Annotated in this window: 42 protein-coding genes and 3 pseudogenes (1 of these 45 cut by a window edge); 23 read left to right on the top strand and 22 right to left on the bottom strand. The window is 64.4% G+C overall.

What is annotated here, in order from left to right:
• Window positions 1-833: 833 nt before the first annotated feature.
• The 4 genes from AB4Y35_RS37390 to AB4Y35_RS37375 all read right to left on the bottom strand — a co-directional run bounded on the left by AB4Y35_RS37390 (window position 834) and on the right by AB4Y35_RS37375 (window position 2,447).
• The gene (locus AB4Y35_RS37390; RefSeq protein ID WP_368708383.1) at window positions 834-1,157 is read right to left on the bottom strand and encodes a CcdB family protein; all 324 of its coding nucleotides are present in this window, start codon (window positions 1,155-1,157) and stop codon (window positions 834-836) included.
• Window positions 1,157-1,447 carry a type II toxin-antitoxin system CcdA family antitoxin gene (locus AB4Y35_RS37385; protein WP_324140468.1) on the bottom strand — a complete coding sequence of 97 codons (291 nt, stop codon included), beginning with the start codon at window positions 1,445-1,447 and terminating at the stop codon, window positions 1,157-1,159. The genes AB4Y35_RS37390 and AB4Y35_RS37385 overlap by 1 nt, the downstream gene beginning before the upstream one ends.
• Before the next feature lie 377 nt (window positions 1,448-1,824).
• Entirely contained in the window at window positions 1,825-2,163 is a 339-nt protein-coding gene (locus AB4Y35_RS37380; protein ID WP_324140467.1) for a type II toxin-antitoxin system RelE/ParE family toxin, read from the bottom strand.
• The gene (locus AB4Y35_RS37375) at window positions 2,163-2,447 is read right to left on the bottom strand and encodes a type II toxin-antitoxin system Phd/YefM family antitoxin (RefSeq protein WP_368708382.1); all 285 of its coding nucleotides are present in this window, start codon (window positions 2,445-2,447) and stop codon (window positions 2,163-2,165) included. Before AB4Y35_RS37375 ends, AB4Y35_RS37380 begins: the two co-directional genes overlap by 1 nt.
• Before the next feature lie 75 nt (window positions 2,448-2,522).
• Here AB4Y35_RS37375 and AB4Y35_RS37370 point away from each other — a divergent pair.
• From AB4Y35_RS37370 to AB4Y35_RS37355, 4 genes and pseudogenes are all read left to right on the top strand, one after another.
• A pseudogene (locus AB4Y35_RS37370) lies at window positions 2,523-3,559 on the top strand (YhcG family protein).
• A 309-nt stretch (window positions 3,560-3,868) separates the two neighbouring features.
• Window positions 3,869-4,136 (top strand): annotated as a pseudogene (locus AB4Y35_RS37365) (type II toxin-antitoxin system ParD family antitoxin).
• A 114-nt stretch (window positions 4,137-4,250) separates the two neighbouring features.
• The gene (locus tag AB4Y35_RS37360) at window positions 4,251-4,451 is read left to right on the top strand and encodes a type II toxin-antitoxin system RelE/ParE family toxin (RefSeq protein ID WP_368708381.1); all 201 of its coding nucleotides are present in this window, start codon (window positions 4,251-4,253) and stop codon (window positions 4,449-4,451) included.
• 73 nt (window positions 4,452-4,524) lie between these two features.
• A complete protein-coding gene (locus tag AB4Y35_RS37355; RefSeq protein WP_368708380.1) occupies window positions 4,525-6,963 on the top strand; it encodes a DEAD/DEAH box helicase family protein in 2,439 nt (812 codons plus the stop codon).
• 202 nt (window positions 6,964-7,165) lie between these two features.
• Here the strand turns inward: AB4Y35_RS37355 and AB4Y35_RS37350 are convergent, their stop codons facing one another.
• Window positions 7,166-7,336 carry a hypothetical protein gene (locus tag AB4Y35_RS37350; protein ID WP_368708379.1) on the bottom strand — a complete coding sequence of 57 codons (171 nt, stop codon included), beginning with the start codon at window positions 7,334-7,336 and terminating at the stop codon, window positions 7,166-7,168.
• Between the two features lie 163 nt (window positions 7,337-7,499).
• The gene (locus tag AB4Y35_RS37345; RefSeq protein ID WP_368708378.1) at window positions 7,500-7,667 is read right to left on the bottom strand and encodes a hypothetical protein; all 168 of its coding nucleotides are present in this window, start codon (window positions 7,665-7,667) and stop codon (window positions 7,500-7,502) included.
• A gap of 328 nt (window positions 7,668-7,995) precedes the next feature.
• Between AB4Y35_RS37345 and AB4Y35_RS37340 the strand changes: the two are divergent.
• The 3 genes and pseudogenes from AB4Y35_RS37340 to AB4Y35_RS37330 all read left to right on the top strand — a co-directional run bounded on the left by AB4Y35_RS37340 (window position 7,996) and on the right by AB4Y35_RS37330 (window position 9,727).
• Window positions 7,996-8,446: pseudogene (locus AB4Y35_RS37340) on the top strand (cupin).
• A gap of 57 nt (window positions 8,447-8,503) precedes the next feature.
• Window positions 8,504-8,881, top strand: coding sequence for a DUF3564 family protein (locus AB4Y35_RS37335; protein ID WP_368708377.1), 378 nt, complete (start codon window positions 8,504-8,506; stop codon window positions 8,879-8,881).
• A 483-nt stretch (window positions 8,882-9,364) separates the two neighbouring features.
• The gene (locus AB4Y35_RS37330) at window positions 9,365-9,727 is read left to right on the top strand and encodes a hypothetical protein (protein ID WP_368708376.1); all 363 of its coding nucleotides are present in this window, start codon (window positions 9,365-9,367) and stop codon (window positions 9,725-9,727) included.
• A gap of 14 nt (window positions 9,728-9,741) precedes the next feature.
• Here AB4Y35_RS37330 and AB4Y35_RS37325 read toward each other — a convergent pair whose 3' ends face one another.
• From AB4Y35_RS37325 to AB4Y35_RS37305, 5 genes are all read right to left on the bottom strand, one after another.
• Window positions 9,742-10,689 carry a TauD/TfdA dioxygenase family protein gene (locus AB4Y35_RS37325; protein ID WP_368708375.1) on the bottom strand — a complete coding sequence of 316 codons (948 nt, stop codon included), beginning with the start codon at window positions 10,687-10,689 and terminating at the stop codon, window positions 9,742-9,744.
• A gap of 88 nt (window positions 10,690-10,777) precedes the next feature.
• Complete coding sequence (locus AB4Y35_RS37320) at window positions 10,778-11,836, bottom strand: substrate-binding domain-containing protein (RefSeq protein ID WP_368708374.1); 1,059 nt, start codon at window positions 11,834-11,836, stop codon at window positions 10,778-10,780.
• 24 nt (window positions 11,837-11,860) lie between these two features.
• A complete protein-coding gene (locus tag AB4Y35_RS37315) occupies window positions 11,861-13,099 on the bottom strand; it encodes an SfnB family sulfur acquisition oxidoreductase (protein WP_368708373.1) in 1,239 nt (412 codons plus the stop codon).
• 66 nt (window positions 13,100-13,165) lie between these two features.
• The gene (locus tag AB4Y35_RS37310; RefSeq protein WP_368708372.1) at window positions 13,166-14,224 is read right to left on the bottom strand and encodes an ABC transporter permease; all 1,059 of its coding nucleotides are present in this window, start codon (window positions 14,222-14,224) and stop codon (window positions 13,166-13,168) included.
• Entirely contained in the window at window positions 14,221-15,708 is a 1,488-nt protein-coding gene (locus AB4Y35_RS37305) for a sugar ABC transporter ATP-binding protein (RefSeq protein ID WP_368708371.1), read from the bottom strand. The genes AB4Y35_RS37310 and AB4Y35_RS37305 overlap by 4 nt, the downstream gene beginning before the upstream one ends.
• A 322-nt stretch (window positions 15,709-16,030) precedes the next feature.
• Between AB4Y35_RS37305 and AB4Y35_RS37300 the strand changes: the two genes are divergently transcribed.
• The 6 genes from AB4Y35_RS37300 (at window position 16,031) to AB4Y35_RS37275 (ending at window position 21,853) form a co-directional block, all read left to right on the top strand.
• A complete protein-coding gene (locus AB4Y35_RS37300; RefSeq protein WP_368708370.1) occupies window positions 16,031-17,275 on the top strand; it encodes an acyl-CoA dehydrogenase family protein in 1,245 nt (414 codons plus the stop codon).
• Between the two features lie 5 nt (window positions 17,276-17,280).
• The gene (locus AB4Y35_RS37295; protein WP_368689045.1) at window positions 17,281-18,699 is read left to right on the top strand and encodes an LLM class flavin-dependent oxidoreductase; all 1,419 of its coding nucleotides are present in this window, start codon (window positions 17,281-17,283) and stop codon (window positions 18,697-18,699) included.
• A 126-nt stretch (window positions 18,700-18,825) separates the two neighbouring features.
• On the top strand, window positions 18,826-19,428 hold the full coding sequence (locus AB4Y35_RS37290; protein WP_368708369.1) for a nitroreductase family protein: 603 nt from the start codon (window positions 18,826-18,828) through the stop codon (window positions 19,426-19,428).
• Between the two features lie 196 nt (window positions 19,429-19,624).
• On the top strand, window positions 19,625-20,404 hold the full coding sequence (locus AB4Y35_RS37285) for an amino acid ABC transporter substrate-binding protein (RefSeq protein WP_368708368.1): 780 nt from the start codon (window positions 19,625-19,627) through the stop codon (window positions 20,402-20,404).
• 13 nt (window positions 20,405-20,417) lie between these two features.
• Window positions 20,418-21,095, top strand: coding sequence for an amino acid ABC transporter permease (locus AB4Y35_RS37280; protein WP_368708367.1), 678 nt, complete (start codon window positions 20,418-20,420; stop codon window positions 21,093-21,095).
• Window positions 21,095-21,853 (top strand): amino acid ABC transporter ATP-binding protein, encoded by a 759-nt coding sequence (locus tag AB4Y35_RS37275; RefSeq protein WP_368694436.1) that lies wholly within the window; start codon window positions 21,095-21,097, stop codon window positions 21,851-21,853. The genes AB4Y35_RS37280 and AB4Y35_RS37275 overlap by 1 nt, the downstream gene beginning before the upstream one ends.
• A gap of 44 nt (window positions 21,854-21,897) precedes the next feature.
• On the opposite strand, the gene AB4Y35_RS37270 is transcribed toward AB4Y35_RS37275, so the two are convergent.
• Entirely contained in the window at window positions 21,898-22,242 is a 345-nt protein-coding gene (locus AB4Y35_RS37270) for a DUF3088 domain-containing protein (RefSeq protein ID WP_368708366.1), read from the bottom strand.
• Window positions 22,243-22,346: 104 nt separating this feature from the next.
• On the bottom strand, window positions 22,347-23,690 hold the full coding sequence (locus AB4Y35_RS37265; protein ID WP_368708365.1) for an LLM class flavin-dependent oxidoreductase: 1,344 nt from the start codon (window positions 23,688-23,690) through the stop codon (window positions 22,347-22,349).
• A gap of 188 nt (window positions 23,691-23,878) precedes the next feature.
• Here AB4Y35_RS37265 and AB4Y35_RS37260 point away from each other — a divergent pair, with 188 nt between their 5' ends.
• Window positions 23,879-24,913: a sulfonate ABC transporter substrate-binding protein gene (locus tag AB4Y35_RS37260; protein WP_368708393.1), complete on the top strand. Its 1,035-nt coding sequence runs from the start codon at window positions 23,879-23,881 to the stop codon at window positions 24,911-24,913.
• 87 nt (window positions 24,914-25,000) lie between these two features.
• Here AB4Y35_RS37260 and groL read toward each other — a convergent pair whose 3' ends face one another.
• The 8 genes from groL to AB4Y35_RS37220 all read right to left on the bottom strand — a co-directional run bounded on the left by groL (window position 25,001) and on the right by AB4Y35_RS37220 (window position 32,335).
• Window positions 25,001-26,635, bottom strand: coding sequence for a chaperonin GroEL (gene groL / locus AB4Y35_RS37255; protein WP_342924051.1), 1,635 nt, complete (start codon window positions 26,633-26,635; stop codon window positions 25,001-25,003).
• Window positions 26,636-26,661: 26 nt separating this feature from the next.
• Window positions 26,662-26,952, bottom strand: a complete 291-nt coding sequence (groES, locus tag AB4Y35_RS37250) for a co-chaperone GroES (RefSeq protein WP_199124958.1) — start codon at window positions 26,950-26,952, stop codon at window positions 26,662-26,664.
• Between the two features lie 236 nt (window positions 26,953-27,188).
• Window positions 27,189-29,183 (bottom strand): family 2A encapsulin nanocompartment cargo protein cysteine desulfurase, encoded by a 1,995-nt coding sequence (locus tag AB4Y35_RS37245; RefSeq protein ID WP_368708364.1) that lies wholly within the window; start codon window positions 29,181-29,183, stop codon window positions 27,189-27,191.
• A complete protein-coding gene (locus AB4Y35_RS37240) occupies window positions 29,158-30,090 on the bottom strand; it encodes a family 2A encapsulin nanocompartment shell protein (protein ID WP_133188073.1) in 933 nt (310 codons plus the stop codon). The genes AB4Y35_RS37245 and AB4Y35_RS37240 overlap by 26 nt, the downstream gene beginning before the upstream one ends.
• A gap of 115 nt (window positions 30,091-30,205) precedes the next feature.
• Window positions 30,206-30,469 (bottom strand): helix-turn-helix transcriptional regulator, encoded by a 264-nt coding sequence (locus AB4Y35_RS37235; protein WP_342924055.1) that lies wholly within the window; start codon window positions 30,467-30,469, stop codon window positions 30,206-30,208.
• Complete coding sequence (epsC, locus tag AB4Y35_RS37230; RefSeq protein WP_368708363.1) at window positions 30,469-31,431, bottom strand: serine O-acetyltransferase EpsC; 963 nt, start codon at window positions 31,429-31,431, stop codon at window positions 30,469-30,471. The genes AB4Y35_RS37235 and epsC overlap by 1 nt, the downstream gene beginning before the upstream one ends.
• Window positions 31,432-31,475: 44 nt before the next feature.
• Window positions 31,476-31,943 carry a rhodanese-like domain-containing protein gene (locus AB4Y35_RS37225; protein ID WP_368708362.1) on the bottom strand — a complete coding sequence of 156 codons (468 nt, stop codon included), beginning with the start codon at window positions 31,941-31,943 and terminating at the stop codon, window positions 31,476-31,478.
• Between the two features lie 173 nt (window positions 31,944-32,116).
• Window positions 32,117-32,335, bottom strand: a complete 219-nt coding sequence (locus tag AB4Y35_RS37220) for a hypothetical protein (protein WP_368708361.1) — start codon at window positions 32,333-32,335, stop codon at window positions 32,117-32,119.
• 381 nt (window positions 32,336-32,716) lie between these two features.
• On the opposite strand from AB4Y35_RS37220, the gene AB4Y35_RS37215 reads away from it, so the two are divergent.
• From AB4Y35_RS37215 to AB4Y35_RS37190, 6 genes are all read left to right on the top strand, one after another.
• Window positions 32,717-33,754, top strand: coding sequence for an ABC transporter substrate-binding protein (locus AB4Y35_RS37215; protein WP_069266828.1), 1,038 nt, complete (start codon window positions 32,717-32,719; stop codon window positions 33,752-33,754).
• A 4-nt stretch (window positions 33,755-33,758) separates the two neighbouring features.
• Complete coding sequence (locus tag AB4Y35_RS37210; RefSeq protein WP_368708360.1) at window positions 33,759-34,859, top strand: ABC transporter permease; 1,101 nt, start codon at window positions 33,759-33,761, stop codon at window positions 34,857-34,859.
• Complete coding sequence (locus AB4Y35_RS37205) at window positions 34,853-35,665, top strand: ABC transporter ATP-binding protein (RefSeq protein ID WP_368708359.1); 813 nt, start codon at window positions 34,853-34,855, stop codon at window positions 35,663-35,665. Before AB4Y35_RS37210 ends, AB4Y35_RS37205 begins: the two co-directional genes overlap by 7 nt.
• A gap of 41 nt (window positions 35,666-35,706) precedes the next feature.
• Window positions 35,707-36,918 (top strand): cytochrome c, encoded by a 1,212-nt coding sequence (locus tag AB4Y35_RS37200; RefSeq protein WP_368708358.1) that lies wholly within the window; start codon window positions 35,707-35,709, stop codon window positions 36,916-36,918.
• A gap of 295 nt (window positions 36,919-37,213) precedes the next feature.
• A complete protein-coding gene (locus AB4Y35_RS37195) occupies window positions 37,214-38,425 on the top strand; it encodes an acyl-CoA dehydrogenase family protein (RefSeq protein ID WP_368708357.1) in 1,212 nt (403 codons plus the stop codon).
• Window positions 38,426-38,487: 62 nt separating this feature from the next.
• Complete coding sequence (locus AB4Y35_RS37190) at window positions 38,488-39,138, top strand: peroxidase-related enzyme (RefSeq protein WP_368708356.1); 651 nt, start codon at window positions 38,488-38,490, stop codon at window positions 39,136-39,138.
• A 60-nt stretch (window positions 39,139-39,198) separates the two neighbouring features.
• Here the strand turns inward: AB4Y35_RS37190 and AB4Y35_RS37185 are convergent, their stop codons facing one another.
• A complete protein-coding gene (locus tag AB4Y35_RS37185; RefSeq protein ID WP_368708355.1) occupies window positions 39,199-40,110 on the bottom strand; it encodes a LysR family transcriptional regulator in 912 nt (303 codons plus the stop codon).
• A 169-nt stretch (window positions 40,111-40,279) separates the two neighbouring features.
• Between AB4Y35_RS37185 and AB4Y35_RS37180 the strand changes: the two genes are divergently transcribed.
• The 3 genes in view from AB4Y35_RS37180 to AB4Y35_RS37170 are tightly spaced (at most 44 nt apart) and all read left to right on the top strand, a layout consistent with a single transcriptional unit that may run on beyond the window.
• Window positions 40,280-41,209, top strand: coding sequence for an ABC transporter substrate-binding protein (locus AB4Y35_RS37180; RefSeq protein ID WP_368708354.1), 930 nt, complete (start codon window positions 40,280-40,282; stop codon window positions 41,207-41,209).
• A gap of 44 nt (window positions 41,210-41,253) precedes the next feature.
• Window positions 41,254-42,093, top strand: a complete 840-nt coding sequence (locus tag AB4Y35_RS37175; protein WP_368708353.1) for an ABC transporter permease subunit — start codon at window positions 41,254-41,256, stop codon at window positions 42,091-42,093.
• Window positions 42,093-42,222, top strand: the start of a protein-coding gene (locus tag AB4Y35_RS37170) for an ABC transporter ATP-binding protein (protein ID WP_368708352.1). It continues 614 nt past the right edge of the window; the window shows 130 of its 744 coding nt (coding positions 1-130); it begins with the start codon at window positions 42,093-42,095; its stop codon lies off the right edge, out of view. Before AB4Y35_RS37175 ends, AB4Y35_RS37170 begins: the two co-directional genes overlap by 1 nt.

Genomic DNA, 42,222 nt, shown 5'->3' with positions numbered 1-42,222 from the left:
CCTCCGTGATGGATATCGCCGGGGTGTGGCCCTGTCCGCACCGTGCGGCTCTGGCAGACATGCTAACCCGCGTTTGAATCCGCGCGGCGGCCAGCCTCTACCTCGCGGAGTCATACTGTCTAGTCGCGTTAATTGCGAGGGTTAGAAAATTCGTGGCGACCAGCGGCCGTTTGACAGTCTGGCCAGGTAATGTTGAATATGGTCGACGGATTGACTGGCGCCGTATCATCATGGACTGCCAAATGCCTCGACGGCTGCAACCATGCCCTTTGGCGAGCGCTCCGGGACTCCATCACACGATTACGGAAAGGACGCTTTGCAGCGACCGCGTGTGCGTCGCTGTGTGACGGGCTCAAGCGCAAAGCAAGCCGCCGGAGCTTGCGCAACGCGCCTGTGACACGTCCGCGGCGCAGGCTTCTCTACGTCGAACGAATGCGACATAAATTAAATGATCATATTTTGATGATGATGATTTGTAGTCCTATGCTTATGGTTTGAAGCATTGATTTTGTCACAAAGCGATCTGACATCAAGGCCGATCACGCTCGTGAAAGTAGTGGTCGTGAGAAGCGAGGAAACTGCGGGTCGAGTCAGAAGATGAATGAGTGTTCGGTAAGAGCGTCACAGATTACGAACGCTGTTTGCGAATAAACGGCTGGATCATCTTTTTTAAGCAGTCATGTGTCAAAGCGACAGAATTGCTTGCCTTTGCTGGTATCACGCGTTCCGGGAGGCGGATTTCGGGGCCCAAAACGACAAGAATTGGTTGGAAAACCGCGACATGAATTGGTGAACTCCACAACTTCCTCGTTGCAGACGCTGTTTAAGCGGGATCAGTAAGCGCCGAATAGACGATCGAGCGCGGCACTGATCCGGTCCTGCTCACCCTTGAGCGTACCAATCGCTGCGCCGAGATCACTTGCCCTGACCGCGCCGAGCAAAGGCGTTTCCATGACGAACGGTTCTCCCTCGATCTCGATGATGGGTGAGAGATCCTGTGCAACCTTGCTCGCCGTGTAATTGCCGGCTACGCGCGTCAAGGGAATAACTACACGTGACAGGAGATTACCGAGATGATCGCTTTGCACGTCGAGCAGAAACGGTGACTTGATCCTCGACCGTGTCGAAGGATTGTTGTAAAGGTCAAACCGCGCCATCAAAACATCCGATACTCTTCCAGGGGCAAGCCGTCACGCTCGATACGTGCATTCATTTCCGCGACGAATTCTGCGTTTTTTTCCGCCCAGGCACGAGCCTCGGCCGCCTGAACCTCTTCGCGCAAGCCGCGTTCGCTTGCCCGCGAAACGTTGACGTCCAGTTCCCTGGCGCGCTCGAGCAGATCCGTCGGAAGCGAGACGTTGGTGGGTTTGCGCGTAACCTTTGATGGCACACGTGCCTTGGCGACCCGCGTGACGCCGTCAGGTTGCACTACAGGCGTATTAATCATGTGCATCTCCATTGCGCATGAACCATGCGCATAGTTTGCCATACTTCCCGACGCGGAAATAGCTTCCGACTGACATTCTGTCCCTGAAAATGGAGAACCAATCTGGGCCTGCGAACGGCACCTGGGGCGTCCCGGCGTAAGGCAGTCGAAGGCCATGATTCGACGAAAATTGGGGCCGCGTCACCTGCTTGCCCGAAGCGGAGTGAGGCGAAGGGTGCCGGAACATCCTTACGGGATCCCGAATGCTCTCCGCGGCGCGGAGAGAATCCTGTGTGCGCTGACCAAGGTGTTCCGCCCGAACTGCGTTTCCGGTACCGTGCCCGTTTGTGCGCGGCGAAGACGCGTGCCCCTCCGCGTCGCGACGAGCATCCTGACGCTCACATGAGTCGAAGGACGATCCGCTGGAGCAGGGCAGGCAGGTCGCGTCGCGTATCGACCACGAGGTGAATGAAAACGGTGTCGTCCCGCACCTGGTAGATGATCCGGTTCCTGCCGGACAGGGCCTGCCGGAAACGCTCGTCGACGAAGCCTTCGAGTTCGGCAGGCATATGGCCACTGTCGGGATACTGGCGAATCTGCGTGATGGTTTCCTGAATCTGCGCCGATGTCTGACGCCAGGTCTCCCATCCGAAGGTGCGGACAATGTAACTCCTCAGTTCGTCGATGCCGATCCGCGCGGTCGGCAGGACGCGGTACTTCAGCGGCGAGGCCGACATCAGCGAAGTTTTTCCTGGCGGTCGAGCTCGTTGAGCTCCGCGAAGAATTCGTCGCCGTCGACATGATCATCGCGCTCGATATGCTTCTGGCCGATGGCCAGGATCTTCAGCAGCGCGATGGTCTGCTGGGTCGCGTCGTAGGTTCGCACGTCCTGGACCACGAGTTTGGCTTCACCGTTCTGCGTAATGATGAGCGGCTCTCCCGAGTCGGTGAGGTCCTTGACGATCTGGGCGGCTTCGCTTTTGAGGTAGCTGATCGGCTTGACGTGATCGGCGAGGTGCATGGGCGCTCCATTGGGTCTAACAGGACTGAATATAGACCGTTATCGGTCATATCGCAACCGGTTACGAGGCTGGTTCTGGGCACGCCCGCGTGGGCTGAGGACTATCGCCACTGGTTCGCCGAGCTCAAGCAGCGCGTTGAGCGGGCACGGCAGCGCGCCGTGGCCAGTGCGAACCGGGAGCTGGTTACCCTCTACTGGCAGATCGGCCGCGACATTCTCGACAGGCAGCAGCAACAAGGCTGGGGTGCCGGCGTTGTCGAGCAGCTGGCGCGTGATCTCAAGGCGTCGTTTCCCGACATGCGCGGATTCTCGCCGCGCAACCTCAAGTACATGCGGGCGCTGGCGCAAGCCTTTCCGCAGCCGGAATTTGTGCAACAGCCCGTTGCACAATTACCGTGGTCGCACGTTGTGACACTGCTCGACAAGCTGGACGACGCCCCGCGGCGGCTCTGGTATGCGGAAAAATCGCTCGAACACGGCTGGTCGCGCAGCATGCTGACCATGCAGATCGAGACCGCGGCCCATGCACGAGCCGGCAACGCGGTCACAAATTTTGCCGACCGGCTGCCACCTGTTCAATCCGACCTCGCCCGCGACGCCCTCAAGGATCCGTACATCTTCGACTTCCTCGGTCTAACCGAGAGTGCCCAGGAGCGCGACATCGAGCGAGCGCTCACTCAGCACATCACGCGTTTCCTGCTCGAACTCGGCGCCGGGTTCGCGTTCGTTGGACGGCAATACCGGCTGGAGGTCGGCGGCGACGAGTTTTTTATGGATTGCTCTTCTACCACCTGAAGCTGCGCTGTTATGTCGTCGTCGAACTGAAAACGACCCCGTTCAAGCCCGAATACGCAGGCCAGTTGAACTTCTACCTGTCCGCGCTCGACACGCAGGTCAAGGCGCCGGAAGATCAGCCGACCATCGGTCTGCTGTTGTGCAAGGAGAAAAACCGGCTCGTGGCGGAATATGCGCGGCGCGGCGTCGCCAAACCGATGGGCGTGGCTGAGTACCAGCTCATGCGCGAGGTGCCGGAGTCGCTGGAGACCGGCCTGCCGAGCATCGACCAGATTGAGGCTGAACTGCGTCCCGACCTGCCAGAGGGTACCAAATAGATTTGATCGGCTCGCGTTCTCGGGTCTTTTGCCGAACTTGCGCTGCACCGGGCGCGAAGCCCTTCAGGCATCAAACGTCGGATCGACCAGCGCAATCCGGAACAGCCGCCTTGCGAGCACCATCAACAGCGCATCGAAGTCGGTCCAGCCAATCGGGGGCATCGCTACAAACAGACACACACATCACAAAAAATCAATTTATAGGGTACGCCCCTTTAAATTGGCGAGGCGCCCACGATGGCCGCTTCCAGCGTGACGCGGGCTCGAACAAGGTGCAGGATTAAAACATACTGAAACGCGAGTCCCAGCATGCGCACCACCCAGCAAATGAGCATCACGCTCCCGAATGAAATGGCTGAAGAGGTCCGCCGACGCGTCGCGAGCGGCGAATATGCGACCGAGTCAGAAGTCATTCGCGACGGCGCGCGCGCTCGCCGCGCGTGAGCGGGCTGTCGAAGCATGGCTGCGCGATGCCGTCGTTCCGGCTGCTGCCGCCCTCGAAAGCGAGCCGTCGCGTGCCCTGGACGCTGCCGATGTCCGCGCGACGCTGGCCCAACGCCGCACAGCGCGTCGTTGAACGCGGCATCCTGCCGCGTGGTCTTTGCGCCGGAGGCCCGCGACCAGTTGGCTGAACTGGAGGATTGCCGCCGCAGGCGCGCCACAGACTGCGGTCAAATACGTTGATGCGATCGTGACATTCTGCGAACAGCTCGAAAGCTTCCCGTTTCGCGGCGTGCCGCACGATGCCCTGCTGCCGGGGTTGCGCGTGACGCACTACCGCGGCCGGGCCGTGATCGCGTACCGCGTCACGGGCGAGACGGTCGCTGTGCTCGGCGTCTACCATGGTGGGCAGGACTACCCGGCCAGCATTCAGCCGGATCTCGATGAATAGACCGGGCTGCGCGGCGGCCCACCACCGGTAGCCATCCGCGCGCGTATCACGCCCCACTCGACCGGACCAGGCGATGAATGACGTCAAGTTGTCGCGCTCAGGCTGGGAGGATTGCAGACGCGAAGAACTGCTCGCAGAACTCACGCGCCTGCAGACCGAGAATGCCCGGCTCGCCACCTTGCTGCGAGAGGCCGTTCCGACGCACGGCAAGCGCGAGGCCGCCCCGCCGGGCGATCCATCGCTTGTAGTGCGAAGCGCAGGGACTTCCACGCTATCTCCCCAGCAGAAGGTACACCTCTTCCGGAGACTGTTCCGGGGCCGTACCGACGTTTATCCGCTTCGCTGGGAAAGCCGCAATTCCGGGAAATCGGGTTATGCGCCGGCGTGCGCGAACGAATGGCGCGCGGGCATCTGCGAAAAGCCCCGCATCCGCTGTGCGGACTGTGCGCATCGCGTGCTGCTGCCGCTGGACGATCAGGTCATCTATGCACATCTCGCCGGCGATCACACAGTAGGCCTGTATCCGCTGATGCCGGACGGCACCTGCTACCTGCTCGCGGTCGACTTCGATGACGAAAGCTGGCGGGACGATGCGATGGCCTTCCGGCAGTCATGCGACGAACTGGATGTTCCTGTGTCGCTGGAGATTTCACGTTCGGGTAATGGTGCGCACGCGTGGATCTTTTTCTCGTCGGCCGTCACCGCGCGCGACGCACGCCGGCTCGGTACGGCCGTCATCAGCCACACCTGCGCCCGCACCCGCCAGCTTGAGCTTTCGTCCTACGACCGGCTCTTTCCGAACCAGGATGTACTGCCCAAAGGCGGCTTCGGCAACCTGATCGCCCTGCCGCTGCAGAAGCAGCCTCGCGAGCACGGGTGCAGCGTGTTTGTCGATGAAACCCTCCAGCCTGTTGCCGATCAGTGGACTTTCCTGGCGTCGGTCAGGTCAATGGACGGGCGAGATATCGAAGGGGTAATTTTCCGCGCCACCGGCGGTGCCCACCCGCTCGACGTCGCCTTCATCGCTGAAGAGGATCAGGCCGAGCCGTGGAACCCGCCACCTGCGCTGCCGACGCGTCTGGCCGGAGCCATGCCGGCGTCGCTGACATTGACACTCGCAAACCAGCTCTATTTTGAAAAAGCCCAGCTGCCTCAATCCCTGCTCAATCGCCTGATCCGGATCGCGGCATTCCAGAATCCGGAGTTTTACCGTGCCCAGGCGCGCGGCTTCAGCGTATGGGACAAGCCGCGGATAATCGGCCGCGCCGAGAATTGCCCGCGACACGTCGCTTTACCGCGAGGTTGCCTCGACGAAGTCATGACGCTGCTGACCGACAACGGTATTGCCTGCGAGGTCCGCGACGAGCGTTGCGCGGGCAGCCCTCTTCCCGTTGCGTTTGCCGGCACACTGCGGGACGACCAGCAGGCGGCGGTTGATGACCTGCTGCGGTACGACACGGGGATCCTGCACGCGCCAACGGCGTTCGGCAAGACCGTGACAGCGGCCGCCATGATTGCCCGGCGCGGCGTGACAACGCTCGTGCTGGTGCATCGCAGGGAACTGCTGGATCAGTGGCGCGAGCGCTTGCGGTCATTTCTCGCGCTGGATCCACACGACATCGGAACAATCGGTGGCGGCAAGTCGAAATCGACGGGCCGGATTGACGTCGCCATGCTGCAGTCAGTGGCACCGGATGGCCCCCGCGGAGCGCTTTTGCGGAATTACGGCCACGTCATTGTCGACGAATGTCACCACGTCTCGGCGGATTCCTTCGAGGCAGTGCTCAAGGCAGTCAATGCGCGCTACGTGCTAGGACTGACTGCGACACCCGTGCGGCGCGACAGCCAGCAACCGGTGATGTTCATGCTGTGCGGGCCGGTACGGCACGCGGCGCGTCTGCCACCCAATGCGCCGCATTCGCTTGAGGTGTTCCCGCAAAGGCTCACCTCATCCGTGGACGTTGCAGTCGATGCGCCGATCCAGACAGTGTTCGCACGTCTTGCACAGGATCCATCGCGCACGGACATGATTGCTGCGGCGATACGCGAGCAGTTCGGGCAGGGACGCAAGGTGCTGGTTCTCACCGAACGGACGGATCATCTCGAAAGCCTTCAGAAGATGCTGGATGAAGCGGTCGAGCCGCTTTTCGTGCTGCACGGGCGTCTCGCAAAAAAGGCGCGTGCGGCACAGCTTGCCGCGCTTGACGCGCTGGCCGATGACGTACCTCGCGTCGTCCTGGCCACTGGCAGACTCGTCGGCGAGGGATTTGACCATCCGGCGCTCGATACGCTGGTGCTCGCCATGCCCGTTGCGTGGAAAGGCACGCTGCAGCAGTATGCTGGCCGGCTGCATCGCGAGCATTCGGGTAAAACTGGCCTACGGGTGATTGACTATGTCGACGGAGGGCACCCGGCACTAAACCGTATGTGGGAGAAACGTCAGCGGGGATACCGCGCGATGGGCTACCAGGTACGCGAGGCCGGAGACGGACAGCAACTGGAGCTTGCCTGAATCCAGCGAGCCAGGCTGCAATCCGAACCGCCTCCGGTTATGCGCCTTCCAGCGTTCGCGTCAGCATGCCTGCCCTTCCCCATGTCAATCGCCCATCGCGCACGGCATTCCGTGCACCGAACCCAGTGGACACAATATGGATACCAAAATAATCTCTCGCCCTGCCTATTCTGAATAACGAGCGCGTCAGTACCCAATGCGGTCAAACCTGCCCTTCGGAAGCGAACGTCGAGGCGCCGGCGGCGATCATCCAGGCGACGGGGACAATGTCGAACGCTACTTCGCGCTGACTGACAGCGACATCGCCGCGCTTAACGAGCGTTTCCGGCACGATCGGCGCGCTGGCGCTGCCATCCAGTTGGTGTTTCTGCACGCCATGGCTTTCATCTCTTCGAGCGTGCCTATGATCGTGCCACGTATGTCGACCTGCTCGACAAAGATGCACAGCAGATCGGTTTCCGCGGCATGGCCGGTCGTGACCCCGTTGATCACCACGACGCCGCCACGTTTGACCGCCCTCATGCTGTCCGCCCAGGTCACGGCCCCGATGTTGTCACGACTGCATCAGTGCGGCGCGGCAACTGATCGCCGTGGCGGAATATCCGGTTGGCGCCGACGCGCTCGGCGATCGCGGCACCCTCGTCATAGCGCGTCGTGGCCGCGAAGCCGGCAGCACAATCCATCTGAATGAGCGCAGTCGACATGCCGCCCGAAGCGCCCTGCACCAGCAAGGACGGCGGACGCTGCGCTCATACTCTGTCGTTGACCGGGGCACTCTCGCGAACTTTCATAAGCTGTCACATAAGAGTCAACGTGCCACGAGGGCTGGCTCTCGCGGGAACGGTGTACGTCAGCCGGAAGCCAGGCGTCGAGGCGAGCCGGCCGATGGATAGTTTGACGTCGATCCAGGTCTGTCACAAAGCGGGAAAGAGGGCAACCACCACCGGGTGCCAAGTCAAACTCAGGATGCTGGAACACGTCGTGCTTGCCAAACCTGGTGCCCCTTCTTCCACCGCACTCGGGAGACCTGTCATGCAAACCGGAATCACCACTGGTTTTTCGCACGTCAAGCCGCAGGACACGGCATTCACGCGCGGTGGGCTGCGCGATTTCCTTGTCTATCGTGATCTGGAAATCGTCAGGGTCACAAGGTGGTCGCGCAACTTTTTAGGGCAAATCTTGCGCCAAAGTTGGGCGCGGGCTGGCACCGGCATGAAGCAGATTTTCATTTCGTCAGCATGCTCCAAGACGGGGCGAGCTTCGTGTACGCCGACAAGGAAACGCTCGTCGAAGCGGGCGATTGCGTGCATCAGGCGCCGTCCGCTTCGAACACGCGCCAGACATGGAGTACATCGAAATCGTGAGCCCTGCCGAATTCAGATCGGTAGACGTGGAAGCGCAGTGCCGGCACCCAGGTAAGTATAAAGCGGCAGCAAGCGACACCCTGACGCATGCACTGGCTGGCCGCTGCACGTACAGTTGATATGTCCGCCGACTACTGTGGCGGGTCACGAAGCCATGAACACGACCGGAGAGATTCATGCGCATCACGCTCCATCTCGGCACCTTCGACCGCCTTGACCCGAATGCCTATGCGATCCTTTGGCTCGACAACGACACCCACAAGTGGTCGCGCGAAGGTCATGCCGGTCTCCAATTCCCCGACTGGGGAAAGCTGCGGGTCGATGCTCGCGGCACGCTGGTGTGCGACCAGCATAGTGCGCGCCCCCTGTTCATCCTCGACGGTCTCGCTGTGGAAGCCCAAACTGGCCCGTTCGAGGGGGAATCAGGCGAGGCACTCTGGTGCTGCAGTGAACGCGAAAGCGGATCGGGCGTTGCAGGGCACTGGCATGTGCAGTGCGTCGACAAGGACACCGTGCTTGCCGAGCACAGCGTGTTTGCTGAGGACGAGGTCTGACCTCGGACGCGCCTTCGCCTGGTTGCATGCGAGTCTTCGGTGAAGCCCTGAAAGCCCGTGTGAGCGGGTTCGAACTATTCCAGTTCCGGCGTGACGCGTCTGGTTAGCGCTTTGGACAAAGGATGCCGACGTGCAAATCGACCAACTCCTGCCGATGACACGAACTGCCTTTCGAGCATCGTGCTCAATAACTGCCTCACCCCGGCGCAAGCTGCTCCCCGCGACACGGGTTGCGCATCGAGCCCACTTCGCTGCCCTCCTTGCCCGGCCGGACCGCCGAGCCTGAATTTGAAGGCCCAGCGTTGAACGGCGCAGATGCCAACAACATCTCTCCACGCAATAGCCGTCTTGATAACCAAACCTCACAATCCGCGTGTGGTTAAAACGTCAAAGCCAGGCGGTCGTATTTTGAAATGTATTTTTTGATGGCCATCATAGGGCAACGAGCCTTGAATCAGGTTTGAAGCCAAATGGAGGCATATCATGGGCAGCGCGCTGGTTTGGGCAGCAATCCCTCACAACAGTGATGGGGTCGTGTTTCAGGTTCGCGTGATTCGCGGACTTCAACGCTTTCATATCCCACGCCGGGCGCTTGAGGAAGCTTTCGACTTGGCACCTCATGCATCGGATGCAGGTCAACTCGAACTCTTTTATCAGCACATGACTCAGATCCTGATGCGCGCCATGCGGAAACGTCCGATTGCAGGCGCAGACACCGCTGCGCTTCAGACTGCCGATTTCAGCAGCGTGCCGACCGGGCGAACCCATAGCGGTATTTATGGGTTGAAGTGGAGGCGTCCATCGTCAAAAGACATCCGAAGGCAGTTTGAAACAGACTTCGCCTGAATTCACATGCTGGATCAGTTCAACGCCACAGCCGCCGCTGCTCCCACTGGCGAGCCCTGCAACGCAACGGACGGCCTCCCATCAACCCCAACGGGAACGTCGCCGACGAGCGTGGTGCGGTAAAGCTGTCGGTCAACGTTGAGATCAAATATATCCGTTGGCGCAAGATGTGCCGTCGAGCGATTGTCCCAGAATGCCACGCTGCCGGGCTCCCATTTGAACCGCACCGTGAAATCGGTGCGTGTGACGTGCTCCCAAAGCAGCTCGAGCAGGACCTGGCTCTCGCGCGGCGCAAGCCCGACGACCTCCTTCAGGAAGCCGGGACTCACGTAAAGCGCGCGCTCCCCCGTCTCCGGGTGCACGCGCACCAGCGGATGCTCGCTCACAAGCGTCTGGTCCTCGACGGCCTTGTCGAACGCGTCTGTACCGCGCGCACCCTGCGGCGCAGCGAAGCGATGCACGCCGCGCAGTCCGTCGACGAAAGCGCGCAGCGGCGCGGAGAGCTTCTCATAGGCAACAACGAGGTTGGTCCACTGCGTGTCGCCACCGAATGGCGGGATCGTCACGCCGCGCAGGATCGACGCAAAAGGCGGATTGACCGCTGCCGTTACATCGGTATGCCAGCCTGTCCATGGTCGCAGAAGTGGCTCTCCCTCGAAGCGCGTCGCCTTGCGAAACTTGGAAATCGAATAGATCTGCGGGTGTCCTTCGACGTGGCCGAAAACGGGATGCCCGACGGTCAACTCGCCGAACTGTGCCGAAAAGGCCACGTGCTGTTCATGACTGAGGAACTGTTCGCGGAAAAAGATCACGCGCCATTCGAGCAACGCGCCGCGAATAGCCTTGATCTGCACTTGTGTCAGGGGCCGCGAGAGATCGACGCCGCTGATTTCCGCGCCAATATGGGCTGAAAGCGGCCGGACAACGATCTGGGCTTCTTCTGGGACGACGGCTGTGCTCATGATGATTTCCGGTTGAAAGCGTAATACGCGCTCCGATGAGTCAGATCGAAAGAAGCGCAATGACTGTCGTCGAGTGCCCCCATCAAGGTCACTGATCGACGGGAATCCAGGCCGCCGTCGCGGCGTCGCTGGCCCGGAACGCCGGGAATTTCGCCCCCAGTTCCGCGATGGTGTGGATATCGTTCTTCACAAGATCGTCGCGCGTGACGAGCGCGGGCTTCACGAGAATGTGATGCTCGAGCGGCTGCCCGGCCACGTCGAGCGCCGCGGCGCGCACCGACACGGCGCCCACCACGGCGGGGTTGGTCGCCACGGTGGCGACCCACGCGCTGTTCGGCGCGCGAATCGCCTCGATGTCGGCAGTCGAGATGTCCGCGCTGTAGATCCGCACCTTGCTCGCCACGTTCGATTCATTCGCCGCGAGATTGGCGCCGCGCGCGAATTCGTCATAGGGGGCAATAACCACGCGAATATCCGGATGCGCGCGGTAGGCGGCAGCCGCCTGATTGGCAACCGACTGCGCGATCGGATTGTCCACGGTGCCCCAGCGCGCCTTTTCCTGAATGCCGGGATGGTCGTGCTTGAACGTCTGCCAGACGGCGTCGCGCCGGTCGAGCGGCGCAAAGCCCGCTACGTACACATAGCCCGCGGAAAACGCGCTGCCATTGTCCTTGACTGCCTGGGCGAGCAGCAGCGAAGCGAGGTCGCTATCGCTCTGCTCGATTTGCGGGACCTTCGGATTGGCCAGATTGACGTCAAAAGCGACGACCTTGATGCCCTTGTCGAGCGCCTGCTGCACGACGTCCTTAAGCGACTCGGGCAAGCCGTGATTGACGATGATCGCCGACACGCCCAGATTGATGGCCTGCTGGATCTGGTCGCGCTGCTCTGCCGCGTCCTGGCGCCCTTCGTAAATGCGCAGGTCGATGCCGAGCGCCTTCGCCTGCTTCTGCGCGCCCGCCTCGTAGGCCTGGAAGAAGTCGCCCTCCGAAAGATAATTGACCAGCGCGACCTTCACGCCGCCTTTGTCGAACGGCGCCGGGGCGCCAGCCAGTGCAGCGGCCTGCGCCGTGAACGTGCCGAACAGGCCCGCCGTGCAGAGCGCCAGTGCGCCGTTGCGAATGTGCCGTTGACTCGATGTCTTCATGACGTTCCCGTTTGTGCGATGTGGTTAGTTCCACGCGTGACGTGCCGGCTTGACGCCGTTGAGGTAGTAATTGCCAACAAGGTGATACTTCCAGCGCACCGGATCGTGCAGCGTGTGCGTTCGTGCGTTGCGCCAATGGCGGTCGAGGTTGTGCACGCCGAGCGTCGACTGCGTGCCGGCCAGTTCGAACAGCTTCTCGCCGGCCAGCAGCGCGACTTGTGTCGTGAGCACCTTCGCTTCCCCCACGGCGACCGAGGCGCGCGCCACGTCGTCCTCCGTCGTCTCACCCTTTGCGGCGAGTTCATCGAGCACACGCGCCGCGCGCTCGAGCAAGGCTTCGGCGGCATGCAACTGGATATGCAGATTGCCGACCTCCCGGATCGTCAGGGGGTCGTCGCTTGCGCGCTCGACGCCGCTATCGACCCACGGCCGCGAGCGTGAGCGCACGAACGCGAGCGTGTCTTCGATCGCCGCGCGGGCAATGCCCGCGTCGATGGCTGCCTGGATGATCTGCGAGAGCGGACCGTTGAGCGTGGGCTGCTCCGACACGCGATGCGCAGGCAACACGAGCCTTGCCGGCACGCGCACGTTGTCGAGCGTCACGGTGCCGCTAGCGGTGGTGCGCTGGCCGAAACCGGACCAGTCGTCCACCACGCTGAGCCCTTGCGTGCCGCGTGGAATATAGGCGAGCCAGCCCCTGCGGTCCTCGTCGAGCCCGAGTACGGGAACGTAATGCGCGAACAGGGCGCCCGTCGAATAGAACTTGGTGCCGTCCACGACATAGTGATCGCCGTCGCGGCGCACGCGTGTCTTCAGGTCGAGCACGTGTTTCGTGCCCTTCTCCGAGAAGCCGTTGCCAAAGCGCTTGCCGGCGAGGACTTCGCCGAACAGTTCGCGCTTTTGCTCGTCGCTGCCGGTCAGCGTGATCACGTCGACGAGGCCGAAGTGATTCTGCGGCAGTTGCCCGAGCGAGGGGTCCGCAGCCGAAATGATCTTGACGACCTCCGCGAGCGCGACGCTAGACACGCCAGCGCCGCCATGCGCTTTGGGCACCGTGATACCCCATAGTCCCGAGCGCGAGAACCACTCGATCTCCTCGTGCGGCAGGCGCCGCTCGCTGTCGCGCTGCGCCGCGCCAACGGCCAGCCGCGCGGCCAGTTCCGTTGCGACCGCAATCGCTTCGTTTTCCGTAGCAATCACATGCGCGGCTTCCGTTAAGGGAGCGGCGCCCAGTGTCTCGCTGCCTGCCAGTGTCTCTGCCATGATTTGCTCCGCTCGACCAGATTGTGTAGTTTTGCCAACTGCAACATTGCCGGACGTCTGCCGGCCTCAATTGCGCCCTTCCGCCCGGCGCCCGATGCTGAACGTGAACGCCAGCGCCACGACCAGCAATGCGCCCTTGATGAAGTCCTGCAGGTAATACGGCGCGTTGAGCATCGTGAGACCGTTGAGCAGCACGCCGACGAACACCGCGCCGATCACCGTGCCCGGCACGTTGGGTCGCTTCGCGCCCCATACCGCATAGCCAACCAGCGCGGCCGCCACCGCATCGAGCAGCAACGAATGCCCCGCGCTCACGTCGCCTCGCCCCACGCGCGCGGCGATGAGCAGCCCGCCGAGCGAAGCGATCGTCGCGGAAGCGACATAAGCCGCGAGCCGGTAGCGGGCCGTTGGCGCGCCGGCCAGCCGGGCTGCCGTCTCGTTGCCGCCGATCGCATAAACGACCCTGCCCCAGCGCGTCGAACCCATGACGAACGACACGAGCGCGGTCAGCACGAGTAGCACGAGCACAGGCACAGGCACCACGTCGAAAAGGCGTGCGCGCCCTAGCGCGAGGAACGCGTCGGGGAACGTGCCGCTCGCTTCGGTGCCGTCGGGCAGGATCGTGCCGGTCGCTAGCGAGCGGCCGCCGGTGGGAATCAGTTGCAGGCCCGCAAGCAGGAAGAGCGTGCCGAGCGTCGCGAGCTGGTCCGGGACATGCAGGCGCGTGATCAACAACCCGTTGAAGAGCCCCGCCGCCACGCCCAGCGCGAGACACGCGAGCACGGCTTCCCAGCCGTTGCCGTGCCACACCACGAGCACATAGCTCGCGGCCATCTGCGCCGAAGCGGCGACGCTGCCCACGGAAAGATCGAAGCCGCCCGCAGCAAGCGTGATCGTCACGCCGATGCCGAGCAGCGCGACGATGGAGACGGCCTGCAAGATGCTGAACAGGTTCGCGACGTTCAGAAACGCAGGCTCGCGAACCGTAAAGATGACGCCGAGCGCGACGAGCACGAGCAGCAGCCCGCCGCGTTCGAGCGCAACGAAAAGGCTGTGCCGGCGCTGCCGGGTCGTGTCGCGCGTGGAAGACTCGTGCGGTGCTGCCGTGGGTGTGATGGATCTCATGAGTGGGCTGATAAGAGGGGTTCCGCTACGGCTGCGTGTTCGACTGTGCCGCGGTCGAACATGACGATGCGGTCGGCGACTTCATGCGCCTCTTCGAGGTCGCTGACGAAAACGAGCGTCGCGCGCGAAGCGGCGCGCTCGCGCAACGCGGCGGCGATATCGGCACGCGCGCCCGCATCGACGCCCTGGAACGGCTCGTCGAGCAGCAGCAGCCGGGCCGGCTCGGCGTGCCAGCGCGCCAGCAGCACCTTCTGCTGATTGCCGCCCGAAAGCCGCGCGACGCGGTCGTCCGGACCCGAGCAGCGAATGCCGAATGTCTCGATGGCGTCTTGCGCCTGCGCCGCTTCGCGATCGCGAGGCAGGCCCACGCTGCGCTGCCAGCGGGACAGAAACGGAAAACTGATCGTGCCGGCGATCGATGCGAACGCAACGGTGTCGGGAAAAAGTGACGTGCGCCACCGGTCTTCGCCGGCCAGGAATACGCCCGCGCGGATCGCGTCGGTTGGCGAGCGCGGGGCCCAGGCGCTGCCGTAAAGGCGCATCTCGCCCGCAGCCGCGCGCAACGCGCCGAATATCACCTGTGCAAGCCTCGACTTCCCCGCGCCGACCGGGCCGACAATCGCGACGATCTCACCTTGCTGCACGTCGAGATCGAACGCATCGCCATGCACCGTGAGGCGCAGGCCGCGCAGTTGCAATGCAGGGTCCGCGCCCGCCTGGCCTGTGCGCGGGACTGCTCGCGCCTGCGGCAGGGCGCGGCCGATCATCGCCTCCAGCGCCGCGTCGTAATCGATGGGCGCGCTCTGTTCGGCCACGATGCGGCCGTCACGGAGGACCACCACGCGCGAAGCCAGTCTTCGCAGGTCGCCAAGCCGATGCGAGACGAGCAGCACCGCCACGCCCTCCGCGCTCAAGTCATCCACTAGCGCATGGAGCCGTGCGGCCTCGCTCGTGGAAAGGCTGGCCGTGGGTTCGTCGAGAATCAGCAGCCGCGGGCGCGAAGCCAGCGCCCGCGCGATCACCACGCGCTGCTGGCCGGCGAGAGAAAGCGAACCGAGCGGTGCCGCGAGATCGGCTTCGAGCCCCACGCGCGCGGCCAGCGCGGCCGCACGGGTGTAGCGGGAAGCGCTCGGCGTCCACCAGCGCGCTCCGCTGCCGCAAAGTTCGTCGAGCAGAAGATTGTCGGCAATGGACAGCGCGGGCACCACCGCGTCGGCAATGCTCTGATGCACGGTCGCCACGCCCAGACGCTTCGCCGCCTGGGGCGAACCCGGCGCATAGGCGTCTTCGCCGAGCGTGAGCGTGCCTTCGTCCTGCGCATTCACGCCGCTCAGGATCTTGACGAAGGTCGATTTCCCGGCGCCGTTCGCACCCATCAGCGCAACGACCTCGCCGGCGCGGATGGAAAAGTTCAGCCGCGACAACGCGAGCGTCGCGCCAAAACGCTTCGTGATCGAGTGGGCAGTCAGAATCGGAGCGGACATCGATGGGTTAGCCGGTTGGAGATCGCTAGCGAACACTGCTGCCCATCGTAGCGAGGCGGGGGAGAGAGCCCAACGAAGCGATGCTCATATTCATGCGTCTGCATTTGATAAGGCACACTACGGAAGCGGCCTGACAGCAGCAGGGCGTATCCGCTGCCACAACAGCCGATTCGACGACATTGCGAAGAACGCGCCGGAGCAAATCGGGCAAGCCTATATCGATTCATCAATCAGTTATTGGAGCCGCTCCGCGCGGGTTTCTATACTTTTCTTCTTCGCTGCGCGGTGCGCATTCTCTCCACCCCCAACCGAGAAAAAACGCATGAATGTCTCCCGATCCCATGACGCGCTCTCGCAAGGCGCCGACTACGAAACCCTTGCCGCCCGCTTCCGCCCGATCTTCACGGAGATCGCCCGCGAAGCCGCCGAACGCGAGCGCTCGCGCACGCTGCCGCATGACGCGATTGCCGCGCTCAAGCAAGCGGGCTTCGGCGCCGTGCGCATTCCGGTGCGTGACGGTGGCGCGGGCGCTTCGATCGCGCAGTTGGCGCAACTGCTCATCGAGCTTGCCGCCGCGGACTCGAACCTGCCGCAGGCGCTGCGCGGCCATTTCGCCTTCGTCGAGGACTGGCTGAACGCGCCTGCCGGCGCGGACCAGCGTGCATGGTTCGATCGCTTCGTGAGCGGCCAGCTTGTCGGCAATGCGTGGACCGAGGCTGGCGACGTCGCGCTCGGCCAGATCGACACGAAGGTCGCGCGCCGCGACGGCGGCTTCGTGCTCAACGGTTCGAAGTACTACAGCACCGGCAGCCTCTACGCGGACTGGATCGACGTGTTCGCGCAGCGCGAAGAAGACGGCAGCGACGTGATCGTGGCCGTGGCGACCGACCAGCCCGGCGTGCTTCGCGAGGACGACTGGGACGGCTTCGGCCAGACGACCACGGGCAGCGGCACCACGCTGTTCCGCGACGCCGTGGTCGAGGGCCGCAACATCATCGACTTCAACCGCCGCTTCAAATATCAGACCGCGTTCTATCAGCTCTTTCACGTCGCCACGCTCGCAGGAATTGCCGAGGCAGCGAGGCGCGACGCCGCCACCCTCGTGCGCAGCCGCAAGCGTATCTACAGCCACGGCAACGCGCCGCGTGTGAGTGACGACGCGCAGATCCAGCAGGTGATCGGCGAGATCGCCTCATGGGCCTATGGTGCAAGGGCCGTCGCGCTGCAGACTGGAGAAGCCGCACAGCGCGCTTACGAGGCGCGCTTCGAAGGTGACGACGAGGCCGAGCGCGCGGCAAACGTGGAAGCCGAAATCGCTTCGGCGCAGGCCCAGATCGTCGCCTCCGAATTCGCACTGCGCGCGGCGACGCATCTGTTCGATGCGCTCGGCGCGTCTGCCATCCGCGCCGGCCACGCGCTCGACCGCCATTGGCGCAATGCGCGCGCGGTGTCGTCGCACAATCCGCTCGTCTACAAGGCGAAGATCGTGGGCGACTGGACCATCAACGGCACCGAGCCGCCCTTTCTCTGGCAAATCGGCAACGGACCGGAACGCGGGAGCAAGTGAACATCATGAGCAAAACCATCCACCTGAACGCCTTTGAGATGAACTGCGTGGGCCACCAGTCGCCAGGCCTCTGGACCCATCCGCGCGATCGCTCGTGGCAGTACAAGGATCTCGATTACTGGACCGACCTCGCGAAGATACTCGAGCGCGGCGTCTTCGACGCAATCTTCATCGCGGACGTGATCGGCTATTACGACGTCTACAAGGGCAACAACTATCACGCGCTTCATCAGGCGGCGCAGATTCCCGTAAACGACCCCCTGCAACTGGCCGCGCCCATTGCCATGGTGACGTCGCATCTGGGCATAGGCATCACGGCGTCCACGAGCTTCGAGCACCCTTACACGTTCGCGCGCCGTCTCTCCACGGCCGACCATCACACGCAGGGGCGCCTTGCGTGGAACATCGTGACGTCGTATCTCGAGAGCGGCGCGAAGAATATCGGGCAAGGCGGCCTGCGCGACCACAACAACCGCTACGAAGTCGCGACGGAGTACGTCGAAGTGCTCTACAAACTGTTCGAAGGAAGCTGGGAAGACGGCGCCGTGGTGCGCGACCGGGACCGGGGCGTGTTCACGCACCCCGAGAAAGTGCACGAAATCGGCCACAAGGGAAAATACTTCGAAGTGCCAGGCTATCATCTTTGCGAGCCCTCTCCGCAGCGCACGCCGGTGCTGTTTCAGGCGGGTGCATCGGGCCCCGGCAAGACGTTCGCGGCGCAACATGCCGAATGCGTGTTCGTCGCGGCGCTCACGAAAAACCTGCTGCGCGACTACGTGACGGACGTGCGCCGCCAGGCGGCGCTCGCCGGACGCGACGCGAACAAGCTGCTGATCTACAACCTCGTCACCGTGATCGTCGACGAGACCGATGCCAAGGCACAGGCGCGCTTCGAGGAGTATCAGCGCCACGTTTCCTATGACGGCTCGCTCGTGTTCATGTCGGGCTGGACCGGCATCGACTTCGGGCAGTACCTGCCCACCGACACGGTCAAGCGCGTGCAAACGAATGCGATCCACTCGGCCGTCGAACATCTCTCGGGCGGCGACACGACCTGGACCATCGAAGCGCTGGCGAAGTGGGGCGGCGTCGGCGGAATGGGACCGGTATTCGTCGGCTCCCCCACGACGATTGCCGACATCCTTCAGGAGTGGGTCGAAGAGACCGGCGTGGACGGATTCAATCTGGCGTACGCGCTCGCGCATGAGACCTTTGAGCATGTCGTCGAGTACCTCGTGCCCGAGTTGCAGCGCCGCGGCGTGTATCCGCGCGACTACGCGCCGGGCACCTTGCGCGAAAAGCTCTTCGGCGGCGGCGCGCGCTTGCCCGACGAGCATCCGGCGGCGCGCTATCGCGACATCGAGCGTGTGAAGCGCGAATCAGCCGTGCAGACGGGCGAACCGGTTCCAGCCCCGGCTGCGTGAATAAACATAAGCAACCCAAAACAAATGCGTTAGCCGCAAAGAGGCGCACTTCTATACTCGTCGCATCGAGGGGCCGCGTACCCGCACGGCCTCCTCTTTACTCGCGCTCATCTCCAGGACACTCACATGACGACCTCGAATCAACGCACCGCCGACCACGCGATCGACCGACAGTTTCTCGACCGCTGGTCGCCGCGGGCTTTCACGAACGACACGCTGCCCGAAGCCACGCTGCTCACGTTTCTCGAAGCGGCGCGCTGGGCGCCCTCTTCGTACAATTCCCAGCCCTGGCGTTTCGTCTATGCCCGCAGAGGTACGGCGCACTGGTCGAACTTCCTCGGCTTTCTGAACGAATTCAACCGTGGTTGGGCCCAACATGCCGCCGCCATCGTGATCGTCCTGTCAAAGAAAACTTTCGTGCCGCCGGGCGCAAAGGATCCCGTTGCTTCGCTCACGCATTCATTCGACAGCGGTGCCGCGTGGGCACAACTTGGGCTTCAGGCCAGCCTGTCCGGCTGGAAGGCGCACGGACTGGCAGGGATCGAGCGCGAGCGGATTCGCTCTGAACTCGCCATACCGGACGACTATGCCATCGAAGCGGCCCTCGCGATCGGCCGCCCGGGCGACCCAGCGCAGTTGAGCGAGGCGCTGCGCGCCCGCGAGCTGCCCAACGGACGTCTGCCGTTGGCCGCGATTTCCGCGGAAGGCGCGTTCGCGTTCACCGAATGATCCCGATCGACGCGCTATGGCGCACTGATCTCGGCTTTCCCGCGCGGCGCGTTCGTCGCTGCGACATATCCGTCGTTATATTCCACCAGAGCATATGCATAGCGAATGTGTCTGGTTTGCAGGCAGATACGCCGACAGTAGAATCCGTCGACTCACTGATGCCGCCAACGAAACTCTCACTACGAATATTTCAATCATGAAAGCCATCCGCTCCGCTCTTTTTGCCGCCCTGCTGTCGGTCGTCGCCGTGGCGCCGGCCCTGGCTGCCGACGAACTTGCGCAGGTCAAGTCGTCCGGTGTGTTCCGTGTCGGCACCGAAGGCACTTACGCGCCGTTCACCTACCATGACGAAACCGGCAAGCTGACCGGCTTCGACGTCGATATCGCCACGGCCATCGCACAACGGCTTGGTGTGACGCCGCAGTTCGTCGAAGGCAAATGGGATGGCCTGATCGCGGGCCTGGACGTGAACCGCTACGACGCCGTGATCAACGAGGTTTCGATCACCGACGCACGCAAGGCCAAGTACGATTTTTCCAGGCCGTATATCTCGACGCACGCCGTGCTGATCGTGCGCTCGGACAACACGACTATCCATTCCTTCGACGACCTGAAGGGCAAGAAGTCGGCCAATACACTGACCAGCAACTTCGGCAAGCTCGCCGCGTCGCATGGTGCTGACGTCGTGCCGGTTCAAGGCTTCAACGAATCGATCGATCTGCTGACGTCGGGCCGCGTGGACGCCACCGTCAACGACGCGCTTTCGTTCCTCGACTTCCAGAAGCACAAGCCGGACGCGAAGCTCAAGATCGCCGCCATCGACGCGTCTTCCGCGGACGACCAGTCGGGCGTGCTGCTGCGCAAGGGCAATCCGGAACTGGTCGCGGCCGTCGACAAGGCGCTCGCCGATATCAAGGCCGACGGCACCTACGCGAAGATCTCGCAGAAGTATTTCGGCAAAGACGTTTCGCAATAAGGCGGACTGAACAATGCCGGCATGGCTGCATTTGATGGCGCAATCGTTGTGGCCACTGCTCTACGCGGGACTGGTCTTTACCGTCCCGCTCACGCTGGCTTCGTTTGCGATCGGCATGGCGCTGGCGTTCTGCGCGGCGATCATTCGCCTCTTCGGGCAACGCTGGGCCGTCGCGGCCGTGCGTTTCTATATCTGGCTCTTTCGCGGCTCGCCACTGCTCGTGCAGCTGTTCGTCATCTTCTACGGGCTGCCCAACGTGGGCATCGTGCTCGATCCGTTGACGGCGGCCATCATCGGCTTTTCACTCAATGTGGGCGCTTATAACGCGGAAGTCATTCGTGGCGTGATCGAATCGATTCCGCGCGGTCAGTGGGAAGCCGCCTATTCGATGAACATGACGCGCGCGCAGGCGCTGCGCCGCGCCATCCTGCCGCAAGCGATTCGCGTGGCGTTGCCCGCGCTCTCGAACTCGTTCATCTCGCTCGTGAAGGACACGTCCCTCGCGGCCGTGCTGACCGTGCCGGAAATCTTCCAGGCTGCACAACGCATCGCGGCCGTGACCTACGAACCCCTCATTCTCTATACCGAGGCCGCACTGATCTATCTCGTGTTCAGTTCCGTGCTCTCGCAGGCTCAAGGGCGTCTCGAAGCGCGCTATGGCCGCCATGCCCTGTTCCAGGCGGGGCGCTGATGATCCACATCGAGAAACTCCACAAGTCATTCGGGGACCACGAGGTGCTCGCGGCCATCGACCTCACGCTCAAGGCCGGCAGCGTCACGGCGCTGATCGGACCGTCCGGCAGCGGCAAGAGCACGCTGCTACGCTGCATCAATCTACTCGAAGTGCCTGACTCCGGCACGCTGAGCGTGGGCGATGCCCGCCTCGAATTCAGCCGCGGCCGTCTGCTCTCCCACGCGGAAATCGCCTCGGTGCGTCGGCATACCGGTATGGTGTTCCAGAACTTCCAGTTGTTCCCGCACCTGAGCGTGATCGAGAACGTGATGGAAGGTCTCGTCACGGTCCTCAAATGGGAGAAGGAGCGAGCCCGCGAGCGCGCCGCCGCGCTGCTTGCGAAAGTGGGGATTGCCCAGAAGGCGCACGCATGGCCCTCCACGCTTTCGGGTGGCCAGCAGCAACGCGTGGCGATAGCGCGCGCACTTGCGCCCTCGCCCCAGGTGCTGCTCTGCGACGAGCCGACTTCGGCGCTCGACCCCGAACTCTCCGCGGAAGTGGTCGACGTGCTGAGGCAGCTTGCCCTCGAAGGCACAACCATGCTGATGGCAACGCATGATTTGCGGCTCGCGGCTTCCGTCGCGCACGACGCCGTTTTCCTCAAGGATGGCGCGATTGTCGAAGCCGGTCCGTCGCATGAACTCTTCGCACGCCCGCGCGATGCGCGCACGGCGCGCTTCGTCTCCACGCTCACGCAGGCGCTGCCCTCGTTCTGAGCATAGGCAGGCAGCGTCGCCCGTCGCCGCCTGTTCGTACTGCCTCAATGCACCTTGGGAAAACCGTGCCGCTCGGCGAGCAGCGCGAGAATGCGCTTCGCGTCGGTCACGAAGTGACGGCCGTTCAGCGTTTGCACGCCCTCAGGAACGGGATGCTCGTCGCCCAGCACGAGCACGGGCAAGCCCTGATGCGCCTCGTCGAGCACGTCGATCACGGCCGCCCGCGGGCGCGCGAACGGCAGGCGTTTCACGTCGAGCCGCGCGACGCGCTCGGGCTCGGACGCGAGCAGTCCTTCTATCGGCGCGCCGTCCGGACAGATGAAGCGCTCACCAGGACGCGCGGGATCGGTGAAGCCAGGTTCCAGCAACAGCAGCAGGTCTCGAGTCATGGTGGATCGACGCTCCGTGATTGAATTGAGGACACACGGGAATCGTCGTGCGCGGCGGCCACTGCCGCCACGAATGAATCGATCCAACAATATTCGCGCCGCTGCTAACCGGCATTCTGGCTGACCGCAAAAAACCGGTTCTCCGGCCTCGGCAGGCCGAGATGCTCGCGTAGCGTATTGCCCTCGTACTCGCGACGGAAAATGCCGCGTCGCTGCAGCTGGGGCACCACCTTCTCCACGAAGTCGTCGAGGCCCGCGGGAAGATACGGGAACATCACATTGAAGCCGTCGCTGCCCGCTTCCACCAGCCATTGCTCCATCTCGTCCGCAATCGAATGGGGCGTGCCCACCATTTGCAGGCCGGAGTATCCGCCCACGCGCTGCGCGAGCTGGCGAATCGTCAAGCCCTCGTCGCGCGCCCAGTCCACTACGCGCTGCCGCGCCGAACGGCTCGCGTTGCTCTCCGGAATCTCGGGCAGCGGGCCGTCGGGGTCGAAACCGGAGACGTCGTGACCAAGCGCGATCGATAACGAGGCAATCCCGCTGTCGTAGTGCACGAAGGTGTCGAGACGCTCGCGCTTCTCGTGCGCCTGTTCCAGCGAGTCGCCCACCACGACGAACGCGCCGGGCAGGATCTTCAGATGATCGGGATCGCGGCCCAGCGTTTCCATGCGCGCCTTCACGTCGGCATAGAAACGCTTGCCGGCTTCGAGATTCGGCTGCGCGGTGAAAACCGCCTCGGCCGTTTCAGCCGCGAGTTGCCGCCCGGCCTCCGACGATCCGGCCTGCACCACCACCGGCCAGCCCTGCGGCGGCCGCGCGATATTGAGCGGCCCGCGCACGGAATAGTAGTCACCCTTGTGCGCGAGCACATGGAGCTTCTCCGGATCGAAATACTCGCCGCTCTCCACGTCGCGCAAGAATGCATCGTCGGCCCAACTGTCCCAGAGGCCCGTCACGACGTCGAAGAATTCGCGTGCGCGGCGATAGCGTTCGTCGTGCTCCACGTGTTCCTCGAGGCCGAAGTTGAGCGCTGCGTCCGGATTGGAAGTCGTCACGAGGTTCCACCCGGCGCGGCCGCCGCTCAGATGATCCAGCGAGGCGAAGCGGCGCGCGACATGGTAAGGCGTGTCGAACGTCGTCGATGCCGTTGCGACGAGTCCGATCTTCTCCGTCACAGCGGCAAGCGCCGAGAGCAAGGTGAACGGTTCGAACGAGGTGGCGGTGTGGCTGCGCTTGAGCGCGTTGACCGGCATGTTCAAGACGGCCAGGTGATCGGCCATGAAGAACGCGTCGAACCGCGCACGCTCGAGCGTCTGCGCAAAGCGCTTCAGATGCGCGAAGTTGAAATTGGCGTCGGGGTATGCACCGGGGTAACGCCACGCCCCCGTGTGCAGGCTGACGGGGCGCATGAATGCGCCGAGATGCAACTGTCGATTTCGGTTCATCGCTTCGGCCACCGGAAAACGAAAGTCACAACATACTCCGGATCGGCAAAATCCGCTGAGGGCGCCAGCGCAGATAAGCATCTGACAATATCTTGGTTGTGCCGGTGTTGAAACAGATTAAGGTGGGAGGCGGATCGCCGCGCAAGCGCGGCAGTTTCAACGTGGACATTTAAATGGGCAACGGCACGATGTCGAACGACAACTACGCGAATCACGATGACCACACGGCAAAAGGCGCGCGCCGCAAGCTATTGAAGCTCGCAGCGGGGGCCGCGACGGCCGCCGCGCTGCGTGGCGCAACGGGGCTCGCGAGCGCCGCCGCTTTGGCGCTTCAAAGCGGCGCGGCACGCGCGGACGACGGCAAGGTCCTGCGCATCGGTTTCCAGAAGTACGGCAACTTCGTGGTGCTAAAGGCCCGGCGCACGCTGGAGAAGCGGCTCGCGCCGCTGGGCTTCACCGTGCAATGGCTCGAGTTTCCCGGCGGCCCGCAGTTGCTGGAAGGGCTTGCCGCCGGCGCGGTGGATGTCGGCACCGTGGGTGAAACGCCGCCCATCTTTGCGCAGGCCGGCGGTGTGGATTTCGTCTACATTGCAAGCGAGCCGCCCGCGCCGCAGGGTGAGGCCATTGTCGTGCACGAAAATTCGCCGATCCGCACGCCCGCCGACCTGCGCGGCAAGCGCGTTGCGTTCAACAAAGGCTCAAACGTGCACTATCTGCTCGTCAAGGCGCTGCAGAAAGCCGACCTCAAGTACGAAGACATCCAGCCCGTCTATCTCGCTCCCGCCGATGCGCGCGCCGCATTCACAAGCGGCAGCGTAGACGCGTGGGTGATCTGGGACCCCTATCTCGCGGCGATCGAACGCCAGGCGAAAGTGCGTTCGATCGCGAACGGTGAAAACCTCGTTCGCAATACACAGTACTACATAGCAAGCCGCAACTTCGCGACCGCGCATGGGCCTGTCCTGCATGCGGTCGTGGAGGAAATCGGCGCCGTGGACGCCTGGGCGCGCGACAACGTTCCGGCCGTCGCGGCTCAACTGTCACCGCTTGTCGGCCTCGACGCGCCGACGCTCGAACTCGCCCTCAAGCGCGCGAGCTACGGCGTGCAGCCCATCGACGCGGCAACGCTCGCCTACCAGCAGCAGATCGCCGATACGTTCTCCGAACTCAAGCTGATCCCGAAGAAGCTCGTGGTCGCCGATGCGCGCTGGCAATCCACCTGAGCGCGCCGACGCCCGCTTGTCGAAACACGCCAGCCGCGCCTGGCGTAACGCCAGGGCGGCCTCCCCCCGTTGCCCGACAAAACCGGCTTAGAAGCCGAGATCGGCGCCGCCAGGGCCACCCACCGGCGACTGCGCCGCCGGGGCTTTAGGCGCCTCATGCACCGTGGCATCGGTCGTGAGCAGTAGCCCCGCTACCGAAGCCGCGTTTTGCAGCGCCGTGCGCGTGACCTTGGTCGGATCGAGCACGCCCTTTTCGACCAGATCGCCATATTCGCCCGTGGCCGCGTCGTAACCGAAGTTGCCCGTGCCTTCCGCGACCTTCGCCGCCACCACGCTCGCTTCTTCGCCCGCGTTGCTCACGATCTGGCGCAACGGTTCTTCGAGTGCACGCAGTACGATCTTCACGCCCGCCGTCTGGTCGGCGTTCTTGCCTTTCAGGTCGAGGATCGCCTGACGCACGCGGATCAGCGCCACGCCGCCACCCGGCACGATGCCCTCTTCCACGGCCGCGCGCGTGGCATGCAGCGCATCGTCCACGCGGTCCTTCTTTTCCTTCACTTCGATCTCGGTGGCGCCGCCCACCTTGATGACGGCCACGCCGCCCGCCAGCTTCGCCACGCGTTCCTGCAGCTTCTCGCGGTCGTAGTCGGAGGTCGCTTCCTCGATCTGCACGCGAATCTGCTTCACGCGCGCCTCGATGGCGCCCGCTTCGCCCGCGCCGTCGATCACCGTGGTGTTTTCCTTGCCCACCTCGATGCGCTTGGCCTGGCCCAGTTCCTGGAGCGTGGCCTTCTCGAGCGTGAGGCCCGTTTCCTCGGCGACCACCTGGCCGCCCGTGAGGATCGCGATGTCTTCGAGCAGCGCCTTGCGGCGGTCGCCGAAACCCGGCGCCTTCACGGCCACCGTCTTCAGCACGCCGCGAATGTTGTTGACGACGAGCGTGGCGAGCGCCTCGCCCTCGATATCCTCGGCGATCAGCAGCAGGGGGCGCCCGGCCTTCGCCACCTGTTCGAGCAGCGGCAGCAGGTCGCGAATGTTCGAGATCTTCTTGTCGTGCAGGAGGATGAACGGATTGTCGAGTTCGGCGACCTGCTTGTCCGGGTTATTGATGAAGTACGGCGAGAGATAGCCGCGATCGAACTGCAGGCCCTCCACGACGTCGAGTTCGTCGGCGAGCGACTTGCCGTCTTCCACCGTGATCACGCCTTCCTTGCCCACGCGATCGATCGCCTCGGCAATGCGCTGGCCGATCGACTCCTCGCCGTTGGCCGAAATCGTCGCGACCTGCGCAATCTCCTTGCTCGTCGTGGTGGGCTTGCTGATCTTCTTCAGTTCTTCAACGGCGGCCACCACGGCCTTGTCGATGCCGCGCTTCAGGTCGAGGGGGTTGAGCCCCGCCGCCACGTACTTCTGCCCCTCGCGCACGATCGCCTGCGCAAGCACGGTGGCGGTCGTGGTGCCGTCGCCCGCTGCGTCGCTCGTTTTCGAGGCGACTTCCTTCACGACCTGCGCGCCGATGTTCTGGAGCTTGTCGGCCAGTTCGATCTCCCTGGCGACCGAAACGCCGTCCTTGGTCACGACGGGCGCGCCGAAGCTGCGTTCGAGCACGACGTTGCGGCCCTTCGGGCCGAGCGTGACCTTGACGGCGTCGGCGAGCAGGTTCACGCCTTCGATGAGTTTGGTGCGGGCGATATCGCCGAATACGATGTCTTTGGCTGCCATGATGACGTGCTCTCTCAGGTTCTCGCTTATTGATTGACGACTGCGACGATGTCTTCTTCGCGCAGCACGAGGAGTTCGTTGCCGTCGACCTTCACGGTCTGGCCCGCGTATTTGCCGAACAGCACGCGGTCGCCCACGTTCAGGTCCGGCGCAATGCGGCGGCCGTCGTTGTCGCGGCGGCCCGGCCCCACGGCCAGCACTTCGCCCTGGTCGGGCTTTTCGGCAGCGCTATCGGGAATGACGATGCCCGACGCGGTGCGGGTTTCCTGGTCGAGTCGTTTGACGATCACGCGATCGTGCAGTGGGCGCAGGCTCATGGGTGGCTTCCTTGCGGTTATCTCTCGGTTATTCGCGGTGAAACTGACACTCGCCTCATGCGAGTGCTGATGGAAAACCGAGTATAAAAAGCCGACGCGCGCCGCTCCAATAACGGATTGGCAGATCGATATCTAGCGAACGGGCTTATCGATATCGCGCGGAAGTGGAAAACGGCAAAGGGAGAGAGGAAAAGAAGAAGGGGAGCGGCGTCAGGCAACGCCGCTCCGGGGTCGTGCTACTGCCGCGGCGCCAGACCGCGAACGACCGACACGAGCGCATCGACTTCCTCGCACGTGTTGTAGAACGCGAGCGAGGGCCGCACAGTGGCTTCCAGACCGAAACGGCGCAGTATGGGCTGGGCGCAATGATGCCCCGCGCGCACCGCAATGCCTTCGCGGCTCAGCGCCTGCCCCACCTCTTCGGTGCTGTAGCCCTTCAGCACGAACGACAGCACGCTCGCCTTGTCGCGGGCCGTGCCCACGAGGCGCACGCCCGGCACCGGGGCGAGCACGCTCGTTGCGTAGGCAAGCAGATCATGCTCGTAACGCGCAATGGTCTCGATGCCAACGCGGCTCACATAGTCCAGCGCGGCGCCCAGCCCCACCGCATCGGCGATATTGCCGGTGCCCGCCTCGAAGCGCGACGGCGGCGGCTGGAACACCGTCCGCTCGAACGTCACGTCCTGGATCATGTTGCCGCCGCCCTGCCATGGCGGCATGTTTTCCAGCACATCGCGCTTGCCGTACACCACGCCGATACCGGTCGGCCCATAGATCTTGTGGCCCGAGAACACGAAGAAGTCCGCATCGAGCGCCCGCACGTCCACGCGCATGTGCGAAATCGACTGCGCGCCGTCGACCAGCGCCTTCGCGCCCGCACGATGCGCAAGCTCCACGATCTCGTCCACCGGCACGACCGTGCCCAGCGCGTTCGACACCTGCGTGACCGAGACGATCTTCGTGCGGTCGTTGAGCAGCTTGCGGTACTCGTCCAGCAGCACCTGGCCTGAATCGTCGACCGGAATGACTCGCAGCCTGGCGCCCTTGAGCGCGGCGAGCTGCTGCCACGGCACGATGTTCGCGTGGTGCTCGAGATGCGAGACGATGATCTCGTCGCCCTCGCCCACGTTCTGCACGCCCCAGGTCTTCGCGATCAGGTTGATCGCCTCGGTCGTGCCGCGCACGAACACGATCTCTTCGGGCGACGATGCATTGATGAAGCGCTGCACCGTCTTGCGCGCATGCTCGTACGCGTCGGTCGCTCTTGCCGCGAGCGTGTGCGCCGCGCGGTGAATGTTCGAGTTCTCGTGGGCGTAGAAGTACGCGAGGCGATCGATCACGGCCTGCGGCTTGTGCGTCGTCGCGGCGTTGTCGAACCACACTAACGGCTTGCCGTTCACGCGCTCCTGGAGGATCGGGAAGTCGCGGCGCACCGCATTGACATCGAAAGGCGGATGCGCGCCGCGCAACGGCACGCCCTGGCTCCCGCCTGGCGCTGCCGCACGTTCGTCGAGAAAGTATCGCGCGGGGCCGCCGTTTGCATCGTAGTCCGGATCATTGAGCGTCAGCAGGCCGCGCAGCGCATCGTCGCCCGGCAAGCCGAACCCTTCGGGAGAGGCGAGCCCGTGCACCGGCACCTCGATATCGCGCGCCGTATCGCGCCAGCCGTTGGCCGCCGTTTCCGTGAAGTAGAACGGCGAACGCTCGCTCGTCGTGGCTCGCACGGGCTCGGGCGGCTCGGACACGGCGTACGCTTGCGGCACGCCAAGCAGCGCACCGCCCGCGCGCGGCTCCAGCGCCGGCGCGACCGTCACCGCGTTGTCGGGCAGCCCGTTCGCCGCCGCCGCATGCGGCGCGAGCGCGGGTACGCGATTGCCGAGCGAAAGCACGTGCGTGGGCGCGGAAGGCGCGAGATTCAAGCCCGGCGCCTTGCCTTGCGGCGGCGCGAAGCCCGGCACGCCTGTGCCGGTGCCGCCCGGACCTGCGAGCGGCGAGCCCGCCGGCGCTGGATTGCTGACCGAGGCGAGTATCGGCGCGGCCGCGGGCAAGGCGGACGGCACGCCGCCTACCGCACCGCTGCCGGCCGCGATGCCAGGCGCGCCTGCGCCGCCCGGCAACGTGCTGAAGAACTCGTTGGCGAGCCGCGCGAGCGTGGCGGGATCCGGCAGTCCGCCCGGCAACGGCGGATGCGCGATCTCCGTTGGCTTAGCGGTAGGTGTCAGGGTAGTCATGGTACTTGCCGATTTCCACGTCATCGAGCACAGCCAGCGCATCCGGCGAATGAACCGCCAGCGAGCAGTAAAGCGAGATCAGATACGACGCGATCGCCTGATTGTTGATGCCCATGAAGCGCACCGACAGCCCCGGCCCCTGCTCTCCCGCCACGCCCGGTTGATACAGGCCCACCACGCCCTGACGCTTGTCGCCCACGCGCAGCAGCAGGATCTTGGTCTTGCCGTCGGCAACTGGCACCTTGTCCGAAGGAATCAGCGGAATGCCGCGCCACGTAAGGAACTGCGAACCGAACAGGCTGACCGTAGGCGGCGGCACGCCGCGCCGCGTGCATTCGCGGCCGAATGCGGCAATCGCGAGCGGATGGGTAAGGAAGAACGCGGGCTCTTTCCAGACCTTCGTGAGCAGTTCGTCGAGGTCGTCGGGCGTGGGCGCGCCGGTCAGCGGAAAAATGCGCTGGTCTTCCTCGACGTTCGCCAGAAGGCCGTAGTCGGGATTGTTGATGAGCTGGCTTTCCTGCAACTCCTTGATCGTTTCGATCGTGAGGCGCAGTTGCTCCTTGATCTGGTCGTGCGGGCTGCTGTACAGGTCGGAAATCCGCGTGTGTACGTCGAGCACCGTGCTCACCGCGTTGAGGAAGTATTCGCGCGGCTGCTCTTCGTAAGGCACGAATGTCGTGGGCAGCGTGCCTTCGTCCTCACGCGCCGTGCAGGCGGCACGCACTGCTTCGGGATCCTTAACGCGGTTCAGACGATAAATACCGGCTTCGACCGGCACCCATTGCAGCAGGTGCGTAAGCCAGCGCGGCGTGATCGTGGAAAGCTGCGGGACGGTTTTGGTGGCATTCGCCAGTTGCCGCGCGGCGTTATCGCCAAGCGCGGTCTGGCCGCTCTGAATCGAGGACATGAACGAGGGCTCCGGTTACTTATAACGAAAACTGCTTTGCTTATGACGACGGCCGATTATCAGGAGCCAAGGCAGCCGGATCAACCGGCTATAGGCGGCAGCGTGCGGGGAAGACTCAGGGAGACAAGGTGCTGCCGGGAAGCGAGATGGCGCTCGGTGCGCCCGCGGTCTCACCCGCAAGCAGCTCCGCGATACCCACGCCGAAAGCCAGTGCAAGCTTTTCGACGGTGACGATCGAGGCGATGGCCGTGCCCCGCTCGATTTCGCCAACGTAGGTGCGGTTGAGACCCGCATGCTCGGCGAGCCGCTCCTGCGACCAGGCCTGCGCCTCGCGCAGGCGGCGCACCGTGGCGCCGAAGTCATGGACGATGGCGCTCATCATGCCGCGCCCGTTGCGATTGCATCCGGGGCGGCGGTGCCGGGGCGTTCATGCGCCGGCGCGCGCACTTCGTGCCGGGAAATCGCCTGGGTGATATGCGCCCCCGCCGGTACGCTTTCGGTCAGCCAGACATTGCCGCCAATCACCGCGCCGCGCCCGAGCGTGACACGCCCGAGTATCGTCGCGCCCGCGTAAATGACGACCTCGTCCTCGACAATGGGATGACGCGGCAGCCCTTTCTCGAGATTGCCAGCCGCGTCGCGGGGAAAGCGTTTTGCGCCGAGCGTCACGGCCTGGTACACGCGCACGCGCTCGCCAATGATCGCGGTTTCGCCGATCACGACGCCCGTGCCGTGATCGATGAAGAACGCACTGCCGATCTGCGCGCCCGGATGAATGTCGATGCCGGTGGCCGCATGCGCCAGCTCCGAGATGATGCGCGCGAGCAGGGGCAAACCGAGCCGGTAGAGTTCGTGCGCGAGCCGGTGGTGAATCATCGCCAGCACACCCGGATAGCAGAGCAGCACCTCGTCGACGCTGCCCGCGGCCGGATCGCCGTTGAACGCCGCGAGCACGTCGCTGTCGAGCAATCCACGGATGACTGGCAGGCGCTGCGAGAACGCACGCACGGCGGCCAATGCGCGTGCATCGATTTCGCCGTGATCGGCCTCCGCGTGGCGCGCCTTGTAGCGCAGTTCGAGCCTCGCCTGCGCCAGCAGGGCGTGCAGCGCGGCGTCGAGCGCATGGCCGACGTAGAAGTTCTCGCTTTCCTGGCGCAGGTCGGGCGGCCCGAGCCGCATCGGGAACAGCACGCCCTTGAGCGTTTCGACAACCTCGGCCAGCGCTTCGCGCGCGGGCAGGTCGCGCCCGCCCGGCTCCAGGGCGCGGCGCTGCCATTCCCGCCATTGCTGACGCACGCCCTGCAGCGCGTCGACGATTTCCGACACATGAAATACGGTCACGCCAGTTCTCTCTTCGTGATTCGTTGGGGGGTGAGGAACAGGCTTTAATCCTGCACCCACGGTAAGTCATGAAAACGCCAGCCGTTACGGCGCCCGCGCCGCCCGGCGTCGTCCAGGTCGCCTTCAAAGCCTTCGGTGACGTTGAACACATGGGCAAAGCCCGCCTTGGCCGCCGCTTCGGCGGCCTGTCCCGACCGGTTGCCGCTGCGGCACAGCAGGACGATCGCCGCGCTCTTGCCTGTCCTGGCCTCGAGTTCGCGCACGAAGCGCGGATTGCGCGTGAAGCTCGTGCCGGTGGCCCACGCCACATGCAACGTATCGGGCACGTGGCCAACGAACTTGCGCTCTTCGGCCGTGCGCACGTCCACGAGCACCGCTTCGCCCGCCTGATGGAGCGCCCAGGCTTGCTGCGGCGTCACGCTGCCCGCGTATGGCAGGCCGGCCGCCCGCGCGGCGCCGCGCGCCGCTTCCAGATCCGCGTGCAGCGGCTTTTCATGCAGTTCCACTGTCATCAGTGCCTCCTTAATGTGGACGGCAGCGCCCCGACTCTCGGAGCGCTGCCGCCTATAGCCATCAGGATTCCACTATGCGAGTGTGCCGCCGCAGTTCCAACCAATAAAAACTGATATGCAAATGGGCGCGGGTGTGAGAAGCAATCACGCGAATTCGATCGCGTGCGCCCTCGTCAACATGACGCCAGCCTGCCGCGCTGGTCGATCCACAGTCGCGCCCAGCGCGAGGCATAGGCAATGGCGTGATCGGCCTCGAAGAAGTAATCGAGTGCGTCGAAAGTGAACGACGAACCGGGTGGCGACGACCAGTTCTCGATGGTCAGATTCGCCGCGTAGAGTCCGCTCGGCAATGCGTGTGCGGACGCTTCGACTTCGTAGCCCTTGTATCGCATGAAGGCTCCCGTAATGACAAACGCGGACACAAGCGCCCGCGGCACTTCATCCTGGTGCAAGAAGCGCGCGACGGCAAAGAAGGCTTTGGCGTTAGCAAATCAGCACGGGCATCACTTCGTCATCACGATGCACTTTGCCTGCATGGGCGGGAATATTCACGCTGGAACGTCCGATGACGAACGACAGCATATGGTTTGCGCAATTCATTATTTCGCGGCTAGCCAGATTCGGCATTACGCTGACATTCGATGTCGTTTTCCCATACTTACGCTATTTAATTAGGTTTACATACGATCAAATTAGCGGCGACGCGTGCGCACGTATGCAGACCGCTCTCAACTCAAGCGCCTCTTCACTTCGATCCGCACGGAGACCGATTCATGGCCGCATTGCACGGTTCCAGCCTCACCCCGCCCGCCCCAAACGGGCAACGCCGCAAATGGCTGCGTGCCGCCGGCGCGACCGCGCTGAGCGCGCCGGTTCTGACGCTCGGCCGCAAGGCATGGTCGGCGCCGGCGCTCAAGCCGTTCACCTTCGCGTGGGCGCCGAACGGCTTTTGCCTCACGCCCGTCGCCGTCGCGCAGGAGCAGGGGTTCTTCGAAAAGAACGGACTGAAGGTCAATCTCGTGAGCTACGCCGGCTCGAACGACCAGTTGCTGCAAACGCTTTCCACCGGCAAGGCCGACGCTGCGGTTGGCATGATCCACCGCTGGCTCAAACCGCTGGAAGCAGGGTTTGATGTGAAGATCATCAGCAGCGTGCACGGCGGATGCGTGCGCCTGATCGGCTCGAGCGCGGCCGGCGTGACGTCGCTCGCGGCGCTCAAAGGCAAGACCGTGGGGGTGAGCGACCTCGCTTCTCCCGGCAAGAACTTCTTCGCCATCCTGCTGCTCAAGCACGGCATCGACCCGGACCGCGATGTGAGCTGGCGCCAGTATCCCGCGGACCTGCTCGATGTCGCCGTGCAAAAGGGCGAGATCCAGGCCATCGCCGACGGCGACCCGAATCTCTATCTGCTGGAGCGGCAACGTCCGGGCGCTTACACGCATCTCGCCAGCAATCTTTCCGACGAATACGCGCACAAGGTCTGCTGCGTGATCGCCGCACGGGGCTCGCTCCTGCGCAGCGATCGCCCGACCGCTGCGGCGCTTGCGCGTGCGCTGATCCAGGCCACCGACTTCTCGCGCGAAAATCCGCGGGAAGCGGCGAAATCGTTCGCGAAGTACACGCCGAAGTTCGCCGAGGATGACCTTGTAAAGCTCTATTCGTCGCTCACCTACGATCACCATCCGACCAACGTCGATCTCCAGCAGGAGATCGCTTACTTCGCAGAAGACTTCAAGCGCGCCGGCGTGCTCAAACCCACCACCGACCCGCAGCGCTTCGCCGCGGCTGTCTACACCAACGTACTGGGGTGACGCGATGACGACGCTCGAACAGGCTGCGCTGGCCCGCGCCGGCGCCAGCGACGCACTGGAGGCCAGTGACGGGGCAGGCCAACCTTTCGCGAATGTCGACCTGCGGGGCCGCCGTTCTTCGGGGCAGCCAACCGTGTGGTACACCGGCCTCGCGGTGGCGGCGGCATGGGCCGTGTTTGGCGGCGTCACGCGCCTGTGGCCGAACCGCATCACCGGTTTTTCCGACTGGGCCTATACCGCCGAACTGGGCGCGGCCGCCTGGGCGATCGCGGCATGGCTCGCGCTGCTCGCGCTCGTGCTGCCCGCTCTCGAACGCAGCAGCGAGCGACTGCGGCCCGCGCTGCGCGGCTCGAGAAAAGCGGGACCGTGGCTGATCGCGTTGCCCGTTGCGTTCACGCTCTGGGAGATCCTCACGGCGAAGACCGCGATGCTGCCTACGCCGTTCTTCGCACCGCCGCAGGCGCTCGTCGAGGTCTATCGCGACGACTGGGCGCGCCTCGCCGATTGCGTGGTCCATTCGATCGGCCTGCTCGCCATAGGCTTTCTCTACGGCGGCGTGGCCGGATTCCTCATCGGCGTATCGATCGGCTGGTCGCGCGCCGTGGGCTACTGGGTGCACCCCGTCATGCGCGTGCTCGGCCCCGTGCCCGCCACGGCGCTGCTGCCGCTCGCGTTCTATATCTTCCCGTCGAGCCGTTCCGCCGCCATCTTCCTGATCGCGCTCGCCACCGCGTTCCCCGTGACCGTGCTCACGTGGTCGGGAGTTGCGAGCGTGAACAAGGCGTATTACGACGTGGCGCGCACGCTCGGGGCAAGCCAGCGGTTCCTCGTGCTGCGCGTCGCCATTCCGGCTGCGCTGCCGCAGGTCTTCGTCGGCCTCTTCATGGGCCTGAGCGCCTCGTTCACGGTGCTCGTGACAGCAGAGATGATGGGCGTGAAATCCGGCCTCGGCTGGTACCTCACATGGGCGCAGGGGTGGGCGTCGTACTCGAACATGTACGCCGCGCTGCTCGTGATGGCTGTCCTGTTCTCGAGCCTCATCACCCTGCTCTTCCTCGTGCGCGATCGCACGCTCGTCTGGCAGAAAGGAACCGTCAAATGGTAAATGCCGCCGTGTCCCACGCCACGCCCTCGATTGCGCCCGAGCCGGCCATCCGGGGCGCGCAGATCACTGTCGAGCAGGTGAGCCACCGCTTCGACACGCCCAAGGGCCCGCTCGCGGTGCTCGACGACGTGACGCTCTCGGTCGCGCCGGGCGAATTCGTCGCGCTGCTGGGCCCAAGCGGGTGTGGAAAGTCCACGCTGCTGCGTCTCGTCGCGGGGCTCGAACCGGCGACGCAGGGCAGGCTCCTGCAAGACGGCGCGCCGATCGAGCGGCCCGATCCCTCGCGCGTCGTGGTGTTCCAGGACCCGACGCTCTTCCCATGGCGGCGCGTGCGCGCGAACGTCGCGCTCGGGCTGCAGGCGCGCGGCGTGATCAAGCAGGAGCGCAAGCGTGTCGATGTCGAACTCGAACGCGTTGGCCTCACCGAATTCGCGGATGCCTTTCCGCACCAGCTTTCGGGCGGCATGTCGCAGCGTGTGGCGCTGGCCCGCGCGCTCGTCAACGATCCACGCCTGCTCGTGCTCGACGAGCCGCTCGGCAAGCTCGACTCGCTCACACGTCTGGCAATGCAGAGCGAACTCGTGGATCTCTGGCAGCGCGACCGTTTCTCAGCGCTGCTCGTCACCCATGATGTGGAAGAGGCGCTCTTTCTCGCCCAGCGTGTAATTGTGTTCAGCCCGCGGCCCGCGCGCGTCGCGGCCGAGTTGCATGTCAATCTGCCCTATCCGCGCCATCGCGGCGACCCGGCCTTCGCCGCGCTGCGCCGCGAAGCCTTGCAGCATCTCGGCCTCGACGCTAACTGGTAAGGAAGACGAATGATGCGGCACGCTTCATCCTACGCGCGGCGATGAGCGCGCTGCTCTCCGGCAACGCCTGGCTCAACCCGTTTCTCGGCGCGCTGCAGGCGGCGCAGGTCGCACTCGGCAGTGTGGCGCACGCGCTCGGCATCGCCGGCGACAGCCACGGCCAGCCCGCGTGGCCGTGGCCGAAACGGCTCACCGTAGAGGTTCTGCTGATCGACGCGGGCGTCGCGCGCCAGCTCGCACTCGCGCTCGCCGCCACCGGCGGCGCACTACTGCTCGCGGTCGCTGGCCTGTTCTGGCGTGGGCGGCGCATCGCGCTGTTCGCCGCGGCCGCACTCGCCGCCTGGTTCGCGCCGTGGCCCGACACCTCGCTGTGGCTCGCCGACGCCGTGCCCACCAGCTTCCAGACCACACCCTTCTCGGTCGATGCGATCGCGCGTGGCGCTGCACACTATGCGCACGAGTGCGCGGCCTGCCACGGCGACACGGGCCGCGGTGACGGCCCGCGCGCCGCCACGCTCGTGCGCTGGCCGCCGACCGTCGTGGGTCCGCTGCTCGGTCATCGTCTGGACGGGGAATTGTTCTGGCGCCTGCTGCATGGCATGCACGCACGCGACGGCGCGCAATCGATGCCCGGATTCGAAGGACGCCTGTCCGATGCGCAAACGTGGGCCATTCTCGATTACCTGAAGGTGCTGGCCGCGGGCGGCGGCGCGCAGGACGGCGAAGGCTGGCCGGTGCCTGTCGCGCTGCCTGCGCTAGACGTGCGTTGCGGCGACGCGCCGGCCGTGCCGCTGGCCAGTTGGCGCGCAGGGCAACGCGTGAGGGCCGTGGCCGTCGATGGGCGCGGGTCGCCTCTCGAAGATCCGCGCTGGCAAACGCTGCTGCTGTTCCGCGACGGCGCGTTGCCCGCTGCGTCCGAAACCGCGCGCTGGGCCGCGAACGGCGACGCCTCGTGCGTGGCTGTCTCGCCCGGTGCGTGGACTGCGTTCGCGGGCATAGCGGGCGTGAATGCGCAAGCCTTCGCGGGCTCGCAACTGATCGCCGATCGCGACGGCTGGCTGCGCGCCGAAGCCAAGCCGGGCGACCCCACATGGGCCAACGCGGCGCTGCTCTGCACAGCCGCTGGCGCGGGCGCAGAACGCGGAGAGCGCGGCGGGCGCGTGAGCCGCGGGCGGTCCGACGCGCTAACGTCGCTACTGCTGCGCATCGACGCTGAGCCGGTGCGTTACGTGAAGGGCGGCTACGTGCATTGATCGCGGCGCGAACACACGCCCCTTCATCGCGCACCTTCCGCGGCATCGAACGAAGCGGAAATGTGATGGATATGATTCGGTATCCGTATTATCCGCTTTCGATATGCAAATCTCGATTTGATATTGGTCACGGCTCCCATCCCAAACCATAATGGGCCAAGCGGATTGCACCGCCCGCGCGCTCCCGCAGTCGTGAAGCGCGAACTCTCAACCGTATCTGGATCGCTGCGGCCGCGGCCACTTCCGCCACACGGTGACGTGACCCGCGCTCGCGCCCCATGCAGGAGGTAACGTCTTGAGTACCGTACTGGAACATCAAGCGCCGCAATCTTCGCTCACCCCGCAAGCGGGGTCGCCACTGCTCACCGAATCACTGCTGGAGCGCATCGGTGCCCGCGCAGCGCAGTACGACCGCGAGAACGCGTTCTTCGCAGAGGATCTGGCTGACCTCCACGCATCAGGCTTCCTGCGTGCAAGCGTGCCGCGCCAGTTCGGCGGCCTTGGTTTCACGCTGCCGGCGCTATTGCGCGAACAGGTCAGGCTCGCCTCCCGGGCGCCCGCCACGGCGCTCGCTCTCAACATGCATCTCTACTGGGCAGGCGCCGCCTTGCATCTGTGGCGGCGCGGCGATCATTCGGCCGACTGGATTCTGCGCGAGATCGGCGCGGGCAAGGTGTTCGCCGCAGGTCATGGCGAGCCCGGCAACGATGCAGGCCTCGCGGACTCGACAGTGCGCGCGACGCCGCTACCCGGCGGCGCCTGGCGCTTCGAGGGCCACAAGATCTTCACGTCGCTCGCCCCCGCATGGGACTGGCTCGGCGTGCATGGACGCGACGACAGCGATCCGGCCAATCCGCGCATCGTGCACGCCTTCATTCGCCGCGACGCGCCGGGCCATCGCACCGAGCCCACGTGGGACGCGCTCGGATTGCGTGCGACGAGCAGTCACGACACATGGCTCGAAGGCGTCGTTGCGCAGCCCGAGCACGTCACCCGCGTGTTGCCCGCGGGGCCGCCCGACGATCCTTTCGTCGACGGCATTCTTGGCGCGGTACTACCAGGCCTTGGCGCGGTGTATTACGGCATTGCAAAGCGCGCTTTCGACCTGGCGCTGGAAGCGGCGCGATCGCGGCGTTCTCTCGCGCTGGGCGGCCAGACGTATGCGTTCAAGCCGCTCACGCAGGCCCACGTCGCGCAAGCCGCGATCGAACTGGAGAGCATCGAGGCGCTGCTCGAGCGCACCGCACAGCGCTGGTGGGACGGCTACGCACCTGGTGAACTGTGGCTCGCGCAACTCCTTGCGGCCAAGCAGCACGCCGTCGATGGCGCGCTGCGTGTGGTCAATCTCGCGTTGCAGGTGAGCGGCGCGGGTTCGCTCTCGCGCCGGCAAGAACTCGAAAGGCTTTTCCGCGACGTGCGCGCCGGCGCGTTCCATCCGCCCAACGCCGATGCAACGCACGAGTTGATCGGCCAGCTATGGCTGGGCGTCCTCGGTCAAACCGCATAGCGCACATCTCAACGATTCTTTGAAGATTTTCGGTTCGCACGCCAAACATAAGGAGTCCCTTTATGTCTACTGCTGCATCTACTATCGATATCGCGTCGCGTCGGGCGGATTTCGTTGCCGGTCACGACATCGCACACGAGCCCGTCTCCCGGCTTGGCCTGCCCGAAGAATCGGCGCTGCCGCCGCACGCTGCCGAGCTCTTCGAGCGATTTCGGCGCCAATACGGCTTCGTGCCAAACTGGCTGGCCGCACTGGCCGTCAACCCCGACACGGCGTCGCGGCTCGTGGCGTTCTACGAACATCTGTTCGACCCGCATCGCAGCCGCCTGACGGCCGCCGAGCGAGAACTGATCGCAGTCGTCACTTCCGCGGCGAACACCTGCAGCTATTGCGTGTTCAACCACACCCAGTCGCTCGCGACTGCGCTCGGCGACACCGTGCGCGCACAGCGCATCGCGCAGGGATGGCATCACGTGCGGCTGGATCCGAAGGAGGCGGCGCTCGCCGGGATTGCGGAGCAGCTCACGCGCGAACCCGGCCTTGTCGACGACAGCGCTTTGCAGCGGCTCCACGACCTCGGCTTCACGCGTGAGGCGGTCGTCGAGATCCTCGAAATATCCGCTTTCTTCAATTACGCGAACCGTCTGACGATCGCGCTCAATGTCGTGCCCGACGATCAGTTTTTCTCGGGACGAGACCGCGAGACCTCATAAGATTCGCGCCGTCGACCCGACCGCATAGCCGCTGCCGCCCGCCGCAGGCGCTACCGCCGCTCACGCCGCGCGTGCAAGCTTCGCCGACTTGAAGCTTTGCGCAATGCTTTGCGCCAGCACCGCGATAGCGGATTCCATCTTGCCAATGGCGCGTGAGCGGACGATCCGTACCGTGATTTCGGGCTTGAAGTCGCTCACCTGCACGATGTCCAGCAAATCGGCGTGCGCGCTCGCCACGACGAGCGGATACGGCACGACGCCGAGGCCCACGCCGTCCGCGACGAGCCCGAGCTGCAACTCGGTGCCGAGCGTTTCGAAATTCAGTTTGAGTGCGTGGCCTTGCGCGGCGAGCGCATGCTGCAGGCCGGCACGAAAGCCGCAACCGTCCGGATTGAGCACCCAGCCGTACGACTGGCATTCGGCGAGCGTCCAGGCGCGGCGCTTCAGCAGCCCCTTTTGCGCGACCACGGCGAGCTTGAGCGAGCTGAGCGATTCCGCCACCAGCGTTTCGGACAACGCGCGGTTCGCGGGCAACAGCACGACGGCCGCGTCGAGTTCACCGTCCTCCACTTTTTGCAGCAGCGGTGCGCCCCATCCCGTGGACACGCGCGCCTGCAACCCGGGATGCGCGTGACGCAGCGATTGCAGCGCGTCGAGCATCGCGATGTCCGCAACGGTTTGCGCCACGCCCACACGCAGCACGCCCGCAAGCGGCGCCCCGTCGTTCACGAGCTGCTGCAGAGCGTCGATCTCTCGCACGATGGCGCGGCACTGGTCGTACACGGCGCGGCCCATCGGCGTCGTGCGCATGGGCTTGGTGTTGCGATCGAGCAGCGCCACGCCCAATGCTTCCTCGAAATTCTGGATGCGGCGAGTCACGGCGGGCTGCGTCAGTTCGAGCCGTTCGGCCGCGTGGCTCAGCGACTCGCTGCGTACCACGGCGACGAAGGCTTCGATCTCGTCGAGTGTCATGATGGTCCCGGTGTATTGATCGCGTAGCTTAGCGTCGTTGCAGCGCTTCGTTCAAGCGGCGTCGCATTTGCGATCTGCATATTTCCTTAGAAGAACAATGCGTTTGCCTTATACGGGAGCGCTCCGTATCGTGCTCTCTTCGTCACACGCATTACCCAGGGAATCTTTCATGCGCCGCGCTTATGTCCGCTTTCTTGTCGCTATTGCTGCAACGTTGCCGCTGGCCGCATCCGCCGCCACGCTCAAGGTCGGCGACCAGCAGCTCCAGACGCGCGGCATACTCGAAGCGTCGGGCCAGCTAAAGGATGTGCCCTACCTGATCGAATGGTTCAATTTTCCCGCCGCGCAGCCGCTTGGCGAAGCGCTCAATGCGGGCGCGATCGACGTAGGCGGTCTGGGCGACGCCCCGCTCATCTTCGCGTACTCGGCAGGCGCGAAAATCCGCGCCGTATCGGCCGCACGCTCAACGCCTGTCGATCTCGCGATCGTCGTGCCCGAAACCTCGCCCATCCGCAACGCCGCTGACCTCAAGGGCAAGCGGATCGCCACCACGCGCGGCTCTATCGGACACTATCTCGCCGTGGCCACGCTCGAGCATGCGAACCTCAAGCTCACCGACGTGACCTTGTCGTACATGCAGCCCGTCGACGCCCAGGCCGCGCTCGCCACCGGAAGCGTGGACGCCTGGTCCACATGGGACCCTTACGTGGCGCTCACCGAAGCGCGCCAGCATACGCGCAGCATCGCGAACGGCGTAGGTGTTTCGTCGGGCTTGAGCTTCGAGGCCGCCACCGATACGGCGATCCGCGACAAGCACGCCGAACTCGCCGACTTCCTGCGTCGCGTGGCGGCCGGCCAGCGCTGGGCGCTCTCGCATCCTGACGAAGTCGCGGCGATCCAGTCGCGCGTGACGGGCCTGCCCGCCGACGTGCTCAAAACCGTCTATCAGCGCGCGCAACTGCATCCCGTGCCGATTGACAACAGCGTGATCGCCGAGCAGCAGCGCACCGCCGATCTCTACCTGCGCGCGGACGTCATCAAAACACGCCTCGACGTTGCGCCGAGCTTCGACAAACAGTTCTCGTCGACCGCTCCCTGAACGGGCGTCCATCGCCCGGACTTCACCGCAATTACGGAACCGACATGGCTGACGTCACCTCCTCTTCAAACCGCTATGGACTGCCTTCGCGCGCCGGCGGCTCGCGGCTTTCGACGGACCGCTTTTACTTCGGGCTCTCGTGGGCGATCCCCGCGCTGATCGTCGTAGTCTGGGAACTCGCGGCGCGCGTGGGCTGGATCGCGCCGCAAGTGCTACCGGCGCCGAGCAGCGTCGCCGCGACAGCGTGGGATCTTGCCCGCAACGGCGACCTGTTCGTGCACCTCGGCGTCTCGCTGCTGCGTGCCGTAACAGGACTTCTGATCGGCGGCACGATCGGCCTCGTGCTTGGCGTACTGGTGGGTTTTTCCCGGCTCGCGCAGGCGCTCATCGACCGGTCGATCCAGATGGTGCGCGCGATTCCCTTTCTCGCCATGCTGCCGCTCGTCATCGTGTGGTTCGGCGTGGGCGAAGTCGCGAAGATTTTTCTGGTCGCGCTCGCCGTGCTGTTTCCCGTCTACATCAACACGATGCTCGGCATTCGTCAGATCGATCCCAAGCTGATGGAACTGGCCAAGGTGATCGGGTTGAACTGGCCTGCCGTGGTGCGCCGGATCATCCTGCCTGGCGCCATGCCTTCGATCCTCACCGGCGTGCGTTACGCGCTGGCGCACGCGTGGCTCGCCCTCGTGATCGCCGAAACGCTCGCGACGACCAAGGGCATCGGCTTTCTCGCCATGGACGCCCGCGAATTCCTGCAAACCAACGTCATCCTGTTGACCATGATTATTTACGCGATCATCGGCGTTGCCGCGGACGCGCTGGTTCGCTCGCTCGAAGCCCGCTTCCTCTCGTGGCACGCGAACTACGCGAAGGGGGCGAAATAATGGGCTCCACCGTCGCGTTGTCCCTTCCTGCGAATGGCGCGCATCGTGCCGCAAACGAAGCCGCCGCGCCGCCGTCCGCTGTATCGGTGCGCGGCCTGCAACGCCGTTATGGCGAGCGCGTCGTCATCG

It is taken from the genome of Paraburkholderia sp. EG286A, assembly GCF_040965375.1.
Classification (GTDB): Bacteria; Pseudomonadota; Gammaproteobacteria; order Burkholderiales; family Burkholderiaceae; genus Paraburkholderia.
Note: the sequence above shows the minus strand (reverse complement) of the source record. Positions and strands in the feature narration are given on the sequence as shown.

Coding starts and splice junctions, on each gene's coding strand:
- AB4Y35_RS37390 (WP_368708383.1), bottom strand. CDS start 1,157: ATGGCGCGGTTTGACCTTTACAACAATCCTTCGACACGGTCGAGGATC.
- AB4Y35_RS37385 (WP_324140468.1), bottom strand. CDS start 1,447: ATGATTAATACGCCTGTAGTGCAACCTGACGGCGTCACGCGGGTCGCC.
- AB4Y35_RS37380 (WP_324140467.1), bottom strand. CDS start 2,163: ATGTCGGCCTCGCCGCTGAAGTACCGCGTCCTGCCGACCGCGCGGATC.
- AB4Y35_RS37375 (WP_368708382.1), bottom strand. CDS start 2,447: ATGCACCTCGCCGATCACGTCAAGCCGATCAGCTACCTCAAAAGCGAA.
- AB4Y35_RS37355 (WP_368708380.1), top strand. CDS start 4,525: ATGAATGACGTCAAGTTGTCGCGCTCAGGCTGGGAGGATTGCAGACGC.
- AB4Y35_RS37345 (WP_368708378.1), bottom strand. CDS start 7,667: ATGTCGACTGCGCTCATTCAGATGGATTGTGCTGCCGGCTTCGCGGCC.
- AB4Y35_RS37335 (WP_368708377.1), top strand. CDS start 8,504: ATGCGCATCACGCTCCATCTCGGCACCTTCGACCGCCTTGACCCGAAT.
- AB4Y35_RS37330 (WP_368708376.1), top strand. CDS start 9,365: ATGGGCAGCGCGCTGGTTTGGGCAGCAATCCCTCACAACAGTGATGGG.
- AB4Y35_RS37325 (WP_368708375.1), bottom strand. CDS start 10,689: ATGAGCACAGCCGTCGTCCCAGAAGAAGCCCAGATCGTTGTCCGGCCG.
- AB4Y35_RS37320 (WP_368708374.1), bottom strand. CDS start 11,836: ATGAAGACATCGAGTCAACGGCACATTCGCAACGGCGCACTGGCGCTC.
- AB4Y35_RS37315 (WP_368708373.1), bottom strand. CDS start 13,099: ATGGCAGAGACACTGGCAGGCAGCGAGACACTGGGCGCCGCTCCCTTA.
- AB4Y35_RS37310 (WP_368708372.1), bottom strand. CDS start 14,224: ATGAGATCCATCACACCCACGGCAGCACCGCACGAGTCTTCCACGCGC.
- AB4Y35_RS37305 (WP_368708371.1), bottom strand. CDS start 15,708: ATGTCCGCTCCGATTCTGACTGCCCACTCGATCACGAAGCGTTTTGGC.
- AB4Y35_RS37300 (WP_368708370.1), top strand. CDS start 16,031: ATGAATGTCTCCCGATCCCATGACGCGCTCTCGCAAGGCGCCGACTAC.
- AB4Y35_RS37295 (WP_368689045.1), top strand. CDS start 17,281: ATGAGCAAAACCATCCACCTGAACGCCTTTGAGATGAACTGCGTGGGC.
- AB4Y35_RS37290 (WP_368708369.1), top strand. CDS start 18,826: ATGACGACCTCGAATCAACGCACCGCCGACCACGCGATCGACCGACAG.
- AB4Y35_RS37285 (WP_368708368.1), top strand. CDS start 19,625: ATGAAAGCCATCCGCTCCGCTCTTTTTGCCGCCCTGCTGTCGGTCGTC.
- AB4Y35_RS37280 (WP_368708367.1), top strand. CDS start 20,418: ATGCCGGCATGGCTGCATTTGATGGCGCAATCGTTGTGGCCACTGCTC.
- AB4Y35_RS37275 (WP_368694436.1), top strand. CDS start 21,095: ATGATCCACATCGAGAAACTCCACAAGTCATTCGGGGACCACGAGGTG.
- AB4Y35_RS37270 (WP_368708366.1), bottom strand. CDS start 22,242: ATGACTCGAGACCTGCTGCTGTTGCTGGAACCTGGCTTCACCGATCCC.
- AB4Y35_RS37265 (WP_368708365.1), bottom strand. CDS start 23,690: ATGAACCGAAATCGACAGTTGCATCTCGGCGCATTCATGCGCCCCGTC.
- AB4Y35_RS37260 (WP_368708393.1), top strand. CDS start 23,879: ATGTCGAACGACAACTACGCGAATCACGATGACCACACGGCAAAAGGC.
- groL (WP_342924051.1), bottom strand. CDS start 26,635: ATGGCAGCCAAAGACATCGTATTCGGCGATATCGCCCGCACCAAACTC.
- groES (WP_199124958.1), bottom strand. CDS start 26,952: ATGAGCCTGCGCCCACTGCACGATCGCGTGATCGTCAAACGACTCGAC.
- AB4Y35_RS37245 (WP_368708364.1), bottom strand. CDS start 29,183: ATGACTACCCTGACACCTACCGCTAAGCCAACGGAGATCGCGCATCCG.
- AB4Y35_RS37240 (WP_133188073.1), bottom strand. CDS start 30,090: ATGTCCTCGATTCAGAGCGGCCAGACCGCGCTTGGCGATAACGCCGCG.
- AB4Y35_RS37235 (WP_342924055.1), bottom strand. CDS start 30,469: ATGAGCGCCATCGTCCATGACTTCGGCGCCACGGTGCGCCGCCTGCGC.
- AB4Y35_RS37225 (WP_368708362.1), bottom strand. CDS start 31,943: ATGACAGTGGAACTGCATGAAAAGCCGCTGCACGCGGATCTGGAAGCG.
- AB4Y35_RS37220 (WP_368708361.1), bottom strand. CDS start 32,335: ATGCGATACAAGGGCTACGAAGTCGAAGCGTCCGCACACGCATTGCCG.
- AB4Y35_RS37215 (WP_069266828.1), top strand. CDS start 32,717: ATGGCCGCATTGCACGGTTCCAGCCTCACCCCGCCCGCCCCAAACGGG.
- AB4Y35_RS37210 (WP_368708360.1), top strand. CDS start 33,759: ATGACGACGCTCGAACAGGCTGCGCTGGCCCGCGCCGGCGCCAGCGAC.
- AB4Y35_RS37205 (WP_368708359.1), top strand. CDS start 34,853: ATGGTAAATGCCGCCGTGTCCCACGCCACGCCCTCGATTGCGCCCGAG.
- AB4Y35_RS37200 (WP_368708358.1), top strand. CDS start 35,707: ATGAGCGCGCTGCTCTCCGGCAACGCCTGGCTCAACCCGTTTCTCGGC.
- AB4Y35_RS37190 (WP_368708356.1), top strand. CDS start 38,488: ATGTCTACTGCTGCATCTACTATCGATATCGCGTCGCGTCGGGCGGAT.
- AB4Y35_RS37185 (WP_368708355.1), bottom strand. CDS start 40,110: ATGACACTCGACGAGATCGAAGCCTTCGTCGCCGTGGTACGCAGCGAG.
- AB4Y35_RS37180 (WP_368708354.1), top strand. CDS start 40,280: ATGCGCCGCGCTTATGTCCGCTTTCTTGTCGCTATTGCTGCAACGTTG.
- AB4Y35_RS37175 (WP_368708353.1), top strand. CDS start 41,254: ATGGCTGACGTCACCTCCTCTTCAAACCGCTATGGACTGCCTTCGCGC.